Origin of the sequence: Pseudomonas sp. N40(2020), from assembly GCF_014472415.1 — a bacterium.
GTDB lineage: Bacteria > Pseudomonadota > Gammaproteobacteria > Pseudomonadales > Pseudomonadaceae > Aquipseudomonas.
This window is the reverse complement of sequence record NZ_JACSZV010000010.1, coordinates 1-55473: the sequence shown is the minus strand read 5'-3', so window position 1 is coordinate 55473 and position 55473 is coordinate 1. Positions and strand designations below refer to the sequence as shown.

The following is a 55473-nucleotide window of genomic DNA, read 5'->3' as shown; positions in this document are numbered from 1 at the left end:
AGAAGGCTCAGCGTCAGGCCGCTGCTGCGTTGCGTCAGCAACTGGCACCGCACAAGCGTGAAGCCGACAAGCTTGAAGCCGAACTGGGCAAGCTCCACGAAAAACTGGCCAAGGTCGATGCCAGTCTCGGCGACAGCGAAATCTACGAGCCGGCACGCAAGAACGAGTTGCGTGATCTGCTGGCCGAGCAGGCCAAGCTGAAAGTGCGCGAAGCGGAACTTGAAGAGGCGTGGATGGAAGCCCTCGAAATGCTGGAAAGCATGCAGGCGGAGCTGGAGGCGTTGTCCTGATGGAAGCGTTCAAGCTGCCGCTGCCCGCCATGTGGGTCGAGCCGATCTGGCTTGGCGTGCAGATTCTGCTGATCCTGCTGGCCGGTTACATTGCCCAGCGCTTTGTCGCCAAATGCCTGACCCGTCTGGGCGAGCGTTACCCGTTTCCGCCGCAACTGCTGATGCCGCTGCGTGGCGTGTTGCGCTGGCTGATCATGGGCAGTGCGGTGATCTTTGTCCTGCAGCGCCTCGGCGTCTCGGCCACGGTGCTGTGGACCGCGCTGTCGGGTTTCGTCGCGGTGGCGGCGGTGGCGTTCTTCGCGATGTGGAGTGTGCTGTCGAATCTGCTCTGCGCGATTCTGATCTTCACCGTCGGGCCGTTTCGCCTCGGTGATGTGGTCGAGTTGGTCGACACCACCGACAAGCCCGGCGTCAAAGGACGGGTGGTGGCGATCAATCTGCTCTACACCACGTTGATCGAAGCTGAAGAACTGGGCACCGGCAGCGCGATGGTGCAGGTGCCGAACAGCTTGTTCTTCCAGCGTTCGGTGCGGCGTTGGCGGGGGACTGATGTGTTCCCTTCGAGCGGTTTCGAGAAGTAAGGCTTTTCAAGATCAATAGATCGCATTAGCTTGGACGTCTGTCACGAGTCAGAGTCGAGGTGTGCGATGGAGCTACAAACATGGCTGGCGTTCTTCGCCGCCTGCTGGGTGATCAGTCTTTCCCCGGGCGCTGGCGCCATTGCGTCGATGTCCAGCGGTCTGCAATACGGCTTCTGGCGTGGTTACTGGAATGCCCTGGGCCTGCAAATCGGCCTGGCCGTGCAGATCGCGATTGTCGGCGCCGGTGTCGGCGCGATTCTTACCGCTTCGGCCACTGCGTTCCATGCGATCAAATGGTTTGGTGTGGCCTATCTGGTGTATCTGGCGATCAAGCAATGGCGCGCGCTGCCCATGGACATGAGCGATGACGCAGCGGTGCGGCCGATCGGCAAGCCGTTGGCGCTGGTCTTCCGCGGTTTTCTGGTGAATATCAGCAACCCCAAGGCATTGGTGTTCATGCTGGCGGTGCTGCCGCAGTTCATCAATCCCCACGCGCCGCTGCTGATCCAGTATCTGGTGATCGGCGCGACCATGATCTTTGTCGACCTGATTGTCATGGCTGGCTATACCGGCCTGGCGTCGAAAGTGCTGCGCCTGTTGCGCACGCCAACACAGCAGAAACGCATGAACCGCACGTTTGCAGGGCTGTTCATCGGTGCGGCGGCGTTTATGGCGACGTTGCGTAAAGCGGCGGTATAAACCCCGCAGGCACAAAAAAGGCGACCTCCTGAGGTCGCCTTTTTTATGCGCAACTCCCACGCAGAGCGTGGGAATGATGCTTAGCGCAGAATCACCGGCGCGGTATCGCGCGGCAGGTTGTTACGCTGCTGCGGCTCGTGCGGCTGCTCGTAACCGCCGCCTCCGAGCTGTTGGCTCAGTTGTCCGGCCACGTCCTCACCCAGCGCCTTCGACACCTCGCGCACCACCCGTGGGCGGTTCAGCGAGATCTTGATGTCGCGGTGGTTCACCAACTTGGTGTCCTGCGCTTCACCCATCGCCGTGAAGGCCGACGTGATTTCGAAGGTCTTGGTGTTGATCAGGCTGAAGTCCGCCACCAGCGTCAGGCCCAGTACCGCCGAATAGCTGTCGGTGTGCGCCAGCTCGTTCATGTCCTGGGTGAAGTCGATGTCTGACACGGTGCCAAACAGAACATAGTCGGCACCCTTGAAGTTGCCGGCCTTGATCCGCTTGATCACGTCGTAGATGTCACCCTTGGACGACGCGGTGTACGGCGTGCCCTGCACCAGCTGGAACATACCGGTACGCAGAATTTCACCCTTGATGTCGCCGGTGAATTTGCGCAGCTCGGTCTGCTCGATGTAGCTGGTGGTCGCTTCGATCTCGTTATAGCTCGAAGAACCGCTGGAGCTGTAGTAACCCTCGCGATAATTGTTCTGCGCCGAAACGATGTGGATGTATTGCTCCACACGTTCCTGATACGCCAGATCCGTCACCGCGACTTTCGGGGCCGCTTGCGCGCCAAACGCGCAAGCCAGGGCCATCATGCCAATCCATGTGCGCATCGATTAACGCTCCGTGGTTTTGCGGATCTCTTTTTCGTCCATCCACTCGGCCAGACCGCTTTCAACGTCGATCAATTGCAGGCTGAACTTGTAGAAGACGTCCTTGTAATCGCTGCTGCGCTTGACGATCGAGCTGATCGAACCTTCGATGCGGTACTTGGCGGCGACCATGTTGCCAGTCTTGGCCACGGTGCTCTTCTTGTACAGGCCGCTCTGGTTTTGCAGCTTGAGCTGGTCAACCTGGCTCTGCATCGCATTGTTGTCGCTGGCGAAGCGCGCAACGCCGGTTTTCATCAGCTGAGTCTTGATGCTGGTGGTGATTTCGCGGGTATCGATGTACTCGCTGGTCTTGTTCTTCACGTCGTAGACCTGAACCACCGGGCGGCCCTGCAGAATGCCGGACTGGGCCAGGGAGCGGGTCATCGACTCGGCGATCATTTGCAGGTCAGTCGAACCGAATTCGTTGGTGACGGTTTCAACAGCCTTGGTGTCGCCGTAGCTGATGTTCTTGCTGCCCAGGGTTGGCGAGGTGTTGGCGCAACCGGAAGCCAGCAGGGCGATAACGGCGATGCAGGAAAAGCGTGCAAACATGACAGTGCTCTCTAAAACAGGAATAGGGGGAAGCGGACTTAAGGCGTCTTGATTTCCAGACGGAAATCCACGGCTTTCGGCGTCGGGGCGATAGCCTGGACGAAGCTGGTCTGCGCGCCGTACATCATCTGGCTTTTCCAGACTTCTTCTTCCGCGACCGGGAAGCCTTCAGGGCCGAGCCAGGCGAAGCGGTAGTAGAAAATCTTGTTGCTGTTGAGGGTGTTGCTCAACTGCACATTGACGGTCATGAAGCCGTTTTCGCGGGCGACGCGCATGGCGCCGACGACGATGTGTTTTTGCGGCCCCATGGCCACGACTTTGCTCGCGGCGCTGCCCGGCTCAGGAGGTGGCGGGGTGGCGCAGCCGCTGGCCAGCACGGCGAGGGCGGCGACGGCGATGAGTTTGAAGCGCATGCAAAGACTCCGTTCTTAAGGTTGTTTGAGGCTGGCGACGTTGGTCGCAGCGGCGCTCGGGATCACGTGGGCGGCGAGACCGCCAGCAAACACCTGATTGCCCACGGCACGCAGGCTGATCACCTGATAACGCTGATCGACGGTGACCTTGACCACCGAACCGCCCACAGCGCTCGGCAGAGTGACTTGGTGTTCACCTTTCTTCAAGCGCAGACGCACCACCTGGGTGTTGTCCGGCAGCGTGCGCCACGTACGGGTATCGGCACCTTCGAGCACAGCTGAAGAGATACCCACGGCCAGACCGGCCAGTGGATTGGTTTCGTTGATCTGCTTCTGCGCCACGCCTTTGGTGATCGCGCGCACGGTGGTGCGCAGGATAATCCCCGGCATGTCGTCGCGCAGGGCGCGGCGAGACATAGCGGTGGTGCTGTTGAGGCCGGTCAGGTTGACTTGCTGGCCGTCGACACCGATCTGCGCGAACGGCGCGGTGGAGGTGTCAGGCTTGATGATCGGGAACGACAGCGGCGTGATCACCACGTTGTTGGAGATTGGCAGCGGCAGTGGCACGCGAATCGAATCGCGGGACGGCGCCAGACCGCTTTGCACCACGATCAGGATGTCGCTGTCATCGCTCTTGGTCGGTTTGTCGAGGTTGACCAGCGCCTGTTCCAGCAGCGGCGTGTTCGGGCGCAGTTCTGCGGCCTTGCGGTAGCCCGGTGCAGCCAGGTCTTTTTCGCCAAGGGCTTCGTAAACGAAACCGGCCAGGTAATGGCTGAACGCACTCTGGTAGCTGTTCTTCAGGCCGACCACTTCCGGCGCATCGAGGCTGGCGACCGGATAGCCCTGCAGATCCTTGTACTGAGTCTTGATGCCTTCTTTCTCGGCCTCTTCCTCGCTCTTGAGGTATTCCTTGTCGCGCAGGTCGGCGATCACCGCTTCACGTTCGTGAGTCTTCTTGATCGCAGTGCGCGCGCCGTCGAAGTCATTGACCGCCAGCAGGTTCAGGGCCATTTGCGTGGTCAGCATGACTTTTTCGTAGTCGTAGCCTTCGTAACGACGGACCTTGTCGTTGACGATGAAGCTGCCGAACTGGGCGAGGTATTTGCCGGTGTCGAGTTTGACCGCGTCTTCCCACTTACCGACCACCTGGTCGGCGCTGGTCCAGGCGTTCTGGCTGCCGGACAAGTCGCCCTTGGCGCGCAGCAGTTCACCTTTCTCGAAGTAATAGAGCAGGTCTTTGTCGGCGCTGGTGTTGTTCTTTTCCAGCAGGGTCAGCGCGGCATCGACGTTGCCGGAAGCCAGTTGCTGGTTGGTCTGGGCCAGTTCGGAGTCGTAGTTGCGAAACGCCGAACAGCCGGACAGCAGGGTGACGGCGCTGAGCGCAATCAGAGTGGGGGCGCGGAATGCCATGGGGGTACTTCTTCCCTGGAGTAACTACAGCCGCGGATGCTGGTCGGGCTGGTGTGACCCATCGACAGTGGCGTTGGCCTCCTGCCAATTCCTCATAACCAGAGGAGCTTTTATGCCGCATCGCGATAGCGGGGGCGCGGCATTATAAGCGGGTGTTAGTGGCTATGTAATGGCTTTTTAATTGCACCGGTTAGTTAGGTGCCATTACTGCCCGGGACTGCCAACGTTAGCAGGCTCTGGTACTTCGGGTAGCACCAGCGAAGACCCCACGTAGTAGTTCACGCCCATGAATACCCGCAGGTTGAACACCTGATGGTTCTGGTCGACACGCACGGTGAACCCGTCCGCTGCACGCAAGTACGGGAAGCTCACGCGATGCAGGCCTTTTTTAAGGCGTAGACGGGCGACCAGGGTTTTGTCCGGAAGGGTGCGCCAGGTGCGCGTATCCGCCTCTTCGAAAGGATCGTGTTCAGTAACCACCAGCGAAGCCTTGGCCGGATCGCGTTCATTCTTTTGAGCCTGACTGATGGCGGCCATGTTGGCGCGGAACATGGCGCGCGAGATGATCGCCGGCATGTCATCGCGCAAGGTACGCATGGCCATGTCAGTAACGCTGTTGATCATCGTCAATGGGTATTGTTTGCCGTCGACGAGCACACTCGGAACAGGCGGTGTGATCGTATCGGGCACCATCACCGGAAACGAGATCGGCGCGACAATCGTCAGGTTTTCGTTCAGCCGCACCGGGATCGGCACTTGCACCGAACTGCGCACCGGCGCGAAACCGGCCTGGACAACGACCAGGATCTCGCTTTCATCCGCTGCCGGGGCGGGCTTGTCCAGATTGCGCAAGGCTTTCTCGAGAAACGGCACACCCGGGCGTAACTCAATGGCCTGGCGATAACCCGGTGCCGCGAGCGTGCGTTCGCCCAACGCTTCATAGGTGAAGCCCGCCAGGTAATGGCTGAATGCACTCTGATAGCCGTTCTTCAGTTCAATCACTTGCGGGGCGTCGAGGACGGCGACCGGGTAGCCTTGCAGATCCTTGTAATGCAGCGTGATCCCCTGGCTTTTGGCCTGCTCTTCAGCTTCTTCGTATTGCCGTTCCCGCTGGCGCGCAATCAGGGTTTCGCGTTCGTGGGTTTTCTTGATGTCGGCGCGCGCACCGTCGAAATCGTTCTCCGCCAGTTGGTTGAGCGCCATCTCGGTGGTCAGCATGACTTTTTCGTAGTCGTAACCTTCGTAGCGCAGCAACTTGTCGTTGACCAGCATGGTGCCCATTTCATTGCCGAACCGGGCCAGCAGCTTCATGCCTGCGGAGGGATCGGCCTCTTCGCGCTGGACAATCATCCGGTCAGCCGCGCGCCAGGCTTCCTGACTTTTTGGCAGGGCCGTGCCGGCGCTGAGAATGGCGCCTCTTTCCAGGTAATACAGCAGATCCTTGTCTTCCCAGGGATTATTCAGCTCCATCAGGTAGAGCGCTTCGTTGAGATTGCCCGCCGACATCTGATCGATGGTCTGCTGCATCTCTGCATCGTAATTGCGGTAAGCGGCGCAACCGTTCAGTTGCATGAGGGCGCTGAACAACAGGCAAAACGGCAGGCTACGGCGCATGGAGACAGGTTCTTCCTTGAACGGCAAGGGCGGGAGGTTACGCAGTATAAGGGCTGTTTGCCCCGGCATGTCTCACTCAAGGTGCAGGTGTTCGTCGAGTTCATGCACGCACATTACCGGACAAAAGCTGCACCGTTACGCCGAAAAAAACGACCGCCGCGCTGACAAAGCTTGAGGGAATCTCATTGGAAGTGAACAATGTGTTACTTCGTATTACCAATTGAGATTCGTTCATGACTGCGCCGTCCTGTTTTCTGGCCTGGCTGTTGTTCCCGTTGTGCGCCCTGAGTTGCTCAAACCTGTTGGCCGATACGGTGGAATGCGCGCCGCAAGCGCTGCACATGCTCGATTACATCAGTGCCGACTATCCGCCGACGGTGGAAGCGGGCAAAGTCGTCGACGACTCTGAATACCGTGAGCAACTGGAATTCATTCAGGTGTTGCAGGGGCTGATCGCGGATTTGCCGGTTAAACCGGAAAAGGCCGGGCTGGAGCAAGGTGTGATTGCCTTGCGCGCGGCGGTCACCGCTCGGCAGGACGGCGCGGAAGTTGCCCGTCAGGCGCGGCAACTGGGGGCGAAACTGGCCGTGGCCTATGAAGTCAGCCAGGCGCCGGTCATCACGCCCGATCCGGCGCGGGCCGCGCCACTCTTCGCCCAGCACTGCTCGGTGTGCCACGGTGAAACCGGCGCGGGCGATGGCCCGGCCGGTGTCGGCCTGACACCGCCCCCGGCCAACCTGCGCGACGCCGCCCGTCTGGATCACCTGAGCCTCTACGCGATCTACAGCACCCTCGGTCAAGGCGTCGAAGGCACCGATATGCCGTCGTTTGCCGATCAACTGGATGATCGCCAGCGCTGGGACATGGCGACATACGTCGCCGGGCTCAGCGCCGATGCCTCGGCAGCCAAATCCGAGCAGACCTACAACATCGCCGATCTGGCCCGCCAGACCCCGGCCGAAGTGCAAATTGCCGAAGGCGCGCAAGCCGCCGCGACGTTCCGCGCCCAGCGTGCGCAGCCGCCGCAGGTCAAGCGTGGCCCGGCGCAGTTGCTCGACTACACCGCTGCAACGCTGGACAAGAGCCTCGCGGCTTACCGCGCTGGCGACCACGATCAGGCCTACGACCTGTCGGTGGCGGCGTATCTGGAAGGCTTCGAACTGGTCGAGAGTTCGCTGGATAACGTCGACGCCAACGTGCGCAAAGACACTGAAAAATCCCTGATGGCTTATCGACAGTCGTTGCAGGACGGGTTACCGGTGGCCCAGGCCGAACAGCGTCTGGACGCGGCCAAGGCCAAACTCAAGGAATCCGCCGGTCTGCTCGGCAGCGATGGTTTGAGCTGGTCGCTGAGCTTTATCTCCGGTCTGCTGATTCTGCTGCGCGAAGGGCTGGAAGCGATTCTGGTGCTGGCGGCGATCCTCGCGTTCCTGCGCAACACCGGTCAGCAATCGGCGGTGCGTAGCGTTAACGTTGGTTGGGGCCTGGCGTTGCTGGCCGGCCTGGGGACTTGGGCGCTGGCGGCGTATGTGATCGATGTCAGCGGCTCGCAGCGTGAATTGCTCGAGGGCGCTACGGCGCTGTTCGCCAGTGTGATGGTGTTGTGGCTCGGTGTGTGGATGCACGACCGCCGTCACGCAGCAGCCTGGCAGGATTACATCAAGAGCAGTCTGGTCGGCGGTGGCGGGCGTTTTGGCTTCGCGATCCTGGCGTTCTTCTCGGTGTATCGCGAGTTGTTCGAAGTGATCCTGTTCTACGAAACCCTGTGGCTGCAGGCCGGGCCTGCCGGGCACAACGCGGTATTGGCAGGTGGTGCGACGGCGCTGGTGCTGCTGGTCGGTCTGGCGTGGGTGATCCTGCGCGGTTCGGCAAAACTGCCGCTGACACTGTTCTTCAGCATCAACGCCGCGCTGCTGTGCGCGCTGTCGGTGGTGTTTGCCGGGCATGGCGTGAAGGCGTTGCAGGAAGCGGGGATTTTCGGCACGCGGCCGGTGGCGTTCTTCGATTTCGACTGGCTGGGGATTCATGCCGATGCCTATTCGCTGACGGCGCAGGCGGTGGCGATTGTGGCGATCATCGTGCTGTATAGCCGTAGTCGGCTGGCTGAGAAGAAGCGAGTCGCCGCCTGACGGCATTCGCTGCGCTCATAATCGCGAGCAGGCTCGCTCCCACATGGATGGCGTATATCCTGTGGGAGCGAGCCTGCTCGCGAATTTTTTGGAGGTTGAAAATGCGTGTATGGATCGATGCCGACGCCTGTCCACGGGCGGCGAAGGATCTGGTGGTGAAGTTCGCGCTCAAGCGCCAGTTCGAAGTGGTGCTGGTGGCGGGGCAGCCGCAGACCAAACCGGGGCTGGCCATCGTCAAGTTGATCGTGGTGCCCAGCGGCCCGGATGCGGCGGACGATTATCTGGTCGAGCACGCCGTGCCCGGTGAGTTGGTGATCTGCAGCGATATTCCGCTGGCCGATCGGTTGGTGAAAAAGGGTGTGGCGGCGCTTGATCCGCGAGGCAAAGAGTTCGATGCGCAGAACATGGGCGAGCGCCTGGCCGTGCGCAATCTGTTCACCGATCTGCGTGAACAAGGCCAGATGAGCGGCGGCCCGGCGCCGTTTGGCGAGCGCGAGAAGCAGGCGTTTGCCAATGCGCTGGATCGAATCCTCACCCGTCTTTCACGCCAGTCTTGAGGCTACGATCGTTCCTACGCTCCGCGTGGGAATGCATCTTGGGACGCTCCGCGTTCCGGTCTCACCGCAAATGTCGCGCCAGAGTGAGCAGGCGCGGAGCGCCAATGGCAGCATTCCCACGCAGAGCGTGGGAACGATCATACGAGGGGGATCAGGCGTCGTTCTCGTGAGTCAACTCAAGGACGCGGTCGACCAGTTTGTTAATCCCCGAAGCCGCTTCACTGATGTTCTGCGCCAGCATATAAGCCGGGGTCGTCACCAGTTTGCGTGCCTTGTCTTCGATGATGTCGGTCACTGCGCACTCTTCGTGGGTGGCGCCCATCTTGTTCATCGCGGTGGCGGTGTCGGCATCGTTGCCGATGGTGCAGGTCACGCCCGGGCCGTAGATCTTTGCCGCGAGTGCCGGCGAGATGCAGATCAGCCCCACTGGTTTGCCTGCTTCGGCAAACGCTTCGGCCAGGGCCAGAACGTCTGGCTGCACGGTGCAGCCGGCGCCTTCGATGGCGAAGTTCGACAGGTTCTTCGCCGCCCCAAAGCCACCCGGCACGATCAGCGCATCGAAGTCGTCGACGTCGGCCTCACGAATGTCCTTGATGTTGCCCCGGGCGATGCGCGCCGACTCCACCAGCACGTTGCGCGACTCGGGCATTTCTTCGCCGGTCAGGTGATTGATTACATGCAATTGCGCAATGTTCGGGGCGAAGCACTGTACCTGCGCGCCGCGTTGATCAAGGCGTAGCAGGGTGATGACGCTTTCCTGGATTTCGGCTCCGTCGTAAACGCCACTGCCGGACAGGATCACTGCAACTTTTTTGCTCATGGGTTTCTCTCCAGTTTCATGGCGCTAAATGTCCACTAATTTGTCGCGCGTTGCCATAGGGTAAATTCGCGCTCAGGCCTACGATCTGCTGCATGGAATTGGCTCGGAACACGTCATGAACTTCATTCTGTATGCGGTGCCGTTTTTCTTCGTTTTGATTGTGGTGGAGCTGATCGCCGACCGTTGGCGCGGGGTCAGCCACTATCGCCTGGCCGATGCGGTGAACAGCATCAGCACCGGTGTGCTGTCGACCACTACCGGGCTGCTGACCAAAGGCGTCGGCCTTGTGACCTATGCCTTTGCCCTGGAACATCTGGCGTTGCTCAGGCTGCCGGCGCAGAGCCTCTGGGTCTGGGTGTTCGCTTTCATCCTCTATGACTTCTGCTATTACTGGCTGCACCGCATGGGCCATGAACGCAACATCCTCTGGGCGGCGCATTCGGTGCATCACCAGAGCGAGGAGTACAACCTCTCGACGGCGTTGCGCCAGACCAGCACCGGATTTCTGCTGAGCTGGATCTTCTACCTGCCGATGGCCGTACTTGGCGTGCCGCTGCTGGTGTTCGTCAGCGTTGCGGCGCTGAATCTGCTCTATCAGTTTTGGGTGCACACCCAGCACATTCCCAAGCTTGGCTGGTTCGAATGGTTCTTCGTGACGCCATCCAATCATCGGGCTCACCATGCACAGAACACTCTCTACATGGATCGCAACTACGGCGGGGTGTTCATTATTTGGGATCGGCTGTTTGGCTCGTTCCAGGAAGAGGACGACAACGAACCGGTGATTTTCGGCGTGACCACGCCATTGGCGAGTTGGAATCCGTTGTGGGCCAACCTGCAGTTTTATGCGCAGTTGTGGGATGACGCGCGGCGCACGGAGAGCATGTGGGACAAGCTGCGGATCTGGTTTATGCGCACCGGTTGGCGTCCGGCGGATGTGGCGGCGAAGTACCCGCTGAACAAGCCGGACCTGACCCGGTTTCGCAAATTCGACATACCGCTCGAGAGCCGCCAGCAGTGGTACGTGGCGGCGCAATTCTGCGTCTATATCGCGCTGGGCAGTTACCTGATGAATCTGGAAACCACTCTGCCGAGCGCCGCGCTGGTGCTCGGTTGGGGGGCGGTGGCGTTCGGTCTGTTTGCGTTGGGCGTGGCCCTGGAGAATCGCCCGTGGGCGCTGAAGGTCGAGCTGTTGCGGTTGGCGTCGAATCTGCCGCTGGTGTGGCTGGCGCCGCTGGTCGGGCTATGGCCGGCCAGCCCGGTGGCCTGGGCTGGCTTGCTCGGTTACAGCCTGCTCAGCGGCATCGGGCTGTATGGCGTTCGCCAGCGAATTACTCGTTTGGCGTCTTAGGGTCGGCGACTTTGGCCTGCTCGATCTGATGCAACTGCGCGGCTTTCGCTGCTTGCTCGTCGGCGTAAACCTGCTTCGCCAAACGGGCATTCTTGAAGCGGCGGCGCAGCCACAGGCCAACACCCAGCACCAGCAACGCTCCGAGTACCCACAGCTCGTATTTCTTGATGCTGCCGAGCATACCTTCGAGCACAGCGCCGAAATGGTAAGCGGCAGCGGCCAGGGCGGTGGCCCAGATCGCGGCGCCGATACCGTTCAGCAGCAGGTAACGTCCCGGCGGATAACCCGACAAGCCGATCGCCACGGGCATCACCGTGCGCAAGCCATAAACGAAGCGGAAACTCAGAACCCAGATGTCCGGATGCTTGCGGATGTGCTCCAGCGCCCGGTCACCCATCAATTGCCAGCGCGGTTTGCGTGCAAGCAATTTGCGCCCGTGCTTGCGCCCCAGGAAGTACCACAACTGATCACCGGCATAACTGCCGAAGAACGCCACGACCACGACCAGGTTGATATCCATGTATCCGCGAAACGCGAGGAAACCCGCGAGCACCAGGATGGTTTCGCCTTCGAAGAACGTGCCGAGAAAAAGGGCAAAGTAGCCGAAGTCATGCAGAAATTGTTGGAGCATTGTCTGGGTGCTGGCGAAATGAACGCGCAGCCTAACCCTTCGAACACATTCAGGAAAGTGTCCAAATGTGTCTCGACGTGAACATTTCCTACACAGACAATGGAATGCGGCTACATGTCACGGGGCACGCACAACTGTAATCTGTTCGTCATAATGGCCGTCTATAACTGTCACGCTCGCCCGTTTGCGCGGGCTCAGGAGTCTGCCGTGAGCTTTACCCCTGCCAACCGTTTGTTCCCCGCCACCCGCCTGCGTCGCAATCGCCGTGATGATTTTTCGCGTCGGCTGGTGCGGGAAAATGTACTGACGGTCGACGACCTGATCCTGCCCGTCTTTGTGCTCGACGGTGAAAACCGCCGCGAAGCCGTGGCCTCGATGCCGGGTGTAGAGCGCTTGACCATCGATTTGCTGCTTGAAGAAGCCGCCAAGTGGGTCGAACTGGGGATTCCGGCGCTGGCATTGTTCCCGGTCACGCCTGCAGAACTCAAATCCCTCGACGCCGCCGAAGCCTGGAATCCCGAAGGCATCGCCCAGCGCGCCACTCGCGCCCTGCGTGATCGCTTCCCGGAACTGGGCGTGATCACCGACGTCGCGCTCGATCCGTTCACCACTCACGGTCAGGACGGCATTCTCGACGAGGAAGGCTACGTACAGAACGACATCACCGTCGATGCGCTCGTGCGCCAGGCGCTGTCCCACGCCGAGGCCGGCGCTCAGGTCGTTGCTCCGTCGGACATGATGGACGGGCGCATCCAGGCGATCCGCGAAGCGCTGGAAATCGCCGGCCACGTCAACGTGCGGATCATGGCCTACTCGGCCAAGTACGCCAGCGCCTATTACGGGCCTTTCCGCGATGCCGTGGGTTCGGCCTCGAACCTTGGCAAGGCGAACAAGGCTTCTTATCAGATGGATCCGGCCAACAGCGACGAAGCGCTGCACGAAGTCGGCGCGGACTTGTCTGAAGGCGCGGACATGGTCATGGTCAAGCCGGGCATGCCGTACCTGGACATTCTTTTCCGGGTAAAAGATGCCTTCAAGGTGCCGACCTTCGTCTATCAGGTTAGCGGCGAATACGCCATGCACATGGCGGCGATCCAGAATGGCTGGTTGAGCGAGGCGGTGATTCTCGAATCACTGACCGCCTTTAAACGTGCCGGTGCTGATGGCATCCTGACTTATTTTGCTGTCCGCGCCGCTCAATTGTTACGAGAGCAGAAATAGCCCTCCCAGGAACATTCAATGAATACCGAAGGACTCACTGAAGTTGCAGTAAAAGAAGCTCAGCCGGTGGTGGAACAAATCACCGAAACCCCGCCGGAGCTGGAGCCAGCGCCACCCGCGCCGGTCACCGAACCCGCTGCGGCGGTGCCGGCGATTGCGATTCCAGGCCTGGATGACAGCAGCCTGTACATCCACCGTGAGCTCTCGCAACTGCAGTTCAACATCCGCGTGCTGGAACAGGCGCTGGACGAGTCCTATCCGTTGCTGGAGCGGCTGAAGTTCCTGCTGATCTTCTCCAGCAACCTCGACGAATTCTTCGAAATCCGTGTTGCCGGCCTGAAAAAGCAAATCACCTTTGCCCGTGAACAGGCCGGTGCCGATGGCCTGCAACCGCATCAAGCCCTGGCGCGGATCAGCGAACTGGTCCACGGTCACGTTGATCGCCAGTACGCGATCCTCAACGACATCCTGCTGCCAGAGCTGGAAAAGCATCAGGTGCGCTTCATCCGTCGCCGCAACTGGACGACCAAGCTCAAGACCTGGGTTCGCCGTTATTTCCGCGACGAGATCGCGCCGATCATCACCCCGATCGGTCTCGACCCGACGCACCCTTTCCCGTTGCTGGTGAACAAGAGCCTGAACTTCATCGTCGAGCTTGAAGGTATCGACGCCTTCGGTCGCGACTCCGGTCTGGCGATCATCCCGGCACCGCGCCTGCTGCCGCGCATCATCAAGGTGCCGGAAGAAGTCGGCGGCGCTGGCGACAACTATGTGTTCCTGTCGTCGATGATCCACGCCCACGCCGATGACCTGTTCCAAGGCATGAAGGTCAAGGGCTGCTACCAGTTCCGTCTGACCCGAAACGCCGACCTGGCGCTCGATTCCGAAGACGTCGAAGACTTGGCCCGCGCTCTGCGTGGCGAGTTGTTCTCGCGTCGCTACGGTGATGCGGTGCGTCTGGAAGTCGCCGACACCTGCCCGAAACATCTGTCGGACTACCTGCTCAAGCAGTTCAATCTGAGCGAGACCGAGCTGTATCAGGTCAACGGCCCGGTCAACTTGACGCGACTGTTCAGCATCACCGGCCTGGACAGCCATCCGGAGCTGCAATACACGCCGTTCACCCCGCAGATCCCGAAACTGCTGCAAAACAGCGAGAACATTTTCAGCGTGGTGAGCAAGCAGGATATTTTGCTGCTGCACCCGTTCGAGTCGTTCACCCCGGTGGTCGATTTGCTGCGTCAAGCCGCGAAAGACCCGCATGTTCTGGCCGTGCGCCAGACGCTGTATCGCTCCGGCGCCAACTCGGAAATCGTCGATGCGCTGGTGGATGCCGCGCGTAACGGCAAGGAAGTGACGGCGGTCATCGAGCTGCGGGCGCGCTTCGACGAAGAGTCCAACCTGCAACTGGCCAGCCGTCTGCAAGCGGCCGGGGCAGTGGTGATCTACGGCGTGGTCGGCTTCAAGACCCACGCCAAGATGATGCTTATTCTGCGTCGCGAACAGGGTGAGATCGTGCGTTACGCGCACCTCGGCACCGGTAACTACCACGCCGGCAACGCCAAGCTCTACACCGACTACAGCCTGCTGACCTCCGACGACGCCTTGTGCGAAGACGTCGGAAAACTGTTCAGCCAGTTGATCGGCATGGGTAAAACCCTGCGCATGAAGAAGCTGTTGCATGCGCCGTTCACTTTGAAGAAGGGCATGCTCGACATGATTGCCCGCGAAACCCAGTTCGCCGTCGAAGGCAAACCGGCGCACATCATCGCCAAGTTCAACTCGCTGACCGATCCGAAGATCATCCGCGCGCTGTACAAGGCCAGCCAGTCGGGCGTGCGTATCGATCTGGTGGTGCGTGGCATGTGCTGCCTGCGGCCGGGCATTGCCGGGGTTTCGCACAACATTCATGTGCGCTCGATCATTGGTCGCTTCCTGGAACACACCCGAGTGTTCTACTTCCTCAACGGCGGCGAGGAGCAGATGTTCCTCTCCAGCGCCGACTGGATGGAGCGCAACCTCGACAAGCGCGTCGAGACTTGCTTCCCGGTGGAAGGCAAGAAGCTGCTGACCCGGGTGAAGAAAGAGCTGGAGCTGTACCTGACCGACAACACCCACAGCTGGAGCCTGCAATCGGATGGCCGTTACATCCGCAACACACCAACCGGTAACCAGAACCCGCGCAGTGCGCAGGCGACGTTGCTGGAGCGGTTGGGTAGTCCGATTTTGCCGGTGAGCAGCTGACCTTCAGCCCAATAAAAAAGGCGATCCTGAGGGATCGCCTTTTTTGTACCTGTCATTCACCACAGGGTTATCAGTGAACGGTGAGGGTGATGCCAACCCGCGTCAACCAATCGGCTTCGAGGCCGAAATCCGCTTGAGTCAGCTGATTCTCATCCAGCCAATTCTCGGGGAACTCCACATCAAGGTTGTCGCCCTTGGCATGCAGCACCACTTGCGGCATCGCCTGGGTGCCGCGGATGTGGTGGAACAGGATCGCAAAGCGCAGCAGTACGCACAGGCGGATCAGCTTGTCGCCGTCTTCGCCAAAATCGGCGAATTTGTCCTTGGGAATATTGCGGCGATGGCCGCGCACCAGCAGGGCGAGCATTTGCTGGTCTTCGCGGGAGAAACCGGCCAGATCCGAGTGTTCGATCAGGTAGGCGCCGTGCTTGTGGTAGTGATAGTGGGCGATGTCGAGGCCGACTTCGTGCACTTTCGCTGCCCAGCCCAGCAGTTCGCGCCAGATACCGTCATCCAGTTCCCAATCCACGGCCACCTGATCGAAGGCGTGCAGGGCTTTGCGTTCAACCCGCGCCGCTTGTTCCAGGTCGACGTGGTAGCGCTCCATCAGCGAGGTCAGGGTGCGTTCGCGCACGTCTTCATGGTGATGGCGACCCAGCAGGTCGTAGAGCACGCCTTCTCGCAGCGCGCCTTCGCAGTGATCCATGCGTTGCAGTTCGAGCGCGTCGAAAATCGCTTCGAGAATCGCCAGACCGGCCGGGAAGATTGCCCGGCGGTCAGGTTTGATGCCGTCGAAATCGATCTTGTCGACGTCGCCGAGCTTGAACAGTCGCCGCTTGAGCCACGCAAGGCCTTCAGCATTCACTTCACCTGTGCCATGCCCGCCGGCCTTCAGCGCCAGACCGATGGCGCGGATGGTGCCCGAGGAGCCGATGGCTTCATCCCAGGTCAGGCGATGCAGGGCGTGTTCGATGCTCATGATCTCCAGCCGCGCCGCCGTGTACGCCTGAGCATAACGGGCCGGGGTGATCTTGCCGTCCTTGAAGTAGCGCTGGGTGAAGCTGACGCAGCCCATTTGCAGGCTTTCGCGCAGCAGTGGTTCGAAGCGCTGACCGATGATGAACTCGGTACTGCCGCCGCCGATGTCGGCGACCAGACGTTTGCCCGGGGTGTCGGCGAGGGTATGCGACACGCCCAGATAAATCAGACGCGCTTCTTCACGCCCGGAGATGACTTCCACAGGATGGCCGAGGATTTCTTCGGCGCGATGGATGAATTCGAGGCGGTTGCGCGCTTCGCGCAGGGCGTTGGTGCCGACGATGCGCACGGCGCCCAGCGGCATACCGTTGATCAGTTGGGCAAAACGCTTGAGGCAATCGAGGCCACGTTGCATCGATTCTTCGTTGAGCTTGCGCTCATCGTCGATGCCGGCGGCCAGTTGAACCTTCTCGCCGAGGCGCTCGAGAATACGGATCTCGCCGTTCTGGGCCTTGGCCACGACCATGTGAAAGCTGTTCGAGCCCAGGTCGATTGCGGCGATCAGGGACAGATTCTTGGCTTGGGATTGCGGCATGGTCAGGGGGTCTCGGTCGATAACCCCGACATCGTGCCACGATCAAACGCTGGCGCCAACGCGCATGGTTCAAACCGCCGGAGCGCGCACCCCGAACCTGATCGTTCCCACGCTCTGCGTGGGAATGCCTCACCGGACGCTCTGCGTCCGCTTTTGGGACGCGGAGCGTCCCTGGCTGCGTTCCCACGCGGAGCGTGGGAACGATCAGGCCCCTGTATTTCTCTCAGGCTGTCGCTTCTACCGTGCCAATGAAGTTCGCCAATTCCGCCGTCTGCGGATTGGCAAACAACACCTTCGGGTCCCCCACCTCATGCACCTTGCCGTGATGCATGAACACCAACTTATCCCCCACCTCGCGGGCAAAACGCATTTCGTGGGTGACCATGATCAGCGTCATGCCCTCCCTGGCCAATTGACGAACCACGCTGAGAACCTCGTTGACCAGCTCCGGGTCCAGCGCCGAGGTGATCTCGTCGCACAGCAGCACCTTCGGCGACATCGCCAAAGCCCGGGCAATCGCCACCCGTTGCTGCTGCCCACCGGACAGCCGATCCGGAAAGGCATCAAACTTCTCGCCCAGACCCACACGCTCAAGCATCTTGCGCGCCAGCTCCGCCGCCTTGGCCTTCGGCACTTTCTGCACCACTTGCGGCGCGAGCATCACGTTTTCGCCAACCGTCAGGTGCGGGAACAGGTTGAACTGCTGGAACACCATGCCGACCTTCTGCCGCAAGCTGCGCAAGTCGGCGCGTGCGGCGTCGAGGTATTCGCCGTCGACTTCGATCACCCCGTCGTTGATCGACTCCAGACCATTGAGGGTGCGCAGCAGGGTCGATTTGCCCGAGCCACTGCGGCCGATGATCGCCACCACCTGGCCTTCCTCGACGCTGAGGTCGATGCCTTTGAGTACGTGGTGATCGCCGTAGTATTTATGCAGGGCGGAAATTCTAAGCAGAGGCATGCAGTCTCCTTTCCAGGTAGCGCGCACTGAGGGACAAGGGGTAGCAGAGCAGGAAGTAGCCGAGGGCGACGAGGCCATAGACCATGAACGGTTCAAACGTGGCGTTGGCGAGCATGCCGCCGGTCTTGGTCAGCTCGGTGAAGCCGATGATCGAGGTCACAGCGGTGCCTTTGACCACTTGCACCGAGAAGCCCACGGTCGGCGCCACGGCGATGCGCAGGGCCTGTGGCAGGATCACGTAGCGCAATTGCTCCAGCGGATTGAGCGCCAGACTCGACGAAGCTTCCCACTGACCGTTGGGAATCGCCTCGACGCAGCCGCGCCAGATCTCTGCCAGATAAGCGCTGGTAAACAACGTCAGCGCAATCGCTGCCGCCATCCACGGCGAGATTTCGATCCCGGCCAGCGCCACGCCGAAGAACACCAGAAACAGTTGCATCAGCAGCGGCGTGCCCTGGAACAGCTCGATCCAGGTGCGCGCGATGCTGCTCGGCAGGGCGTTTTTCGAGATGCGCATGATCAGGATCAGCAGCCCGACCAGCCCACCGCCGATAAACGCCACCAGCGACAATGCCAGTGTCCATTGCAGGCCGATCAGCAGGTTGCGCAGGATGTCCCAGAACGTGAAGTCGCTCATTGGCTGCTCCTGGAGATGTAGCGGCGACCGAGCCAGTTGAGCAGTTGGCGGATCAGTAGCGCCATGCACAGGTAGATCAATGTGGTCAGCGCATAGGTTTCAAAGGCGCGGAAGTTGCGCGACTGAATGAAATTGGCAGCAAAGCTCAACTCTTCGGTGGCGATCTGCGAGCACACCGCCGAGCCGAGCATGACGATGATGATCTGGCTGCTCAGGGCCGGCCAGACCTTGCCCAGCGCCGGCAGCAGCACCACGTGGCGGAACGCCTCGAAGCGACTCATTGCCAGCGCTGCTGCGGCTTCCAGTTGTCCTTTGGGAATCGCCTGGATGCCGGCGCGGATGATCTCGGTCGAATACGCGCCGAGGTTGATCACCATCGCCAGCACCGCCGCCTGCCACTCGGAAATCTGCACGCCGAGCGACGGCAGACCGAAGAAGATAAAGAACAGTTGCACCAGAAACGGCGTGTTGCGGATCAACTCGACGTAGACGCCGAAGATCGCCGAGAACGGGCGAATGTTCCACGCCCGCACCAGCGCCCCGACGATGCCCACGCCCACCCCGAGCACCGCACCGATGGCCGTCAGCTCAAGGGTGAACAGCGCCCCGCGCAACAGCAGGTCGGTGTTCTGCACCACCGGCATGAAATCGAACTGATAAGCCATGAAGGTCTCCCGCGCAGTCGATCAGAGATCGGCCGGCAGCGGCTCTTTCAGCCAGGTCTGTGAGTTCTTTTCCAGCGCGCCGTCAGCCTTGGCGGTGGTCAGGATGTCGTTGACCTTGGCCAGCAGCGCCGCTTCGTTCTTGTTCACGCCGACATAGACCGGCGAGTCCTTGAGCTTCACTTTCAGGGCCGGCACACGCTTCGGGTTCTTCTCGCTGATAGCAACCATGACCACGTTGCCGCTGGCGATCAGATCGACTTGGCCGGCGAGGTAGGCGGCGATGGTCGAGTTGTTGTCTTCGAAGCGCTTGATGGTCACGCCTTCGGGGGCGACTTTGCTTAATTCGATGTCTTCGATGGCGCCACGGGTGACGCTGATGGTTTTGCCCTTGAGGTCGTCGAGGGTGGTGATCGCAGCGTCTGGTGGGCCGAACACGGCGAGGTAGAACGGTGCGTAGGCGCGGGAGAAATCGATGACTTTCTCCCGCTCAGGGTTCTTGCCGAGGCTGGAAATCACCAGGTCGACCTTGCCGGTGGTCAGAAACGGAATACGGTTGGTGCTGTTGACCGGGGTCAGTTCGAGTTTGACCTTCAATTGATCGGCCAACAGTTTTGCCGTGTCGATGTCCAGGCCGCGGGGTTTCATGTCCGGGCCGACCGAACCGAACGGCGGGAAGTCCTGAGGCACGGCGACTTTCAGCGTGCCACGTTTGACCACGTCGTCCAGACCGTCGGCGTGGGCGGGGGCTTGGCACAACAGCAGGCCGGCAAACAGGGAAGCGAGGAGGGCGCTGTAACGCTGGGTCATGGACAATCTCCGGATCGGCGGGAAGTGATTTCTGCGATCGGACAGAGCATGGGCCGTGCCAATACGTGGGTTTTGCCTCGGCAGGCCGCGGTTTCAGCGGTTTTGTTCGGTCTTACTGGTCTGAACAGTCAGGTTGTTTTTCGCACTGCGATGGCGCATCGGCCGAAATCGCCGAACCCCGCTGGGGCACGACTTGCCGGACTCGGCGAATAGCTTTACAACTAGCCGCACATTGGCCTGGTGCGTCTGAAAAACCATGAATTCGATCTCCCGCGCGGTACCCGAAGTGGCACTGCAAGCGATCCGCAAACTGATCACCGAACAAGGTTTCGGCGCGGGCGATGCCTTGCCGTCGCAACGGGATCTGGCGTTGCAGTTGGGCGTCAGTCGGGCCTCGTTGCGTGAGGCGTTGTCGTCGTTGAGTGCGCTCGGCGTGGTGAGCATTCAGCCGGGCAAGGGTGTTTTCGTACAGTCGCCGGTGGAGTTGTCGCGCGGTGAGAGCGCGCCGGGCTGGTCGTTCGCAGCGCAGGCGTCGCCGCTGGATATCTTTCAATTGCGCTATGCGCTGGAGGGCTTTGCGGCGGGGCTAGCGGCGGTAACGTTGAGCACGTTTGATCTGGATGCGCTGGAAGACAACGTCGCGGCCATGCGCGAGCAACTGAAGGTCGGCGACTTCGAGGCGGCGGCGAAGCTGGATTTCGAATTCCACCGGCGAATCCTGCTGGCCAGCGGCAATCAGGCGATGCTCAGCATCCTTACCGCCAGCGCGGAAATCTTTCTGGAAAGCCAGAAACTACCGTTCATCCGCGCCGAGCGCGCCATGGAAACCTGGCAGGAACACCGCAAGATCCTTCGTGCTTTGGCCCGTCGAGCCTCCGGTGCCGCGCAAAAAGCCATGCAGGAACACGTGCGCAACGCTGCGTTGCGCACCGGAATCGCCTTCATCGCCCCCGCCACGGCGTGACTTGAGCTATACCCAAACTCATGGGGCACCATAGCAAGACTCAATCATCTGCGGCTTCCTGAACGGGGGAAGGGCGGATATGATGGGCCACGTTTTTTTGCTTACAACCTGGAGAATTCCATGAGCAGCGATCTTATCAAACACGTTAGCGACGCTAGTTTCGAAGCCGACGTACTCAAGGCCGAAGGCGCTGTACTGGTCGACTACTGGGCTGAATGGTGCGGCCCTTGCAAAATGATCGCTCCGGTTCTGGACGAGATTGCCGAGACTTACAAAGGCAAGCTGACCGTTGCCAAACTGAACATCGACGAGAACCAGGAAACCCCGGCCAAGCACGGCGTGCGTGGTATCCCTACTCTGATGCTGTTCAAGAACGGCAACGTTGAAGCGACCAAAGTCGGCGCCCTGTCGAAGTCGCAACTGGCTGCTTTCCTCGACGCCAACATCTAAGCGTCGCAGTAAAGTGCCTGAAAAAAAGCCCCGCAACCAGCGGGGCTTTTTGCGTATTCAGGGCTAGACGCTCCGAAATTCAGGTGGTACATTCGGCCCCGCACTGGTTTCTCCATTGCCCCCTGCTAGCCGTCGCCGACGCACTCCTTTTCGAATTAGTTCGCGATCCTGTCGCCTTCTCCGCGGCGCGGCCTCATTAAGCCAAAAGCTTAATTTCCCCCCCTCCATAAATGATTACGTCATTCCTATATGAATCTGACTGAACTCAAGCAAAAGCCGATTACCGAACTGCTCGAATTGGCCGAACAGATGGGCATAGAAAATATGGCCCGTTCGCGCAAGCAGGACGTGATTTTCTCCCTGCTGAAAAAGCACGCTAAAAGCGGCGAGGAAATCTCCGGTGATGGCGTGCTGGAGATTCTCCAGGACGGCTTCGGCTTCCTGCGCTCCGCTGACGCTTCCTACCTGGCCGGCCCGGACGATATCTACGTCTCGCCAAGCCAGATCCGCCGTTTCAACTTGCGCACCGGTGACACCATCGTTGGCAAGATTCGCCCTCCGAAGGAAGGCGAGCGGTATTTCGCCCTGCTCAAGGTCGACACGATCAACTTCGATCGTCCTGAGAACGCGAAAAACAAGATTCTCTTCGAGAACCTGACCCCGCTGTTCCCGACCGTGCGCATGAAGATGGAAGCCGGTAACGGTTCCACCGAAGACTTGACCGGTCGTGTGATCGACCTGTGCGCTCCGATCGGCAAAGGCCAGCGTGGTCTGATCGTTGCACCGCCGAAAGCCGGTAAAACGATCATGCTGCAAAACATCGCAGCGAACATCGCCCGTAACAACCCTGAAGTTCACCTGATCGTATTGCTGATCGACGAACGTCCGGAAGAAGTGACCGAAATGCAGCGCACCGTGCGCGGCGAAGTGGTTGCCTCGACCTTCGACGAGCCGCCGACCCGTCACGTACAGGTTGCCGAAATGGTGATCGAGAAGGCCAAGCGCCTGGTCGAACACAAGAAAGACGTGGTGATCCTGCTCGACTCCATCACTCGTCTGGCCCGTGCCTACAACACCGTGATCCCGAGCTCCGGCAAGGTGCTGACCGGTGGTGTTGACGCCCACGCCCTGGAGAAACCGAAACGTTTCTTCGGCGCTGCGCGCAACATCGAAGAAGGCGGCTCGCTGACCATTATCGCCACCGCGCTGGTTGAAACCGGCTCGAAAATGGACGAAGTGATCTACGAAGAGTTCAAGGGTACCGGCAACATGGAACTGCCTCTGGATCGCAAGATCGCCGAGAAGCGTGTGTTCCCAGCGATCAACATCAACCGTTCCGGCACCCGCCGCGAAGAGTTGCTGACTGCCGACGACGAACTGCAGCGCATGTGGATTCTACGCAAGCTGTTGCATCCGATGGACGAAGTTGCCGCCATCGAGTTCTTGATCGACAAGCTGAAAACGACCAAGACCAACGACGAGTTCTTCTTGTCGATGAAGCGCAAGTAATACGCAGCTGTTTAAAAGAACGCCCCGAAAGGGGCGTTTTTTTTTGCGCTAGCGGTGCATAACTTTCGCCAGCCGCTAGTGTCCTTGTTTGATCGCATGTATCTACAAGGACAAGAAGAGTTATGCATACGTTTGGCAATCGCCGTGATATCGACGGATTACGGGCACTGGCGGTCATCCCGGTCCTGCTGTTTCATTTCGGCTTCAATACATTCAGTGGCGGCTTTGTCGGCGTTGACGTCTTTTTCGTCATTTCCGGCTTTCTGATCACCACCATCCTGTTCCGTGAAATCAGTGCGCAGCGTTTCAGCTTCCTTGATTTTTGGGGGCGCCGCGCCCGACGCATCCTGCCCGCCTTGACCGTAGTGGTCGTGGTAACGCTGGCGCTGGGTTGGCTGTTGTTGACGGCCAAAGACCTTTCCGAACTGGGGCGCACGATTCGTTACCAGTCGTTGTTCATCTCCAACATCCTGTTCATGCGTGAAGACGGCTACTTTGCGCCGGCGTCGGAGCTCAAACCGCTGCTGCATACCTGGTCGCTGGCGGTGGAAGAGCAGTACTACATCTTCTTCCCGCTGATGATGGTGTTGCTGATGCGCTATGTCCGGCATTGGCGCTGGATGCTGTTCGCCGTGCTGCTGGTGTCGTTCGGTCTGAACATCGTCTACATCGAGCGTCGGCCCGAGTTTGCCTTTTTCTCATTGCCTACCCGCGCCTGGGAGTTGCTGTGCGGCGCCATGCTGGCGGTGGTGCCTGCGCAGAAGCAGGCCCCACGCGCATGGCTTCGGCAGTCTGTCGGCCTGGCCGGATTGGCTGCGGTGCTGGTGGCGATCTTCACCTTTGACCGATCCACGGTGTTTCCGGGCTGGGCAGCATTACTGCCGGTATTGGGCACGACGGCGCTGATCTGGTCGGGCGCGCAGGGCGCGACATGGACTAGCCGGCTGTTGAGTATGCAAGTCCTGGTGTGGATCGGCCTGCTGTCCTATTCGCTTTATCTCTGGCATTGGCCGGTCTACGTGTATGCCAACGCGATTTCCATCGACGGCATCCAGCCGCTTGAGGCGCTGGGCTGGATGGCCCTGGCGCTGGGCCTGGCATGGCTGAGCCTGCGCTATATCGAACTGTCGTTTCGGGAAAAGCGAGTATTCGCCAGCCGTAACTCGGTGTTGGTCGGCGGTCTGGTATCGATCACCGTTCTGGCGATCACCGGTTCGGCGATTCGCTCGGCAGACGGTGTTCCACAGCGTCTGAGCGGCAAGGCGCTGGAGTACGCTCAGTCCCGGGAGTGGAACGCCGGGCAGTCGAAATGCATGCACTTGAGCACAGACAAGACGCTGACCAAGTCATGTCTGGTGGGCGGCGATCCGGAGAGTGGGGCGACAAAGTTGTTCTGGGGCGACAGCCACGCCGCCGCATTGTTGCCGGCCATCGAAGGCAACACCGGTCGTAATGTCCAGCCGGCGTGGCTGTACAGCTTGACGGGTTGCCCGCCGATTATCGATGACAAGCTGCGCCAGCAGTGCAAAGACTTCAATAAGCGCAACATGGAGCGCGTCATCAGCCTGGGTATCAAGGACGTGGTGCTGGCAGCGAACTGGAGCCTGTACGTTTATGGTCGTGAAGACGGCGACGGCGACCTGCAGTTCCTGCTTGATCGCAAAGACAATCCACGCCAGGCAGAGCAGCGCATGGCCGCCGCCATCAAGGCGCAAGTGGCTGAGCTGCGTGGAGCCGGTGTGCAAGTCTGGCTGTTCAAGGAGGTGCCGCTGCAACACAAGAGCTTCATCGACCGCCTGACCAGCCTGGCGCGTATCGGCCGTTCGGCAGAAGGTCTCGGTCGCCCGCTCAACGAACACCTGGCTCGCCAGCAGTTTTTCACTTCGCTGTTTGGCTCGATGAGCGCCGCCGATCCCGGCATTCATGTCATCGATCCGACGCCGCTGATGTGCAAGGACGGCTTGTGCGCCATCGATGTCGACGGCCACTCACAGTACAAGGATGCGGATCATCTTTCGGACGTGGGCAGCGCCCGACTGAGCCCTTTGTTTGCGCCGTTGCTGTTGGGTGCTAGTCAAAATTGAGCGATGCCAGGCTCTGACGGGCTGCTGTTTGCCCGTCAGAGCAGGTAGGATGTACGCCTATTTTGAGGGTGCCATCGTCAATGAAATTCAAGGATCTTCGGGATTTCGTGCAGCAGCTTGAGCAGCGCGGAGAGTTGAAACGCATCCAGATTCCCGTCTCGCCGGTGCTGGAGATGACTGAGGTGTGCGACCGCACGCTACGGGCCAAGGGCCCGGCGCTGCTGTTCGAGAAGCCGACGGGCTACGACATTCCGGTGCTCGGCAACCTGTTCGGCACCCCCGAGCGGGTGGCCATGGGCATGGGCGCCGAGTCGGTCAGCGAACTGCGCGAAATTGGCAAGCTGCTGGCATTCCTCAAGGAGCCGGAGCCGCCGAAGGGCTTGAAAGACGCGTGGTCGAAACTGCCGATCTTCCGCAAGATCATCTCGATGGCGCCGAAAGTCGTCAAAGACGCGGTGTGCCAGGAAGTGGTCATCGAAGGTGACGACGTCGATCTGGCCATGCTGCCGGTGCAGACCTGCTGGCCCGGAGACGTCGGCCCGCTGATCACCTGGGGCCTGACCGTCACCAAAGGTCCGAACAAAGAGCGGCAGAACCTCGGCATTTACCGTCAGCAAGTGATCGGCCGCAACAAGGTGATCATGCGCTGGCTCAGCCATCGTGGCGGCGCGCTGGATTACCGCGAGTGGTGCGAGAAGCACCCGGGCCAGCCGTTCCCGGTGTCCGTGGCCCTTGGCGCCGATCCGGCGACCATCCTTGGCGCTGTGACGCCAGTGCCGGACAGCCTTTCTGAATACGCTTTCGCCGGTCTCTTGCGCGGCAACCGCACCGAACTGGTCAAGTGCCGTGGCAATGACCTGCAAGTGCCGGCCACTGCCGAGATCATCCTCGAAGGCGTGATCCACCCGGGCGAAATGGCCGATGAAGGCCCTTACGGCGATCACACCGGTTACTACAACGAAGTTGACAGCTTCCCGGTGTTCACCGTCGAGCGCATTACCCACCGGATCAAACCGATCTACCACAGCACCTACACCGGCCGTCCGCCGGATGAGCCGGCGATCCTGGGCGTGGCGCTGAACGAAGTGTTCGTGCCGATTCTGCAGAAGCAGTTCCCGGAAATCACCGACTTCTACCTGCCGCCGGAAGGCTGCTCGTATCGCATGGCCATCGTGACCATGAAAAAGTCTTATCCGGGGCATGCGAAGCGCGTGATGCTGGGTGTCTGGTCGTTTTTGCGACAGTTCATGTACACCAAGTTCGTTATTGTCTGTGACGACGATATCAACGCTCGGGACTGGAACGATGTGATCTGGGCCATCACCACGCGCATGGACCCCAAGCGCGACACGGTGATGATCGATAACACGCCGATCGACTACCTCGACTTCGCCTCGCCGATTTCCGGCCTGGGTTCGAAAATGGGCCTGGATGCTACCCACAAGTGGCCGGGCGAAACCACTCGCGAGTGGGGCCGCGTGATCGTCAAGGACGACGCCGTCACCCAACGGATCGATGCCATCTGGAATCAGTTAGGAATAGATTGATGCGTGTAACCCTGCAGCCCTCCGGAGCGGTGCTTGAGATAAAGCCCGGTGAGCGAATTCTCGATGGTGCACGGCGCCTGGGCTACGACTGCCCGCAAAGCTGTCGCAACGGCAATTGCCACGTGTGTGCGGCGCTGCTGGTGGAAGGCCGGGTCGAACAGGCTGGCGAGGTGCATGACCATGGCGAGTTCTACACTTGCATAGCCGAGCCGCTGGAAGACTGCATCCTGCTGTGGGATGGCGTGCTCGCGTTGGGAGAACTGCCGGTGCACAGCCTGTCGTGTCAGGTCATCGAATGCCGGGACGTGGGTGGCGACACCTGGCGCGTGCGCCTGCGAGCCCCGGCCGGTAAACCGCCGCGCTATCACGCCGGGCAGTATTTGATGATCGAGCGCGAGAGCGGCGAGAAGTCGGCGTTCTCCATGGCCTCGGCCCCGCACGGTGGGCGCGATCTGGAAATCCACGTGCTGGCGCGCGAAGCCAGTGCGCTGAGCCTGATCGAGCAGCTGCAACGCAACGCGATGGTGCGCGTCGAGCTGCCGTTCGGCGATACCCACCTTGCCGAATTGCCCGACGGGCCACTGGTGCTGATTGCCGCCGGTACCGGCATGGGCCAGATTCACAGCCTGATCGAGCACTGCCGCGCTGCGGGCTTCAAACACCCGGTGCATCTGTATTGGGGTGTGCGCCGTCCGGAAGACTTCTATGACATCGAACATTGGGACGAGTGGCTGAAGCTGCCCAATCTGTTCCTGCACAAAGTCGTCAGCGACCAATGCGGCTGGGAAGGGCGCTGCGGGATGCTGCACGAGGCGGTCTGCGAAGACTTCCCGGATCTCAAACCTCTGCACGTCTACGCCAGCGGCTCGCCGGCCATGGTCTACGGCACGCTGGACGCGCTGGTGGAAGCGGGTATGGATGCTCATCAAATGCGCGCCGACGTATTCGCCTACGCACCTCGCTCTTAAGCGACGTGGCTGATTCTTTATAACTCCATATATAGCCGATCGGTATTTATGCAATGACGTAAATATCGGTAGGTTATATACCCATCAGGCAATTAATTAAGAACTGTGCCATGGCACTTAAATTGCCTTAAAACATATGTGCCTTATTGTTACAGCGGTGCGTTCTATTAAGTAATTCTTTACCCGCGGGGAGCTGAACGCTATTCGCCATGAGCGCCATTGAAAACGCTTTTCTGAATTTGAATTACCCTCCGCGGCTCGATCTTGGGCCGCAGCTGACGCACGAACAACTTCTCGCCTCGATGCAATCGACAATGGCGCGCCATAAGGGCGGGCCGGTGTGGCTGTTCGCCTACGGTTCGCTGATCTGGCGCCCGGAGTGCTCAGCGGTGGAGCGAGTGCGTGGACGCGTGCATGGCTACCATCGCGGTTTGTACCTGTGGTCGCACGAGCACCGGGGTACGCCGGAAATGCCGGGGCTGGTGTTTGGTCTGGATCGTGGCGGCTCTTGCAGCGGCTTCGCCTACCGGTTGCCGGAAGACAATCTCGATAGCGCGCTGTATGCCCTGTGGAAACGCGAGATGCCGGTGCCGTCGTATCGGCCGCACTGGCTCAACTGCCGGCTCGAAGATGGCACTCAGGTGCAGGCGTTGGGATTTGTTTTGGAGCGACACCTGCCCAGCTATGCCGGCAACTTGCCAGATCATGTGCTGAGCCAGGTGTTCGAAAGCGCGAGAGGGCGTTACGGCACCACTCGCGATTATGTCGAGCAGACCGCCCACGCCCTGCGCAGCCACGCCATGCCAGACCGGAATCTGGAGGCGCGGCTCAAGCGCTGTCAGTCACAAGCCGATCAGGCGACGGCTTCGCGGCTCTGACTGGCGACTTGCTTGTGCCATAGCGTCGGGGCAAGGAAGGCCATCGCCAACAGGCAAGCGCCCACCAGCAGGACGAAACCGCCGTCCCAGCCGAAATGGTCGACGGTGTAGCCCATGGCTGCGCTGGCCGCCACCGAACCACCTAAGTAACCAAACAAACCGGTGAAGCCCGCAGCGGTGCCGGCGGCTTTTTTCGGTGCCAGTTCCAGCGCTTGCAGGCCGATCAGCATCACCGGGCCGTAGATCAGGAAGCCGATCGAGAACAGCGCGATCATGTCGACGGTCGGGTTGCCGGCCGGGTTCAGCCAGTAAACCAGCGTCGCGACAGTCACCAGCGCCATGAACACCATGCCGGTCAGGCCACGGTTGCCACGGAAGATCTTGTCCGACATCCAGCCGCACAGCAGCGTGCCCGGAATACCTGCCCACTCGTAGAAGAAATAGGCCCACGAGGTTTTATCCACGGTGAAACCCTTGGCTTCCTTGAGGTAGGTCGGCGCCCAGTCCAGTACGCCGTAGCGCAGCAGGTAGACGAAGACGTTGGCCATGGCGATGTACCAGAGCATTTTGTTGCGCAGCACGTATTTGACGAAGATTTCCTTGGCGCTGAATTCGTCTTCGTGGCTGGCGTCGTAGCCTTCCGGATAGTCGTTTTTGTACTTCTCGATCGGCGGCAGGCCGACCGATTGCGGGGTGTCGCGCATGGTGATGAAGGCAAACACCGCCACACCCAGCGCCACCGCTGCAGGTACGTAGAATGCCGCGTGCCAGTCGTTGAACAGGCCCATGCCGAGCAGGAACAGCGGGCCGATCAGGCCGCCGCCGACGTTATGCGCCACGTTCCACACCGAAACCACACCGCCACGTTCCTTCTGCGACCACCAGTGCACCATGGTGCGTCCGCTCGGCGGCCAGCCCATGCCTTGGGCCCAGCCGTTGATGAACAGCAGGATGAACATCATGGTCACGCTGGACGTCGCCCAAGGCGCGAAACCGAAAACGAACATCACCCCGGCCGATACCAACAGGCCGAACGGCAGGAAGTAACGCGGGTTGGAACGGTCGGAGACCAGGCCCATGAGGAATTTCGACAAGCCATACGCGATGGCAATGGCCGACATCGCCAGCCCCAGATCACCGCGGCTGTAGCCTTCGTCGATCAGGTACGGCATGGCCAGGGAGAAGTTTTTGCGCAGCAGGTAATAACCCGCGTAGCCAATGAAAATGCCGGCGAAGATCTGCCAACGCAGGCGTCGGTACGTGCTGTCTATTTTTTCTTCAGGCAATGGAGCCTGATGTGCGGCAGGACGAAAGAAAGCAAACATTCAAGAGCTCCAGATTTCTTGTTTTGACTGCGGATGCGAATGTTACAGTTTCGTTACCGAAAATAGCACCGGTTCGCATCGACCAAACAGCGGAAAATGTTGGAAGTCGCATGTTCCTTTACGAACCTGTCGCTCAGCTGTAAGAACAGGGCGTTTTTGAAGCGGTTGACGATGGCTGTCATAGACTCGTGATCAGTCACTCCGACTGAGTCAACCGAGATAAATAATGGACTTGAAGGTTCGCATGTTGCTGCCGCGATTGTTGGTGGCAGTAGCCCTTACCGTTTCTGTTCTGGCATTGAGTTTCGCGCAAGGTTCTGCTGCACCGGGGCTGCGCAATGTCACGGTGCTGATCGTCCGGCATGCGGAAAAACCCAATGTCGGCAGGGAGCTCAATGCCCGCGGTGAACAGCGCGCCGCCGCCTATGCCGACTACTTCAATCCGCTGAAACTGGCTGGCGAGACACTCACGCCCCAGCGCCTCATTGCTACCGCCGACAGCCCGGAAAGCATCCGCCCTCGTCAGACGCTAATCCCTCTGTCACAACGTCTGCAATTGCCGATCGAACAGCCATTTGCCAATAGCAAGGTCGATAAGCTGGTGAGTCTGTTGCGCGAGAGCAATCAGGCCAAGACAGTGCTGATTGCCTGGCACCATGGGCACATCAACAAACTCATCGCAGCTTTCGGCGGTGATGGCCCGGCACTGATCGGCCAAGCGAAATGGCCAGTGGATACCTATGACTGGCTCATCGTGCTGCGCTTCGATGACAAGGGACAACTGATGCAGTCCCGCAGTCAGAAGATTCAAGAACACCTGCTGCCGGGGGATGTTGGCTCCACCAGCGGAGGCTAAACGTCCGTCAGAAAAATTACCTGCGAACGGCCACACGGCGTTTTTGCCCGTTTTACCGTATGGGTTTAGGAAATGTCCTGCGCATAAAGGCGAAGCAGCGCCATTCAGTTAAAAACCATTGCTCCGTAACCTTTGAGCTGTTGCCTGGAAGGGCATTTCAGTAATGAAGGGGCGGGATCATGCGATGGATTTTTGCTTTGTGTTTGTTGGCGGTTGCTGGTTTTGCGCAGGCTTCAGAGGTGTTGTTGATACCCGAAAACAATCCCGTACCGATTTATCCAAAAGCACTGTCTAGGGCGGGCGTTACGGGTGAGGTGAAGGTCCGTTTCAACGTCAGGGCGGATGGCTCGGTCAACGAGATCGCCATTGTGCAAAGTGATCACCCCGATATGGCCGAAGCGGTCAGGGTCGCGGTAGAACAGTGGCGTTTCAAGCCTTGGGCGGTTGATGCGGGCAAGCCCGCTGAAAAGGCACTCCTCGCACCGATGGTTTTCCGGCTTGATCTGAACCAGCCGATTCATGTCAACCAGCAGCTGAAGGCGCTGAGATGCCGTGCGATTAACGAAAACCTTGCAAACATTGACGAGTATTCGTGGATCGATTCGCCGGTGTTTGCGCAGACTCGCGCTTATCTTTCGAATGTATTCCACAAGAAACAACTACCGGATGAGCAGCGTCTGGCGATGATCGCCAAGATGAACAAACGCGTGCCCGCGATTGTGCGGGGCTGTCGGGACAGTCCGACACGTAAATACATGAGCCTGTTGCCTGTGGAAATTCGGGAGTTGCTTTGATCTCGGGTCTGCGTATCTAAAGAAAAGCCAGAACTACCACGCGAACAGTTCTGGCTTTTTTAAAAAGAAAACTCAGCGCACCTGCACCACGACCTTGCCCACAGCCTTGCGCTGTCCAAGATCATTGATCGCCTGCGCCGCATGACTCAGCGGGTACACCTGCGACACCAGCGGTTTCAGCTTGCCTTCGGCGAACCAGCCGAACAGCTGCTGGAAGTTGGCCGCGTTGTCCTGCGGCTGACGCTGGGCGAACGAGCCCCAGAACACGCCGACCACCGCTGCGCCCTTGAGCAGGGCGAGGTTGACCGGCAGTTCGGGAATGCGCCCGCTGGCGAAACCGACCACCAGCAGTCGGCCGTTCCAGGCGATGGCACGGACGGCCTGGTCAAACAGGTCGCCACCCACCGGGTCATAGATCACATCGGCGCCCTGGCCATCGGTGAGGCGTTTGATTTCGTCCTTGAGATTGGTTTCGCTGTAGTTGATCAGCTCATCGGCGCCGGCGGCTTTGGCCACGGCGAGTTTTTCCGCGCTGCTGGCGGCGGCGATGACCCGTGCGCCCATGGCTTTGCCGATTTCCACCGCCGCCAGGCCGACGCCGCCGGACGCACCGAGCACCAGCAGGGTTTCGCCCGGTTGCAGGTTGCCGCGCTGCTTGAGCGCATGCATCGAGGTGCCGTAGGTCATGCTGAAAGCGGCGGCGGTGTTGAAGTCCATCGATGGCGGAATCGGTAGCACGTTGTAGCCGGGCACCGCGACCTGTTCGGCGAAGCTGCCCCAACCGGTCAGGGCCATGACCCGGTCGCCGACTTTCAGATGGCTGACCTTTTCACCCACAGCGCTGACCACGCCGGCCGCTTCGCCACCCGGAGAAAACGGGAAGGGCGGCTTGAACTGGTATTTGCCCTCGATGATCAGCGTGTCCGGGAAGTTGACCCCGGCGGCGTGCACGTCCAGCAGGATTTCGTTCTTCTTGGCGACAGGACTGGCGACGTCTTCCAGCACCAGCGATTCGGCAGGGCCGAAGGCTTTGCACAGCACGGCTTTCATCAGGGCTATTCCTTTGGGAGTGATGGCCGATAAGTGTAGGTGTGTCAGTCAACGGGTCAACGAGCATGCCCGGCCCTGATAGTCAGCCATAAGCTTGTGCTTGCGCGGCGGGTCGTTATGCTAGGCCGCAAACCGGATAAGGAGCGAATTGTGAAAGCGTGGATCATGTTGTTGCTGGCCCTGTCTCTGCCTGTGGCAGCGCAGGCCGAAGAAGCCAAAGAAGGCGAGGCGCCGAAGGTCAACTACATCACCCTGAGCCCGCCGTTCGTGGGCAATTACGGGTTGGACGGCACGCCAAAACTGAAGGTCTACAAGGCCGACGTGGCGCTGCGCGTGACTGGCGAAGAGGCGACCAAACTGGTCAAGGCAAACGAGCCGCTGATCCGCAATCAGCTGGTGGCGCTGTTCACCCAGCAGAGCACCGAGGCGATGGGCAGCATCGAGGGCAAGGAAAAGCTGCGTCAGGAAGCGCTGAAGCAGACTCAGCAAGTGATGAATGACGAGACCGGCAAACCGGTGGTTGAGGATCTGTTGTTCAACAACCTGATCATTCAGTAATACAAATTCTGAAAGTCAAAAGATCGCAGCCTTCGTCAGCGCCTACATTGGAATGCGTTCCCCTGTAGGCGCTGACGAAGGCTGCGATCTTTTTTGTGGCCGTTACCGCAATCCCAGCACCGCCGCCCACTGCTCCGCCGTCACCGGCATCACCGACAGCCGCGAACCCTTCTGCACCAGCGGCATTTGCGCCAACGCCGTCTGCTGCTTCAGATAATCCAGCTTCAATACCCGCCCAAACGTCTCGACATGCGCCACATCGATCGCACTCCAGGCGTTTTTCTCGGGGGTAGCCTTCGGGTCGAAGTAGTGGCTTTCCGGTTCCAGTGCGGTGGGATCCGGGTACGCCGCTTCGATTATTTTTCCAATCCCGGCAATCCCCGGCTCCGGGCAGCTGGAATGATAGAAAAAGAACTCATCGCCAACCGCCATCGTCCGCAGGAAATTGCGCGCCTGATAGTTGCGAACCCCGTCCCAGCGCGCTTTACCGAGTTTTTCCAAGCCTTTGATCGAGAGTTCGTCCGGCTCGGATTTCATCAGCCAATAGGCCATGGTTTTTGCTCCTGAAGCGTTCTTTGGGCAAGTTGTCGGGCAATTTTATGACAAACCGACAGTCGGTTGACGTCAGCGTTTGCGCGCAGGTTCACGTTGTCGCAAAATGCCGGCCTTTAAAGCTTGACGCTGCTGCACGGCCTACGAACGGAAACCGCTGCTGTCATCGTGATGATGTGCCTTGAGGGGGGCAATCGATGAAACGCAAACCGGATTTGCTATGGACTTTGGTTATTTTGTTCGGCTTGGGCGTCGTGACCACCGGTTATGCGCAGAGCCTGTGGTCCAACAAGACCGACGCGCCGATTGAAGTGGCGCAACAGGTTCAACAGTCGACAGCCTTCAAGCGCTGAAACTGCTCTCCCGACGCCGCTGTACCCTGCGGCGTCTATCCCGCGAAATACCACGCCTTGTCGGTGACCGTGCCTTGTAACGGCACATCCCAGCTCGCCTGCGCCAGTCGTTCGACCTTCTGACATTCATGGGCCAGGCCCAATAGCGTCGGCTTGCGCCAGTTCTTGCGCCGCGCCAGATACGCCAGGCTGCGATCATAGAAACCGCCGCCCATCCCCAGCCGTCCGCCGACGTCGTCAAATCCCACCAGCGGCAACAACACCAGATCCAGCGTCCAGATCTTGCGCTGGCGAGCCAGATTGGCGCGTGGCTCGAGAATGCGGAAGCGGTTGGGTTTGAGTTTTTCGCCTGGATGGATGCGCTGAAAGACCATTTTGGTTCGCGGCCAGGCGCTGAGCACCGGCAGATACGTGGCCTTGCCCCGACGCTGGGCTTCACGCAGCAGCAAGCGCGGATCGATTTCACCGTCGGTAGGCAGGTACAGGGAGATATGTTTGGCCCGACGAAAGTGCGGGTCTTGTGCCAATTGCCGAAACAGCCCTTTGGCGGCCTGACGTTGTTCACCGGGAGTCAGTGAGCGGCGCGCCTTGCGCAGCAGGCGGCGGAGTTGCGCGCGGGGCAGCAGCGAGGGTTCGGTCATGGTTCGGCTTCGGCAGGGTGGGTGCAAAAACGTACGCATAAAAAATCCGATGTCGGCATACACCGACATCGGATTCGAATCAGGCTCCCCAGATGAACCGCTGTCAACTTAGCCCTTGAACCCGAAAGTTCAAGGTGGAAGATGCAGTAGACTTTAAGGCTTTCCGTCTGGCGGACATGCACACCAGCCCAACGTGCAACTTCCAGGGTAGTGCGAATCGGCTCAGGGACATCGTCAACTGGCAAGCACCCCAGGGAGTGCCGCGAGTATACCTCAAGCGGTCTGGCGAATCAGCCCTTGCTGATGTCCGGATTGTCGGCCAGGACCAGATCGACACGATCGAGCAAGTCGCGCACCTGTTCACGGGTCGAGCCGCTGGCCTGGATGTCCGGACGCTCTTCTTTGTGCAAGAGGTCATGGGTAATGTTCAGTGCGGCCATCACGGCGATGCGGTCGGCACCGATAACTTTGCCGCTGCTGCGGATCTCGCGCATCTTGCCGTCCAGGTAGCGCGCGGCACTGACCAGATTGCTGCGCTCTTCCTGCGGGCAGATGATCGAATATTCTTTGTCGAGGATCTGCACGGTAACGCTATTGCTTGAACTCATGAGTCTTGCTCCAGGGCCTTGAGGCGCGAAATCATCGATTCGACCTTACGCCGGGCGATTTCGTTTTTTTCAATGAGGTGAGCGCGTTCCTCGCGCCAGGTCTTTTCCTGAGCTAGTAAGAGTGCGTTTTGACTCTTTAGTTGCTCGACTCGGCCAATCAGCAGCTCGAGTCTGGCCATCAGCGCTTGCAGGTCGTTGTCTTCCATTGGGTTCACTGTCTGATGGGTTAGCTGGCGGACAGCCTTTAATAGTCTTGGCGAGTCTGTCGATGTAGGATACAAGGCCTTCATTCTAGACATAGCGCCGTCTGGCGCCTAGCTGCCCATGACCATTGCGAATTCCCCGTACCAAGCCTTTGCCACCCTGCTGACCTCCAGCGGCCACAACGTCTCGCCTGCCGAACTGCATGGCCAGTTGCTCGGACGCAGTTGCGCCGGTGCCGGCTTCGATAACGAAGGCTGGCTGATCGACGCCGCCGAACTGCTCGAAGGCGACATTCAGGACAACGTCCGCAACGCCCTGATCGGCCTGCAAGAGATGGTCAAAGGCGAGCTGACCGGCGACGACGTCACTGTCGTCCTGCTGCTGCCAACCGATGACGCGCCTCTTGCTGACCGCGCCGCCGCACTGGGCGAATGGTGCCAGGGCTTCCTCAGCGGGTTCGGCCTGAACTGCCGCGACAGCAGCATGCTCAGCACCGAAGCCACCGAAGTGCTGCAGGATCTGGCAGCAATTTCCCAAGTGCAAGACGCCCTGGAAGAATCCGAAGACGGCGAAACCGATTACATGGAAGTCATGGAGTACCTGCGCGTTGCGCCGTTGCTGCTGTTTTCGGAAACCAAAAAAGCCGACGTGCCGCCAGCCGCCAAGCCGTCGCTGCATTAATCGCGAGCCAGGGAAAGCCATCTGCCCATGACCCATATCCCGAAAGCGGAATACAGCCGTCGCCGCAAGGCCCTGATGGCGCAGATGGAACCCAACAGCATCGCGATCCTGCCCGCCGCCGCGGTTGCTATCCGTAACCGCGACGTCGAGCACGTCTACCGTCAGGACAGCGATTTTCAGTACCTCAGCGGGTTCCCCGAGCCGCAAGCCGTCATCGTTTTGATGCCCGGCCGCGAGCATGGCGAATACGTGCTGTTCTGCCGTGAACGCAATGCCGAACGCGAATTGTGGGACGGCCTGCGCGCAGGGCAGGAAGGCGCGATCCGCGACTTCGGTGCCGACGATGCTTTCCCGATCACCGACATTGACGACATCCTGCCGGGCCTCATCGAAGGGCGCGACCGGGTGTATTCGGCGATGGGCAGCAACCCTGAATTTGATCGACACCTGATGGACTGGATCAACGTGATCCGCTCCAAAGCGCACCTCGGCGCCCAGCCGCCGAATGAATTCGTTGCCCTGGATCATCTGCTCCACGACATGCGCCTGTATAAATCGGCGGCAGAAGTGAAGGTGATGCGCGAGGCTGCGCGAATCTCGGCCCAGGCCCACATCCGCGCGATGCAGGCCAGTCGTCCCGGGCTCTACGAGTACAGCCTGGAGGCCGAACTCGATTACGAATTCCGCAAGGGCGGGGCGAAGATGCCGGCCTATGGCTCCATCGTCGCCGCCGGGCGCAATAGCTGCATCCTGCATTACCAGCAGAATGACGCGTTGCTCAAGGACGGTGATCTGGTGCTGATCGACGCCGGTTGCGAGATCGACTGCTACGCCAGCGACATCACTCGCACCTGGCCGGTCAACGGCAGGTTTTCGCCCGAGCAGAAAGCGATCTATGAATTGGTATTGGCTTCGCAGGAAGCCGCATTCGCCGAAATCGCCCCGAACAAACACTGGAACCAAGCGCACGAAGCCACGGTGCGAGTGATCACCACCGGGTTGGTGAAACTGGGGCTGTTGCAAGGCGACGTCGACGAGTTGATCGCGACGGAAGCCTATAAAGCCTTTTACATGCACCGCGCCGGCCACTGGCTGGGCATGGATGTACACGACGTCGGCGAGTACAAGGTTGGCGGCGAATGGCGCGTGCTTGAAGTCGGCATGGCGCTGACCGTGGAGCCGGGCATCTACATCGCCCCGGACAATCAGAACGTAGCGAAGAAATGGCGCGGCATTGGCGTGCGCATCGAGGACGACGTGGTAGTGACCAAGACTGGCTGTGAAATCCTGACCAACGGCGTACCGAAAACCGTCGCCGACATTGAAGCACTGATGGCGCAAGCGCGGACACACGCGGCATGAGTCGAGTCAATCTGGCAATCATCGGTGGTGGTCTGGTCGGCGCCAGTCTGGCGTTGGCCTTGCAGGCCGGGGCCAAGGCCCGTGGCTGGAAGATCGTGCTGATCGAACCGTTCGCCCCCGGCGACAGTTGGCAGCCGAGCTACGATGCGCGCTCGTCGGCGCTGTCCTTCGGTTCGCGGCAAATCTATCAGCGGTTGGGCGTTTGGCAGGAAATCTCCCGCCGCGCCGAGCCGATCAAACAGATTCACGTCTCCGACCGTGGCCGCTTCTCCACCGCGCGTTTGTCGGCGATGGAAGAGGGCGTGCCGGCGCTTGGCTATGTGGTGGAGAACGCTTGGCTCGGCCAGTGCCTGTGGCAACACATTGATAAAGATGTGATCACTTGGCGCTGCCCGGCAGAAGTCACCCGCATGGAGCCGCTGCCTGACGGTTATCGCCTGACCCTCAACGATGAAACCACCATTGAGTGCGACCTCGCGGTGCTCGCTGATGGCGGCCGTTCGGGGCTGCGCGAGCAGTTAGGCATCAACGTGCGCAAGCGTCCGTACAACCAGAGTGCGCTGATCGCCAACATCACCCCGAGCGAAGCGCACAACGGCATGGCCTTCGAGCGCTTCACTGACGACGGGCCGATGGCACTGCTGCCGCTGCCGGAAAACCGCTGCGCATTGGTCTGGACCCGTTTGGGCATGGACGCGCAACGTCTGGCCGACTTGAGTGAGCGCGATTTTCTCAGTGAATTGCAGGGCGTGTTCGGTTACCGCCTCGGCACCCTGAAACAAGTCGGCGCGCGGCATTTGTATCCGCTGTCGCTGGTGGAAGCTGAAGAGCAAGTGCGTTCGCATCTGGCCGTGCTCGGCAACGCTGCGCACAGCCTGCATCCGATTGCCGGGCAGGGTTTCAACCTGTCCCTGCGCGATGCCGATGCTCTGGCCGCCGCGTTGCTGGCCAGCGACAAACCGCCGGGCGACTTCGCCACGTTGCAGGCGTATCGCGAGCGTCAGCGTCTGGATCAAGACCTCACCGTGGGCTTCTCCGATCAGGTTACGCGCCTGTTCGGCAGCACCCAGCCGCTGGTCTCGCTGGGTCGCAACATCGGCCTGCTCGGTCTCGATCTGCTACCGCCGGCCAAGCGCTGGTTCGCCCGTCAGGCCATGGGCCTGGGAACACGCCCGGATGCGTAACTGGCTGATCCGTACGTTCGGCAAGGCGCGGTTGATGCGTTGGATCATGACGTTCTATCCGCCCTATCTCGGCGCCGGTGTGCGTGTGCGGCACATCAGTGATGACTTTCGCGATGTACAGGTGTCGATGGGCCTGGGCTTGTACAACCGCAACTACGTTGGCACCCAGTTTGGCGGCAGTCTGTATTCGATGGTCGATCCGTTTTTCATGCTGATGCTGATGGAGAACCTCGGCTCGCGTTACATCGTCTGGGACAAGGCCGCCGACATCGATTTCATCGCGCCGGGCAAAGGCCCGGTGTTCGCCCGGTTCAACATCGACGAGACCTTGCTCGACGAGATCCGCCGGCAGACCGCCAATGGCGAGAAATACCTGCCGCAGTTGCAGGTCGATATTCATGACGGCGCCGGCAACCTTGTCGCGCGGGTCGGTAAAACCCTTTACGTGCGGCTCAAGCCGCAAGCGAGACAGGCTTAAAGCATGGAAATGCGCGCAGATCTGCTGATTGTCGGAGCCGGAATGGTCGGCAGCGCCCTGGCGCTGGCGTTGCAGGACAGCGGGCTGGAAGTCCTGCTGCTCGACGGCAGCCCTTTGAGCGTCAAACCGTTCGATGCTCAAGCGCCATTTGAGCCGCGTGTCAGTGCGCTGTCGGCGGCCAGCCAACGCATTCTCGAACGCCTCGGCGTGTGGGACGGCATCGCCCAGCGACGCAGCAGTCCGTACACCGACATGCACGTCTGGGACGGCAGCGGCACCGGGCAGATTCACTTCTCGGCGAACAGTGTGCATGCCGAGGTACTCGGCCATATCGTCGAAAACCGCGTGGTGCAGGATGCCTTACTCGATCGTTTGCACGATTGCGATCTCGGCATGCTGGCCAACGCGCGGCTGGAGCAGATGCGCCGCTCCGGTGACGACTGGCTGCTGACCCTGGCCGATGGTCGCAAATTGCGCGCGCCGCTGGTGATCGCGGCGGATGGCGCCAACTCGGCAGTACGTCGCCTGACCGGCGTCGCCACCCGTGAGTGGGATTACCTGCATCACGCCATCGTCACCAGCGTGCGTAGCAGCAAGCCGCATCAGATGACTGCGTGGCAGCGCTTTACCGATCACGGGCCGCTGGCGTTTCTGCCGCTGGAACGCGACGGGCAGCAGGATTGGTGCTCGATCGTCTGGTCGACCACGCCGAGCGAAGCCGAGCGTTTGATGGCGCTGGGTGAGGCGGACTTCTGCCGTGAGCTGGAGCGTGCCTTTGAGGGTCGCCTCGGCGAAGTCATCAGTGCTGATCCGCGACTGTGCGTGCCGCTGCGTCAGCGTCACGCCAAGCGTTATGTGGCCGAAGGGCTGGCGCTGATCGGCGATGCGGCGCACACCATTCACCCGTTGGCCGGTCAGGGCGTGAACTTGGGTTTCCTCGACGCCGCGGTGTTGGCCGAAGTGCTGTTGCAAGCGGTCGAGCGTGGCGAGCGACTGGCAGATGTGAAGGTGCTGAGCCGTTACGAGCGTCGGCGCATGCCGCACAATTTGGCGCTGATGGCGGCGATGGAAGGCTTCGAGCGCTTGTTCCAGGCTGATCCGCTGCCGGTGCGCTGGTTGCGTAATGCCGGGTTGAAGCTGGTGGAGCAAATGCCTGAGGCCAAGGCGTTGTTTGTGCGCGAAGCACTCGGGTTGACCGGCGACCTTCCGGCGCTCGCTAAACCCTAAGGTCTACATTTGTGCAACATCTGGTAACTCCTTGGGAAAGTGTTCGATTGAGAAGCTAAATGTGAGTCCTTATCATTTGACCCACATTTCCCGACCGAGAGACCACTCCCATGTTGGCACCCAAGCGTCTTCTGACCGCACTGGCCTTGACCCTGATCGGCAGCACCACTGCCCAGGCCGCCGACGAGGTGGTGGTTTACTCTTCGCGTATCGATGAGCTGATCAAACCGGTGTTCGATGCCTACACCGCCAAGACCGGGGTGAAGATCAAGTTCATCACCGACAAGGAAGCGCCGCTGATGCAGCGCATCAAGGCCGAAGGCGAAAACGCCACCGCTGACCTGCTGCTGACCGTCGACGCCGGCAACCTCTGGCAGGCCGAGCAAATGGGCATTCTTCAGCCGTTCACCTCGAAAACCATCGACACCAACATTCCCGCGCAATACCGCTCGTCCACTCACGCCTGGACCGGTCTGAGCCTGCGCGCGCGTACCATCGCTTACTCCACCGAGCGCGTGAAGCCGGGCGAGTTGACCACCTACGAAGCGCTGGCCGACAAGAACTGGGAAGGGCGCCTGTGCCTGCGCACGGCGAAGAAGGTCTACAACCAGTCGCTGACCGCGACCATGATCGAAGTCCACGGCGCCGAGAAGACGGAAAAAATCCTCAAGGGCTGGGTCAACAACCTGTCCACCGATGTGTTCTCCGACGACGTCGCGGTGCTGGAAGCGATCAACGCCGGACAGTGCGATGTCGGCATCGTCAACACTTACTACTACGGCCGCCTGCACAAGCAGAAGCCGGAGCTGCCGGTGAAACTGTTCTGGCCGAACCAGGCGGATCGCGGCGTGCACGTCAATCTATCGGGTATTGGCCTGACCAAACATGCACCGCACCCTGAAGCGGCGAAGGCTTTGGTCGAGTGGATGACCACGCCCGAAGCGCAGAAAATCTTCGCTGACGTGAACCAGGAGTTCCCGGCCAACCCGAAGGTTGCGCCTTCGGAAGAAGTGGCGGCGTGGGGCAAGTTCATTGCCGACACCTTGCCGGTGGAAGTGGCGGGCAAGCGCCAGGCCGAGGCGATCCGGATGATGGATCGGGCGGGTTGGAACTGAGGCTTTTCGTATAATTTGATCGTTCCCACGCTCCGCGTGGGAATGCATCCCTCGACGCTCCGCGTCGATTCGCTGAAACCGTGACGAGCAGCGTCACAGGATGTGTGCCCACGCAGAGCGTGGGCACAATCATTTGAACGAGATAGTTTCCTTGGCCCACCCCGCCCAACGCCGCTGGTACCCCATCGTCTTCGCCATCGCCGCGTTGGTGCTGTTGCCCCTGAGCGTTCTGCTGCTCTCATGGCAAACCATCGATCAACAGATCTGGTCGCACCTGTGGGAAACCCAGATGCCGCGCCTGTTGGGCAACACTCTGACGCTGGTACTCGGCGTCGGCATCGGTGTGACGCTGCTCGGTGTCAGCCTCGCCTGGCTCACCAGCCTCTGCGAATTCCCCGGCCGACGCTGGCTCGACTGGGCGCTGATGCTGCCGTTCGCCATTCCTGCCTACGTGCTGGCGTTTGTCTTCGTCGGCCTGCTGGACTTCGCCGGCCCGGTGCAAACCCTGCTGCGCGAATGGTTCGGCACTGGCCTGCGCCTGCCACGCGTGCGCTCCACCGGCGGTGTGATCGTGGTGCTGGTGCTGGTTTTCTATCCCTACGTCTACCTGCTGGCGCGCACTGCGTTCCTTGCTCAAGGCAAAGGCCTGATGGAAGCCGCGCGGGTGCTTGGCCAGTCGCCGTGGCAAGCGTTCTGGCGTGTGGCGTTGCCGATGGCGCGTCCGGCCATTGGTGCGGGTGTGGCGCTGGCGCTGATGGAAACCCTCGCGGATTTCGGTGCGGTCTCGGTGTTCAACTTCGACACGTTCACCACCGCGATCTACAAAACCTGGTACGGCTTTTTCAGCCTGTCGAGCGCGGCGCAACTGGCCAGCCTGTTGCTGCTGGTGGTGATGCTGGTGCTCTACGGCGAACGTCGCGCACGCGGGGCCAATCGGGCTAGCAACGAGCGGCCGCGAGTCAAGGCGTTGTATCACCTGCGCGGGTTAAAGGCGTTCGCGGCAATGAGCTGGTGCGGATTGGTATTCGCCTGCGCCTTCGTCATTCCGCTGCTGCAACTGATCGTGTGGTTCTGGCAGCGCGGTCGCTTTGATCTGGACGAGCGCTACGCCGGGTTGATCCTGCATACCTTGTATCTGGGCGGGATGGCTGCGCTGATCACCGTCAGCGTCGCGTTATTGCTGGCCTTCGCCCGACGGCTGGCGCCGACCCGGGCGATCCGCTCAGGCGTCAGTGTGGCCAACCTTGGCTACGCCTTGCCGGGGTCGGTTCTGGCGGTGTCGATCATGCTCGCGTTCAGTTATCTGGATCGCGAACTGGTGATCCCGCTTTCCGGCTGGCTCGGTGGTGCCGGCAAACCGCTGCTGCTCGGCAGTCTGGCGGCGTTGCTGATGGCGTATCTGGTGCGTTTTGTTGCCGTTGCTTATGGCCCGCTGGAAAACAGTCTGGCGCGTATACGGCCGTCTTTGCCCGAAGCGGCACGTAGCCTGGGTGTCAGTGGGCCGCGACTGTTTTTCAAAGTGTATCTGCCGCTGTTGCTACCCGGCACCCTGAGTGCGGCGTTGCTGGTGTTCGTCGATGTGCTCAAGGAAATGCCTGCGACCCTGCTGATGCGCCCGTTTGGCTGGGACACGCTGGCGGTGCGCATCTTTGAAATGACCAGCGAAGGCGAGTGGGCGAGGTCTTCGCTGCCGGCATTGACGCTTGTCTTGGTCGGACTATTGCCGGTCATTGGCCTGATCCGCCGCTCGGCGCATCGAAACACTTAGTCGTCAGTCCTGAATCATGCGGCTACAATGCGCGGCATTCGGTGCGGTTCGTCTGACAGATCTGTTCGCTGGGATTGGCTGAAAGCCCTCTATTTCAAGGCTTTCACCCGTGCAGCGGCTGTCCGCACCCTCGCCACGCCCGGAAGGAGAAACCCATGGGACAGCGTACGCCTCTGTATGACCTGCATCTCGCCCTTGGCGCGAAGATGGTCGATTTTGGCGGTTGGGACATGCCACTGCATTACGGCTCGCAGGTCGAGGAGCACCACGAAGTGCGCCGCGATTGCGGGGTGTTCGATGTTTCCCATATGACCGTTATCGACGTCACCGGTGCCCAGGCCAAAGCCTGGCTCCAGCATTTGCTGGCCAATGATGTCGAACGCCTGCACCGCCCCGGCCGTGCCTTGTACAGCACCATGCTCAACGAGCGTGGCGGCATCGTCGACGACATGATCGTCTACCGCCTCGACGACGGTTATCGCCTGGTGGTCAACGCCTCCACCCGCGATCAGGATCTGGCGTGGATGCAGGCGCAGCTCGGCGGTTTCGACGTGCAATTGCACGAACGCTCTGAGCTGGCGATGCTGGCCATTCAGGGGCCGCAGGCCCGGCACAAGATTGCCGAACTGGTGACCCAGTCCCGCGCCGCGCTGATCCAGCACCTCAAGCCTTTCGAAGCCCACGCCGACGGCGACTGGTTCATTGCCCGCACCGGCTACACCGGTGAAGATGGTCTGGAAATCGCCCTGCCGGCCGATCAGGCGCCGGCGTTCTTCAACGATCTGGTGGGCGCCGGTATTTCCCCGATTGGTCTCGGCGCTCGGGACACCCTGCGGGTGGAAGCCGGGATGAACCTCTACGGTCAGGACATTCATCAGGATGTTTCGCCGCTTGCTTCGAACATGGCCTGGAGCATTGCCTGGGAGCCAGTCTCGCGTCAGTTCATCGGCCGCGCCGCGCTAGAGGCGGAAAAAGCCGCCGGCGTTGCGCACAAACTGGTCGGTCTGGTGCTGGAAGAGCGGGGTGTTTTGCGCGCTCATCAAGTGGTTCGCATCGCCGATGTTGGCGAAGGGGAGATCACCAGTGGTAGTTTCTCTCCTACGCTAAGCAAATCGATTGCTCTGGCGCGTGTTCCGATGGCAACCGCCGACCGCGCCGAAGTGGAAATCCGTGGCAAGTGGTATCCGGTACGAGTGGTCAAACCGACCTTCGTTCGCCATGGCAAAACTTTGATCTAACCTTTCCCGGCGGGCACGACCGCTGACAATTTCTCGAGGACACCGAAGATGAGCGATATCCCTGCCGAACTGCGTTTTGCCGAAAGTCACGAATGGGCGCGTCTGGAAGCCGATGGCACCGTTACCGTGGGCATCAGCGATCACGCGCAGGAAGCGCTGGGTGATGTGGTGTTCGTCGAGCTGACCGAAGTCGGCAAGGTTTTCGCCGCAGGCGACCAATCCGGTGTGGTCGAGTCGGTAAAAGCCGCTTCCGATATCTATGCCCCAATCAGCGGCGAAGTGATCGCGATCAACGAAGATCTGGGTGCTTCGCCGGAGTTGTTGAACACCGAACCATACGGCGCCTGGATCTTCAAGCTCAAGCCAAGCAACACTGCTGAGCTGGACAAGCTGCTCGACGCAGCAGGCTACAAGGCCGCCATCGGCGAGTAAGCCCAACGCTGCGCCCCAAAGCCCCGACCTGTCGGGGCTTTTTTATGCCCGGGAGTTTCGGATTTTGGGCGGCTGCTATGCTGGTTTGACCGTGCTGCATTGACGCCGAGCGCCAGCCAAGAGAGAGCCCGTCATGTCCCAGTTGCCGTCCCTGAGCCAGTTACGTGATCCCGAAGCCTTCCTGCGCCGTCATCTCGGCCCCGATGCCGCCGAGCAACAGGCGATGCTCGACAGCCTCGGCCTCGGCAGCCGGGCCGAGCTGATCGAGCAAACGGTACCGCCGGGCATCCGCCTCAATCGCGCATTGGATCTGCCGCCAGCGCTGGATGAGCAAGCCGCGCTGGCGAAACTGCGCGGGTATGCCGAGCAGAATCAGGTCTGGACCAACCTGATCGGCATGGGCTATCACGGCACCCTGACGCCGACCGTCATCCTGCGCAATGTGCTGGAAAACCCCGGTTGGTACACCGCGTATACGCCCTACCAACCGGAAATCGCCCAAGGCCGGCTCGAAGCGCTGCTCAATTTCCAGCAACTGACCATCGACCTCACCGGCCTCGAACTGGCCAACGCCTCGCTGCTCGATGAAGCCACCGCCGCAGCCGAAGCCATGGCGCTGGCCAAGCGCGTTGCCAAGTCAAAGAGCAATCTGTTTTTCGTCGATGAGAACTGTCATCCCCAGACCATTTCCGTGGTGCAGACCCGCGCCGAAGGCTTCGGTTTCGAAGTGATCGTCGACGCTGTCGATAACTTGAGGCAGCACCAGGTGTTCGGTGCGCTGCTGCAATATCCTGACAGCCATGGCGAGATCCGGGATTTGCGGCCATTGATTGATCATTTGCATGCGCAGCAAGCGCTGGCCTGTGTTGCCACCGATCTACTGAGTTTGCTGTTGCTCACACCACCGGGCGAACTGGGTGCGGATGTGGTGTTCGGTTCATCCCAACGCTTTGGCGTGCCGATGGGCTACGGCGGCCCGCACGCCGCGTTTTTCGCCAGTCGCGAGGAATACAAACGGGCAATCCCCGGGCGGATCATCGGTGTGTCGAAAGACGCTCGGGGCAACGTGGCGCTGCGCATGGCCCTGCAGACCCGCGAGCAACATATTCGCCGCGAAAAAGCCAATTCGAACATCTGCACGGCGCAGGTTTTACTGGCCAACATCGCCAGTTTCTATGCGGTCTATCACGGACCGGAAGGCTTGAAACGCATCGCCCAGCGCGTGCATCGGCTGACCTGCATTTTGGCTGCCGGCCTTGAGCGCAACGGCATCAAACGGGTCAACGCGCAGTTTTTCGACACGCTGACGCTGGAGGTTGGCGGCGCGCAAACTGCGATCATCGAAAGCGCGCAAGCCGCGCAGATCAACCTGAGAATTCTGGGCCGTGGTCGAGTCGGCCTGAGCCTCGATGAAACGTGCGATGAGCACACCGTGGCGAAGCTGTTTGATGTGTTGCTCGGTGCTGATCATGGGCTGATCGTCGACGATCTTGACGCTGAGGCACTGGTTTGCGGCATTCCCGAAAACCTCCAGCGCAAGACGCCTTATCTGCGCCATCCGGTGTTCAACGCCCATCACAGCGAAACCGAGATGCTGCGGTATCTCAAGCAGTTGGAGAACAAGGATCTGGCGCTTAATCAGTCGATGATCCCGCTGGGCTCCTGCACCATGAAACTCAATGCCACCAGCGAGATGATCCCGATCACCTGGCCGCAGTTCGCCCATCTGCATCCGTTTGCGCCGCGAGAGCAGGCGGTCGGTTACACGTTGATGATCGAAGAACTGGAGCGTTGGCTGTGCGCGATCACCGGGTTCGATGCGATCTGCATGCAGCCAAACTCCGGCGCACAGGGTGAGTACGCCGGGTTGCTGGCGATCCGCAAATATCACGAGAGCCGCCAGCAGGGTACGCGGGACATCTGCCTGATTCCGTCCTCGGCCCACGGTACCAACCCGGCCTCGGCGCAGATGGCGGGGATGCGTGTGGTGATCGTCGAGTGCGATGAAGCGGGGAACGTCGATCTGGAGGATTTGAAGGCGAAGGCCGCCGAAGCCGGGGCCCGGTTGTCGTGCCTGATGGCGACCTATCCATCGACCCACGGCGTGTACGAGGAGGGCATCAGCGAAATCTGCGAGGTTATCCACCAGCACGGCGGTCAGGTTTACATGGACGGCGCCAACCTCAACGCACAAGTCGGGCTGGCGCGCCCGGCCGATATTGGCGCCGATGTCTCACACATGAATTTGCACAAGACTTTCTGCATTCCTCATGGCGGCGGTGGGCCAGGGATGGGGCCGATCGGGGTTGGCGCGCATCTCGCTCCGTTCGTCGCCAATCATCCGGTGGTGCCGATTGACGGGCCACTGGCGCAGAACGGCGCGGTCAGCGCGGCGCCGTGGGGCAGCGCAAGTATTCTGCCGATCAGCTGGATGTACATCGCCATGATGGGCCCGCAACTGGCGGACGCTAGCGAAGTGGCCATTTTGGCGGCGAATTACCTGGCGCAGCATTTATCTGGAGCGTTCCCGGTGCTTTACACCGGGCGCAACGGGCGGGTGGCCCATGAATGCATTCTCGATCTGCGGCCGTTGAAGGCACAGACCGGCATCAGCGAAGAGGACGTCGCCAAGCGTTTGATGGATTACGGTTTCCATGCGCCAACCATGTCATTCCCGGTGCCGGGGACATTGATGGTCGAACCGACCGAGAGTGAATCGAAGGCTGAACTGGACCGGTTCATCGGCGCCATGTTGAGCATTCGTGCAGAAATCACCGAAGTTCAGAACGGCAACTGGCCGGCGGAAGACAACCCGCTCAAACGTGCGCCGCACACGTTGGCGGATGTCACCGGAGTCTGGGAGCGGCCCTACAGCATCGAGCAAGGCATCACGCCGGATGCGCACACCAAGGCTCACAAGTATTGGCCGGCGGTGAATCGGGTGGATAACGTTTATGGGGATCGCAATCTGTTTTGCGCTTGTGTCCCCGTGGACGATTACCGCTAAAGATCTTTTGATTTTGTTCCACAAAAAATGCCGCTCATATGAGCGGCATTTTTGTGGGCGAAAGGCTTACTCGGAAGCCACGGCATTCTTCGCCAGAATCGCATTCGCCAGTTCCATGTCCGTCGCTTGAAGGCCCGGGTTGTCGGCGCGAACTTTCTGCATCGCTGCTTCCAGATACGGCCCACGAATGCCGCCATCGCTGGCAACGAAGCTGCCGGCATCATCCTGCGCAGCGACGATCAGCTTGTGATCCTTGAAGGTCAGGTAAGTCGAGCCAGTGGTAGCGCCGGACGAAATGACGTTACGCCAAAAGCTGTCGGCCATCGCTGAACCAACGGGAAGGGACAGCAAGGCCAGAGTGGCGACAGCAAGTTTGAGACGCATGATTTAGGTGACTCCTGGGGGTTAACTACGGCGTTGGATCGTCATTTACCGATCCGGTTCCATGCACACTAATCGGCACGTTCCACCAGGAATATCACGCCTTGTTGTCCCGTTACGCGAACGCGCTCGCCGACCGGTGTGTCAGGCCCACGGGCAATCCAGACGCCATCTGCAACTTTGATTTTGCCGCGGCCGTCGACGATCGCCTCGCTGACCACGAACACTTTGCCGATCAGCTCCTGGCCCCGCAGATTCAGATTCGGTTGATCGCTGCGGCGCACCGCAGTGCGTTGGCGTCGCCACCAATACAGCGCGGTCAGGATCGAAAACAGCGCAAACAGCACCAGCTGGATTTCCCACGGCAGCGTCGGCAGGACAAACGTCGTGACGCCGACTGCGGCGGCGGCCATGCCGATCCACAACAGGTAACCGCCAGCCCCGAACACTTCAAGAATGAGCAACACAGTGCCCAGCCCCAGCCAGCTCCAGAAGGTGAACAGTTCAGCTGGCATGGCTCAGGCCTTCTTGCCGTTAAAGGTCGCTTTGACGATCTCGCCGATGCCACCCACTGCACCGATCATCGAGCTGGCTTCCAGAGGCATCAGAATGACTTTGCTGTTGTTGGCCGAAGCCAGCTTGCCCAGCGCGTCGATGTATTTCTGCGCGACGAAATAGTTGACCGCCTGCACGTTGCCGCCGGCGATGGCTTCGGACACCACTTTGGTCGCCTGGGCTTCGGCTTCGGCCTGACGCTCCCGGGCTTCGGACTCAAGAAACGCGGCCTGACGACTACCTTCTGCTTCCAGAATCTGTGCCTGCTTTTTGCCCTCTGCGGTGAGAATCGCCGAGGCTCGCAGGCCTTCGGCTTCGAGGATTTGCGCGCGTTTGATTCGTTCGGCCTTCATCTGGCCGGACATTGCAGCCATCAGGTCGGCAGGCGGGCTGATGTCCTTGATTTCGATCCGGGTGATCTTGATGCCCCACGGTGCGGTGGCTTCGTCCACGGTGCGCAGCAGTCTTTCGTTGATGTTGTCACGCTGGCTGAGCATGGCGTCGAGTTCCATGGAACCGAGCACGGTGCGGATGTTGGTTTGCAGCAAATTGCGAATGGCGTGTTCGAGGTTGTTTACCTCGTAAGCGGCCTGGGCCGTGTTCACAACCTGGAAGAAGCACACGGCATCGATCTGTACCGTGGCGTTGTCGGCGGTGATGACTTCCTGCGGTGGGATATCCAGCACGCTTTCCATCACGTTGATCTTGCGACCGATGCGATCCATCACTGGAATGATGATGTTAAGGCCCGGTTTAAGGGTGTTGGTGTAGCGACCGAAGCGCTCGACCGTCCACTCGAAACCCTGTGGCACGACTTTGAAACCCATGAACAGAATGGCGATTGCCAGGGCCACAAACAGTAAAAGCACACTTCCGGTCTGCATAACGATTCCTTGTTGGATGGATCAATAGAGTTGCAATGGCGCAAGTGTAACGGCGTGGCCCGGGGTTAAGAACCGCTTGATGGCAATTTGGCTATTTCTGCTCGCTTTGCGGCGTCACCCGCAACACCTCCTCAATCGTCGTCAGCCCGGCCGCAACTTTCTGTGCACCCGAAAGACGCAAGCTGCGCATACCCTCCTTGAACGCCTGGCGACGGATCGCCGTGAGGTCGGTGTCGGGGGTGATGAAGGCCTTGAGGCTGTCACTCAGTTGCATGATTTCGTAGACCCCGGCGCGACCGCGATAACCGGTGTCGCGGCACTCCACGCAGCCGATCGCGCGTTGTGCATTGTTCGGCAACGGCGCCTGCCAAGGACGGGTCAGGGTTTGCCAGTCTTCTTCGTCCAGGGTCAGCGGTGCCTTGCAGTGCGGGCACAAGGTGCGCACCAGTCGTTGCGCCATCACCCCGAGAACGGTGGCTTTAATCAGATAGTGCGGCACGCCGAGTTCCAGCAAGCGGCTGATCGCGGAGGGGGCGTCGTTGGTGTGCAAGGTCGATAGCACCAGGTGACCGGTCAGCGCCGCCTGAATCGCCATTTCGGCGGTTTCGAGGTCGCGAATCTCGCCGATCATGATGATGTCCGGGTCCTGCCGCATCAGTGCGCGGACTCCGGCGGCGAAACTCAGGTCGATGTTGTGCTGGACCTGCATCTGGTTGAAGGCTGGTTCGACCATCTCGATCGGGTCTTCGATGGTGCAGAGGTTGACCTCCGGCGTCGCCAGTTTTTTCAGCGTGGTGTAGAGCGTGGTGGTCTTGCCCGAACCGGTGGGGCCGGTAACCAGAATGATGCCGTTGGGCTGGCGGGTCATGTCTTGCCAGCGGCGCAGGTCGTCAGTTGAAAACCCGAGCTGATCGAAGTCCTTGAGCAGCACTTCGGGGTCGAAGATCCGCATGACCATTTTTTCGCCGAACGCGGTGGGCAGGGTCGACAGGCGCAACTCGACTTCGCCACCGTCCGGGGTCTTGGTCTTGACCCGGCCGTCCTGGGGTTTGCGCTTCTCGGCGACGTTCATCCGGCCGAGGCTTTTCAGGCGGCTGACAATCGCCATGGTCACTTGCGGCGGGAATTGATAGACGTTGTGCAATACGCCGTCGATGCGAAAACGCACGGTGCTTTGCTCGCGGCGCGGCTCGATATGGATATCGCTGGCGCGCTGCTGAAAGGCGTATTGGAACAGCCAATCGACGATGTTGACGATGTGCGCATCGTTGGCGTCCGGCTCCTGATCACTGGCGCCGAGGTTGAGCAGTTGTTCGAAGTTGCCGAGATTGCCGCTCTGCTGATCGGCGTTGCTGGCGCCGCTGACCGATTTGGCCAAGCGGAAAAACTCGACACTGAAACGCTGTATGTCCGCCGGGTTGGCCACCACCCGCTTGACTGGCAGCTTCAGGACGTGAGTCAGGTCGGCTTCCCAGCCATTCACGTAGGGCTGGGCGCTGGCCACGGTCACCGTGTCGCGGTCGACGGCGACGGCGAGAATCTTGTGGCGTTGGGCAAAGGCATAGGACATCAGCGGCGTGATGGCGGCGACGTTGATCTTCAGCGGGTCGATGCGCAAATACGGCTGCCCGGCCTGTTGCGCCAGCCACAGGGTCAGGCTTTCCAGATCGAGGTGTTTGCCCGGTCGGCTGAGGTCGTCCAGTTGTTGGCCGGCGATGAACTCCAGCGGATGCTTCTGGCCATGTGCGGCGTGGCGACGACGGGCATTCAGCGCCTGTTCCGCCGAGTCCTGGCTGATGAAGCCTTGGGCGACCAGTTCACGCAATACATCGTTGAGTTCCAGCCAGCGGTCCTGAGTGGCGAGTTGAACGGACATGCGGGCTTCCTTTTGAGCGACATTGCGCAAAGGATAGTCGTGGCCCCGCAGACCGTTGGGCCACTACCCGACGAAGCCGTTGCCGGATTTTTCAGCCGGCCGCTTGCGCCGGCGCATCCCACACCGTGTCGGCGTTTTGCAGATTCACCGAGCAGACGCTGATCAGGTTACGAAGTTTTTCCGCAATCACTTGTGCGCGATGCCAGCTCAGGCCACTCATGACCAAGTCGATCGACAGCAGATCGTCCATTCGCTGCACGTTGACCTGCTCGGGCGTGAGGAATTGCAGCGCGAATAAATTCAGCACCCGCACCAGCACATCCGGCTCGGCTTCGGCGAGGATTTGATACTGCGCCAGGCAGTGGGGGTTGCTGACGTTCCAGACATCGGCGCGGGTCGGGCTGCTGTTGACGGCTTCGAGGTGGGGCATGGCGGGTCTCCAAAATCACTGGAGGAATTTTTACATTCGGTGCCGGGTATTTCTTATCTATGATGGGCGTTATTGGCGAATGATCGAATTGATCAATTCGTAAGATGGTTGATTAGAGGTTTTCCTATGCATAGCGAGCTGGACAGCTACGACCGCAAGATTCTCGCCCTGCTGCAAGAGGACGCTTCTCTTTCGAGTGCGCAGATCGCCGAGCAGGTGGGACTGTCGCAATCGCCGTGCTGGCGGCGGATTCAACGGATGAAAGAAGAGGGGATCATTCGCGGGCAGGTGACGTTGCTGGATCGCAAGAAAATCGGTCTGAACACGCAGATTTTTGCCGAGATCAAACTCAATGCGCACGGGCGTTCGAACTTCACCGAATTCACCGAGGCGATTCGTGGGTTTCCGGAAGTGCTGGAGTGTTATGTGCTGATGGGCGCGGTGGATTTTCTGTTGCGCATCGTCGCGGCGGACATCGAGGCGTATGAGCGGTTCTTCTTCGAGAAGCTGTCGCTGGTGCCGGGGATACAGGAAGTGAATTCGATTGTGGCGTTGTCGGAGATCAAGTCCACCACCAGTTTGCCGGTACTGCGCTGAAAGCCTTTGTGGTGAGGGGATTTACTGTGGTGAGGGGATTTATCCCCGATGGACTGCGGAGCAGTCCCAGCTTTCTAATAAAAGCGGGCCGCTTCGCGACCCATCGGGGCGGTGCGACGTTTCGCTAAATCCCCTCACCACAAAGTAATCACATACGCAGCAGCATTTTCCACGCACGATTCTGATAAACGGCAATCGCCTGCTGCTTGCGCGCATCGAGCAGTTCGTCAGTGATCGTCGGCTCGTTGGCCAGTTGCGCCAGTTTGTTCAGCTCGCCGTACAGGCGATCCATTTCCGGGATCTCCAGCACGTTACGCGCGTGGTGCAGCCAAACCTGAATGCGCTCGATACGCGGCAGTTGCTCAGCCAGATCTTCCGGCTGCTGCTGATAGCGCTGCAATTGCAGGGAGGTGGCTTCTTCGCCCAGCATGCGCGGCAACCAACTGTGCAGTTGTGCGGCGCCCTGACGGTTGCCACGAGTGTTGCGCTCGGCGGTCCAGGTGCGAGCCAGTAACCAGCGGGACGCGTTCAGCGAGAACAGGCCCCAGCGTGGGTCTTCCAGTTCTTCGAGGAATTGCTCCGGCGCGGCTTTGCGCACGTCTTCATCTTCGATACCGGCCTGAACCAGCGGGCGCCAGTCTTCCAGCAGTGCATCGAGGGCCACACGCAGGTCGTGGGTCGACGGACGCGGTGCGGCCTGGCCGAGGCTGCTGAGCAGGGCGCGCATTTCGGCAAGGTTCTCGACCCAGTCCAGCAGCAGGCGCCAGTGACCGTTGAAACGGTATTGCTCAGCCAGACGCTGGCTGCTACCGAGCAAATGCCAGCACAGCGCGGCGAATGCATCGTCCAGCTGGGTTTCGGTCGTCAGTTGTGGCGCCGGCAGGCTCAGCGAGTAGCTGTTGGCGTCGTAAAGACGATAGCCGCGCTCGGCCTTGCTGATGTCGCACGGCATCAGGGCCAGGGTTTCAGCCAGTTCGGCGGCCAGCTCCAGCAGCGCGGCAGGCTCGCCTTCGCGCAATTCCAGTTCCAGCTCGCAGATTTCTTCTTTCTGTTTGCCGACCACGACGTGGCCCAGATCCAGAGCGGCTTCGATGACCACTTTGGCCTTGCCGCGGCCCCAGGCGATTTCGGCGCGCTCGCGGACGAAATCGGTGGTGAAGATCGGCTTCAGGGTTTTCTTGTCCAGCTCGGCCAGCGACTCGGGCCAGCATTCGCCGTCGAGTTTCTTCACGTCGAGTTTGGCTTTGGGCAATTTCCAGTCGTACTCGTTACGCTCGGACAGACCGGCGACGCTTTGGCCGCGAGTTTTGAGGGTCTGAATCACCTCATCGCCATCCTTGCGCAGGCGCAGGGCGACTTTGGCCTGGGCCAGGTCACGCTCAGGAGTGTCGAAGTACTGGTTCATCAACTCACGGCGTTCCCAGCCATTTTTGTTGCGTTTTTTCAGTAACGGGTGCTCTCGCAGGGCAGCGAGGGTTTCGCGGCTGACGCGGAGTTTGATTTCGGTTTCTTTCTGCATGGCCGGAAAATCCAGGATCGGGAGCGCAGCCGGGGGAATGTGTGGCTGCCAAGGCCGTGCAGTGTACAGGACTGATTCGTCCTACGCCCTGCGGCGGTTTATTCCTGACGCCGGATGGTTCTATGATGAACCTCAATTCGGGAGTTGGAGTCAGCGATGCCTTTGCCGTCCATGAAAGACCAGTTCGCCGCGCTGATTGCTGCGCCGTCGGTCAGCTGCACGCAACCGAGCCTGGATCAGTCCAACCGGCCCGTGATCGATTTGCTCGCCGGATGGTTGGGTGATCTGGGCTTCAGTTGCGATATCCAGCAGGTCAGCCCCGGAAAATTCAACCTGCTCGCCAGCTTCGGCAGCGGCCCCGGTGGGCTGGTGCTGGCCGGGCATAGCGACACGGTGCCGTACGACGACGCGCTGTGGCAGACCGATCCGTTGAAACTCACCGAAGTCGATGGCCGTTGGGTCGGCCTCGGCAGTTGCGACATGAAGGGCTTCTTCGCCCTGATCATCGAGGCCGTGCAACCGCTGCTCGATCAGCCGTTCAAGCAACCGCTGCTGATCCTCGCGACCTGCGATGAAGAAAGCTCGATGTCCGGCGCCCGTGCGCTGGCCGAGGCCGGACGTCCGCTAGGCCGTGCTGCAGTGATCGGCGAGCCGACCGGGCTCAAACCGATCCGCATGCACAAAGGCATCATGATGGAGCGCATCGACATTCTCGGGCAGAGCGGCCACTCGTCGGATCCGCGCCTGGGCCACAGCGCCCTCGAAGCCATGCACGATGCCATCGGTGAACTGCGTGGTCTGCGCCTGTTATGGCAGCGCGAATTCAACAATCCGCAATTCAGCGTGCCGCAACCGACGATGAACTTCGGCTGCATCCATGGCGGCGATAACCCCAACCGCATCTGCGGCCAGTGTTCGCTGGAGTTTGACTTGCGACCGCTGCCGGGCATGGACCCGAAAGTGCTGCGCGCCGAGATTCTGCGCAAGCTCAAACCGGTTGCCGAGCGTCATCAGGTGAAGATCGATTACAAGCCACTGTTCCCGGAAGTGCCGCCGTTCGAGCAGGCTGAAGACGTTGAACTGGTGCGGATAGCGGAAAAACTCACTGGCCACGCGGCCGAAGCAGTAGCGTTCGGCACCGAAGCGCCTTATCTTCAGCGCCTTGGCTGCGAAACCATCGTGCTCGGCCCCGGCGACATCGCCTGCGCGCATCAGCCCGGCGAGTACCTTGAAATGTCACGTTTACAGCCTACCGTGCATCTATTGCGACAGCTGATTGAACATTACTGCCTGAAGAATTGAACGCATTCCTTGTAGGAGCTGCCGAAGGCTGCGATCTTTTGGTTTTGTTTTGAAGATCAAAAGATCGCAGCCTTCGGC

General features: G+C 60.2%; 55 protein-coding genes and 1 other RNA gene (1 of these 56 only partly in view). 31 read left to right on the top strand and 25 right to left on the bottom strand.

The window, feature by feature from the left end:
* The 3 genes from IAI51_RS09520 to IAI51_RS09510 form a co-directional block, all read left to right on the top strand.
* Positions 1–290 carry the 3' end of an ATP-binding cassette domain-containing protein gene (locus IAI51_RS09520; RefSeq protein ID WP_187678236.1) on the top strand. 1621 nt of this gene lie to the left of the window's left edge, so the window shows 290 of its 1911 coding nt (coding positions 1622–1911); its start codon lies off the left edge, out of view; its stop codon occupies positions 288–290.
* Positions 290–871, top strand: a complete 582-nt coding sequence (locus IAI51_RS09515) for a mechanosensitive ion channel family protein (protein ID WP_187678235.1) — start codon at positions 290–292, stop codon at positions 869–871. The genes IAI51_RS09520 and IAI51_RS09515 overlap by 1 nt, the downstream gene beginning before the upstream one ends.
* Positions 872–937: 66 nt before the next feature.
* Entirely contained in the window at positions 938–1570 is a 633-nt protein-coding gene (locus IAI51_RS09510) for a LysE family transporter (protein ID WP_187678234.1), read from the top strand.
* An 80-nt stretch (positions 1571–1650) separates the two neighbouring features.
* Here the strand turns inward: IAI51_RS09510 and IAI51_RS09505 are convergent, their stop codons facing one another.
* From IAI51_RS09505 to IAI51_RS09485, 5 genes are all read right to left on the bottom strand, one after another.
* Positions 1651–2394 (bottom strand): penicillin-binding protein activator LpoB, encoded by a 744-nt coding sequence (locus tag IAI51_RS09505; protein WP_187678233.1) that lies wholly within the window; start codon positions 2392–2394, stop codon positions 1651–1653.
* 3 nt (positions 2395–2397) lie between these two features.
* On the bottom strand, positions 2398–2985 hold the full coding sequence (lpoB, locus tag IAI51_RS09500) for a penicillin-binding protein activator LpoB (RefSeq protein ID WP_016772610.1): 588 nt from the start codon (positions 2983–2985) through the stop codon (positions 2398–2400).
* Between the two features lie 38 nt (positions 2986–3023).
* Positions 3024–3398: a YcfL family protein gene (locus IAI51_RS09495; protein WP_187678232.1), complete on the bottom strand. Its 375-nt coding sequence runs from the start codon at positions 3396–3398 to the stop codon at positions 3024–3026.
* Positions 3399–3413: 15 nt separating this feature from the next.
* Positions 3414–4808, bottom strand: coding sequence for a COG3014 family protein (locus IAI51_RS09490; RefSeq protein WP_187678231.1), 1395 nt, complete (start codon positions 4806–4808; stop codon positions 3414–3416).
* Positions 4809–5012: 204 nt separating this feature from the next.
* Complete coding sequence (locus IAI51_RS09485; RefSeq protein ID WP_187678230.1) at positions 5013–6422, bottom strand: COG3014 family protein; 1410 nt, start codon at positions 6420–6422, stop codon at positions 5013–5015.
* A 233-nt stretch (positions 6423–6655) separates the two neighbouring features.
* On the opposite strand from IAI51_RS09485, the gene IAI51_RS09480 reads away from it, so the two are divergent.
* Complete coding sequence (locus IAI51_RS09480) at positions 6656–8551, top strand: cytochrome c/FTR1 family iron permease (protein WP_187678229.1); 1896 nt, start codon at positions 6656–6658, stop codon at positions 8549–8551.
* A 101-nt stretch (positions 8552–8652) separates the two neighbouring features.
* Positions 8653–9108: a YaiI/YqxD family protein gene (locus tag IAI51_RS09475; protein WP_187678228.1), complete on the top strand. Its 456-nt coding sequence runs from the start codon at positions 8653–8655 to the stop codon at positions 9106–9108.
* A 151-nt stretch (positions 9109–9259) separates the two neighbouring features.
* Here the strand turns inward: IAI51_RS09475 and elbB are convergent, their stop codons facing one another.
* Positions 9260–9928, bottom strand: a complete 669-nt coding sequence (gene elbB / locus IAI51_RS09470) for an isoprenoid biosynthesis glyoxalase ElbB (RefSeq protein ID WP_187678227.1) — start codon at positions 9926–9928, stop codon at positions 9260–9262.
* A gap of 115 nt (positions 9929–10043) precedes the next feature.
* Here elbB and IAI51_RS09465 point away from each other — a divergent pair, with 115 nt between their 5' ends.
* Positions 10044–11279, top strand: coding sequence for a sterol desaturase family protein (locus IAI51_RS09465; RefSeq protein WP_187678226.1), 1236 nt, complete (start codon positions 10044–10046; stop codon positions 11277–11279).
* Here the strand turns inward: IAI51_RS09465 and IAI51_RS09460 are convergent.
* Positions 11260–11910, bottom strand: coding sequence for a DedA family protein (locus IAI51_RS09460; protein ID WP_187678225.1), 651 nt, complete (start codon positions 11908–11910; stop codon positions 11260–11262). The genes IAI51_RS09465 and IAI51_RS09460 overlap by 20 nt on opposite strands.
* 207 nt (positions 11911–12117) lie before the next feature.
* Here IAI51_RS09460 and hemB point away from each other — a divergent pair, with 207 nt between their 5' ends.
* On the top strand, positions 12118–13131 hold the full coding sequence (gene hemB / locus IAI51_RS09455) for a porphobilinogen synthase (protein WP_187678224.1): 1014 nt from the start codon (positions 12118–12120) through the stop codon (positions 13129–13131).
* An 18-nt stretch (positions 13132–13149) separates the two neighbouring features.
* A complete protein-coding gene (gene ppk1 / locus IAI51_RS09450) occupies positions 13150–15375 on the top strand; it encodes a polyphosphate kinase 1 (protein WP_187678223.1) in 2226 nt (741 codons plus the stop codon).
* Positions 15376–15445: 70 nt separating this feature from the next.
* Here the strand turns inward: ppk1 and ppx are convergent, their stop codons facing one another.
* From ppx to IAI51_RS09425, 5 genes are all read right to left on the bottom strand, one after another.
* A complete protein-coding gene (gene ppx / locus IAI51_RS09445; protein ID WP_187678222.1) occupies positions 15446–16948 on the bottom strand; it encodes an exopolyphosphatase in 1503 nt (500 codons plus the stop codon).
* A 223-nt stretch (positions 16949–17171) separates the two neighbouring features.
* The gene (locus tag IAI51_RS09440) at positions 17172–17909 is read right to left on the bottom strand and encodes an amino acid ABC transporter ATP-binding protein (protein WP_187678221.1); all 738 of its coding nucleotides are present in this window, start codon (positions 17907–17909) and stop codon (positions 17172–17174) included.
* Positions 17896–18546 (bottom strand): amino acid ABC transporter permease, encoded by a 651-nt coding sequence (locus tag IAI51_RS09435; RefSeq protein ID WP_187678220.1) that lies wholly within the window; start codon positions 18544–18546, stop codon positions 17896–17898. Before IAI51_RS09435 ends, IAI51_RS09440 begins: the two co-directional genes overlap by 14 nt.
* Complete coding sequence (locus tag IAI51_RS09430) at positions 18543–19211, bottom strand: amino acid ABC transporter permease (RefSeq protein WP_187678219.1); 669 nt, start codon at positions 19209–19211, stop codon at positions 18543–18545. The genes IAI51_RS09435 and IAI51_RS09430 overlap by 4 nt, the downstream gene beginning before the upstream one ends.
* A gap of 21 nt (positions 19212–19232) precedes the next feature.
* Positions 19233–20018 (bottom strand): transporter substrate-binding domain-containing protein, encoded by a 786-nt coding sequence (locus IAI51_RS09425; RefSeq protein WP_187678218.1) that lies wholly within the window; start codon positions 20016–20018, stop codon positions 19233–19235.
* Between the two features lie 256 nt (positions 20019–20274).
* Here IAI51_RS09425 and IAI51_RS09420 point away from each other — a divergent pair, with 256 nt between their 5' ends.
* The 7 genes from IAI51_RS09420 (at position 20275) to IAI51_RS09390 (ending at position 28418) form a co-directional block, all read left to right on the top strand.
* On the top strand, positions 20275–20982 hold the full coding sequence (locus IAI51_RS09420) for a FadR/GntR family transcriptional regulator (RefSeq protein ID WP_187678217.1): 708 nt from the start codon (positions 20275–20277) through the stop codon (positions 20980–20982).
* A 120-nt stretch (positions 20983–21102) separates the two neighbouring features.
* Positions 21103–21432 carry a thioredoxin TrxA gene (gene trxA / locus IAI51_RS09415; protein ID WP_003206727.1) on the top strand — a complete coding sequence of 110 codons (330 nt, stop codon included), beginning with the start codon at positions 21103–21105 and terminating at the stop codon, positions 21430–21432.
* Between the two features lie 249 nt (positions 21433–21681).
* Positions 21682–22941, top strand: a complete 1260-nt coding sequence (gene rho, locus IAI51_RS09410; protein WP_042561678.1) for a transcription termination factor Rho — start codon at positions 21682–21684, stop codon at positions 22939–22941.
* 122 nt (positions 22942–23063) lie between these two features.
* Positions 23064–25025, top strand: a complete 1962-nt coding sequence (locus IAI51_RS09405; RefSeq protein ID WP_187678216.1) for an acyltransferase family protein — start codon at positions 23064–23066, stop codon at positions 25023–25025.
* A gap of 80 nt (positions 25026–25105) precedes the next feature.
* A complete protein-coding gene (gene ubiD / locus IAI51_RS09400; RefSeq protein ID WP_187678215.1) occupies positions 25106–26572 on the top strand; it encodes a 4-hydroxy-3-polyprenylbenzoate decarboxylase in 1467 nt (488 codons plus the stop codon).
* Positions 26572–27540 carry a CDP-6-deoxy-delta-3,4-glucoseen reductase gene (locus tag IAI51_RS09395; RefSeq protein WP_187678214.1) on the top strand — a complete coding sequence of 323 codons (969 nt, stop codon included), beginning with the start codon at positions 26572–26574 and terminating at the stop codon, positions 27538–27540. The genes ubiD and IAI51_RS09395 overlap by 1 nt, the downstream gene beginning before the upstream one ends.
* Before the next feature lie 209 nt (positions 27541–27749).
* Positions 27750–28418 (top strand): gamma-glutamylcyclotransferase, encoded by a 669-nt coding sequence (locus IAI51_RS09390; RefSeq protein WP_187678213.1) that lies wholly within the window; start codon positions 27750–27752, stop codon positions 28416–28418.
* Here the strand turns inward: IAI51_RS09390 and glpT are convergent.
* Positions 28394–29743 carry a glycerol-3-phosphate transporter gene (gene glpT, locus IAI51_RS09385; protein WP_187678212.1) on the bottom strand — a complete coding sequence of 450 codons (1350 nt, stop codon included), beginning with the start codon at positions 29741–29743 and terminating at the stop codon, positions 28394–28396. The genes IAI51_RS09390 and glpT overlap by 25 nt on opposite strands.
* Positions 29744–29969: 226 nt before the next feature.
* On the opposite strand from glpT, the gene IAI51_RS09380 reads away from it, so the two are divergent.
* Positions 29970–30599, top strand: coding sequence for a flagellar basal body-associated protein FliL (locus IAI51_RS09380; protein WP_187678211.1), 630 nt, complete (start codon positions 29970–29972; stop codon positions 30597–30599).
* 179 nt (positions 30600–30778) lie between these two features.
* On the top strand, positions 30779–31393 hold the full coding sequence (locus IAI51_RS09375; protein ID WP_187678210.1) for an energy transducer TonB: 615 nt from the start codon (positions 30779–30781) through the stop codon (positions 31391–31393).
* A gap of 72 nt (positions 31394–31465) precedes the next feature.
* Here IAI51_RS09375 and IAI51_RS09370 read toward each other — a convergent pair whose 3' ends face one another.
* Positions 31466–32443, bottom strand: a complete 978-nt coding sequence (locus tag IAI51_RS09370) for an NADPH:quinone oxidoreductase family protein (RefSeq protein ID WP_187678209.1) — start codon at positions 32441–32443, stop codon at positions 31466–31468.
* Positions 32444–32593: 150 nt separating this feature from the next.
* On the opposite strand from IAI51_RS09370, the gene IAI51_RS09365 reads away from it, so the two are divergent.
* Complete coding sequence (locus IAI51_RS09365) at positions 32594–33001, top strand: flagellar basal body-associated protein FliL (protein WP_187678208.1); 408 nt, start codon at positions 32594–32596, stop codon at positions 32999–33001.
* A 102-nt stretch (positions 33002–33103) separates the two neighbouring features.
* On the opposite strand, the gene IAI51_RS09360 is transcribed toward IAI51_RS09365, so the two are convergent.
* The gene (locus tag IAI51_RS09360) at positions 33104–33553 is read right to left on the bottom strand and encodes an EVE domain-containing protein (RefSeq protein WP_187678207.1); all 450 of its coding nucleotides are present in this window, start codon (positions 33551–33553) and stop codon (positions 33104–33106) included.
* A 197-nt stretch (positions 33554–33750) separates the two neighbouring features.
* Here IAI51_RS09360 and IAI51_RS09355 point away from each other — a divergent pair, with 197 nt between their 5' ends.
* A complete protein-coding gene (locus IAI51_RS09355) occupies positions 33751–33906 on the top strand; it encodes a hypothetical protein (protein ID WP_095186895.1) in 156 nt (51 codons plus the stop codon).
* A gap of 35 nt (positions 33907–33941) precedes the next feature.
* Here the strand turns inward: IAI51_RS09355 and IAI51_RS09350 are convergent, their stop codons facing one another.
* From IAI51_RS09350 to IAI51_RS09335, 4 genes are all read right to left on the bottom strand, one after another.
* Positions 33942–34547: a 5-formyltetrahydrofolate cyclo-ligase gene (locus tag IAI51_RS09350; RefSeq protein ID WP_187678206.1), complete on the bottom strand. Its 606-nt coding sequence runs from the start codon at positions 34545–34547 to the stop codon at positions 33942–33944.
* Positions 34548–34628: 81 nt separating this feature from the next.
* Positions 34629–34807, bottom strand: a non-coding RNA gene (ssrS, locus tag IAI51_RS09345) — 6S RNA.
* A gap of 30 nt (positions 34808–34837) precedes the next feature.
* Entirely contained in the window at positions 34838–35155 is a 318-nt protein-coding gene (locus IAI51_RS09340; protein WP_187678205.1) for a cell division protein ZapA, read from the bottom strand.
* Positions 35152–35361, bottom strand: a complete 210-nt coding sequence (locus IAI51_RS09335; RefSeq protein WP_016985919.1) for a TIGR02449 family protein — start codon at positions 35359–35361, stop codon at positions 35152–35154. Before IAI51_RS09335 ends, IAI51_RS09340 begins: the two co-directional genes overlap by 4 nt.
* 118 nt (positions 35362–35479) lie before the next feature.
* On the opposite strand from IAI51_RS09335, the gene IAI51_RS09330 reads away from it, so the two are divergent.
* From IAI51_RS09330 to gcvP, 10 genes are all read left to right on the top strand, one after another.
* Positions 35480–36040: a YecA family protein gene (locus IAI51_RS09330; RefSeq protein ID WP_187678204.1), complete on the top strand. Its 561-nt coding sequence runs from the start codon at positions 35480–35482 to the stop codon at positions 36038–36040.
* A gap of 27 nt (positions 36041–36067) precedes the next feature.
* Positions 36068–37402, top strand: coding sequence for a Xaa-Pro aminopeptidase (gene pepP / locus IAI51_RS09325; RefSeq protein ID WP_187678203.1), 1335 nt, complete (start codon positions 36068–36070; stop codon positions 37400–37402).
* Complete coding sequence (gene ubiH / locus IAI51_RS09320) at positions 37399–38586, top strand: 2-octaprenyl-6-methoxyphenyl hydroxylase (RefSeq protein ID WP_187678202.1); 1188 nt, start codon at positions 37399–37401, stop codon at positions 38584–38586. Before pepP ends, ubiH begins: the two co-directional genes overlap by 4 nt.
* Entirely contained in the window at positions 38579–39064 is a 486-nt protein-coding gene (locus IAI51_RS09315; protein WP_187678201.1) for a DUF4442 domain-containing protein, read from the top strand. The genes ubiH and IAI51_RS09315 overlap by 8 nt, the downstream gene beginning before the upstream one ends.
* 9 nt (positions 39065–39073) lie before the next feature.
* Complete coding sequence (locus tag IAI51_RS09310; RefSeq protein WP_187678286.1) at positions 39074–40291, top strand: 2-octaprenyl-3-methyl-6-methoxy-1,4-benzoquinol hydroxylase; 1218 nt, start codon at positions 39074–39076, stop codon at positions 40289–40291.
* 110 nt (positions 40292–40401) lie between these two features.
* Complete coding sequence (locus IAI51_RS09305; protein ID WP_187678200.1) at positions 40402–41406, top strand: extracellular solute-binding protein; 1005 nt, start codon at positions 40402–40404, stop codon at positions 41404–41406.
* Positions 41407–41557: 151 nt separating this feature from the next.
* A complete protein-coding gene (locus IAI51_RS09300) occupies positions 41558–43174 on the top strand; it encodes an ABC transporter permease (protein WP_187678199.1) in 1617 nt (538 codons plus the stop codon).
* A 155-nt stretch (positions 43175–43329) separates the two neighbouring features.
* Positions 43330–44412 carry a glycine cleavage system aminomethyltransferase GcvT gene (gene gcvT / locus IAI51_RS09295; protein ID WP_187678198.1) on the top strand — a complete coding sequence of 361 codons (1083 nt, stop codon included), beginning with the start codon at positions 43330–43332 and terminating at the stop codon, positions 44410–44412.
* Between the two features lie 48 nt (positions 44413–44460).
* Positions 44461–44844 (top strand): glycine cleavage system protein GcvH, encoded by a 384-nt coding sequence (gcvH, locus tag IAI51_RS09290; RefSeq protein WP_187678197.1) that lies wholly within the window; start codon positions 44461–44463, stop codon positions 44842–44844.
* A gap of 133 nt (positions 44845–44977) precedes the next feature.
* The gene (gcvP, locus tag IAI51_RS09285; RefSeq protein ID WP_187678196.1) at positions 44978–47851 is read left to right on the top strand and encodes an aminomethyl-transferring glycine dehydrogenase; all 2874 of its coding nucleotides are present in this window, start codon (positions 44978–44980) and stop codon (positions 47849–47851) included.
* A gap of 66 nt (positions 47852–47917) precedes the next feature.
* Here the strand turns inward: gcvP and IAI51_RS09280 are convergent, their stop codons facing one another.
* The 5 genes from IAI51_RS09280 to IAI51_RS09260 form a co-directional block, all read right to left on the bottom strand.
* Positions 47918–48238: a DUF2388 domain-containing protein gene (locus tag IAI51_RS09280; protein ID WP_169843014.1), complete on the bottom strand. Its 321-nt coding sequence runs from the start codon at positions 48236–48238 to the stop codon at positions 47918–47920.
* Between the two features lie 65 nt (positions 48239–48303).
* Positions 48304–48747 (bottom strand): NfeD family protein, encoded by a 444-nt coding sequence (locus IAI51_RS09275; RefSeq protein ID WP_187678195.1) that lies wholly within the window; start codon positions 48745–48747, stop codon positions 48304–48306.
* A gap of 3 nt (positions 48748–48750) precedes the next feature.
* The gene (locus IAI51_RS09270) at positions 48751–49671 is read right to left on the bottom strand and encodes an SPFH domain-containing protein (protein ID WP_187678194.1); all 921 of its coding nucleotides are present in this window, start codon (positions 49669–49671) and stop codon (positions 48751–48753) included.
* A gap of 91 nt (positions 49672–49762) precedes the next feature.
* Positions 49763–51547 (bottom strand): GspE/PulE family protein, encoded by a 1785-nt coding sequence (locus IAI51_RS09265; protein WP_187678193.1) that lies wholly within the window; start codon positions 51545–51547, stop codon positions 49763–49765.
* A 91-nt stretch (positions 51548–51638) separates the two neighbouring features.
* Positions 51639–51977, bottom strand: a complete 339-nt coding sequence (locus IAI51_RS09260; RefSeq protein WP_187678192.1) for a hypothetical protein — start codon at positions 51975–51977, stop codon at positions 51639–51641.
* Positions 51978–52103: 126 nt separating this feature from the next.
* On the opposite strand from IAI51_RS09260, the gene IAI51_RS09255 reads away from it, so the two are divergent.
* On the top strand, positions 52104–52574 hold the full coding sequence (locus tag IAI51_RS09255; protein ID WP_007913818.1) for an Lrp/AsnC family transcriptional regulator: 471 nt from the start codon (positions 52104–52106) through the stop codon (positions 52572–52574).
* A gap of 148 nt (positions 52575–52722) precedes the next feature.
* Here IAI51_RS09255 and IAI51_RS09250 read toward each other — a convergent pair whose 3' ends face one another.
* Positions 52723–54093, bottom strand: coding sequence for an inorganic triphosphatase (locus IAI51_RS09250; RefSeq protein ID WP_187678191.1), 1371 nt, complete (start codon positions 54091–54093; stop codon positions 52723–52725).
* A gap of 156 nt (positions 54094–54249) precedes the next feature.
* Between IAI51_RS09250 and argE the strand changes: the two genes are divergently transcribed.
* Positions 54250–55395 (top strand): acetylornithine deacetylase, encoded by a 1146-nt coding sequence (gene argE / locus IAI51_RS09245; RefSeq protein ID WP_187678190.1) that lies wholly within the window; start codon positions 54250–54252, stop codon positions 55393–55395.
* The last annotated feature ends 78 nt before the right edge of the window (positions 55396–55473 follow it).

What these genes read in the sequence shown, in the direction of transcription:
- IAI51_RS09515 (WP_187678235.1), top strand. Translation starts at nt 290, where the DNA reads ATGGAAGCGTTCAAGCTGCCGCTGCCCGCCATGTGGGTCGAGCCGATC.
- IAI51_RS09510 (WP_187678234.1), top strand. Translation starts at nt 938, where the DNA reads ATGGAGCTACAAACATGGCTGGCGTTCTTCGCCGCCTGCTGGGTGATC.
- IAI51_RS09505 (WP_187678233.1), bottom strand. Translation starts at nt 2,394, where the DNA reads ATGCGCACATGGATTGGCATGATGGCCCTGGCTTGCGCGTTTGGCGCG.
- lpoB (WP_016772610.1), bottom strand. Translation starts at nt 2,985, where the DNA reads ATGTTTGCACGCTTTTCCTGCATCGCCGTTATCGCCCTGCTGGCTTCC.
- IAI51_RS09495 (WP_187678232.1), bottom strand. Translation starts at nt 3,398, where the DNA reads ATGCGCTTCAAACTCATCGCCGTCGCCGCCCTCGCCGTGCTGGCCAGC.
- IAI51_RS09490 (WP_187678231.1), bottom strand. Translation starts at nt 4,808, where the DNA reads ATGGCATTCCGCGCCCCCACTCTGATTGCGCTCAGCGCCGTCACCCTG.
- IAI51_RS09485 (WP_187678230.1), bottom strand. Translation starts at nt 6,422, where the DNA reads ATGCGCCGTAGCCTGCCGTTTTGCCTGTTGTTCAGCGCCCTCATGCAA.
- IAI51_RS09480 (WP_187678229.1), top strand. Translation starts at nt 6,656, where the DNA reads ATGACTGCGCCGTCCTGTTTTCTGGCCTGGCTGTTGTTCCCGTTGTGC.
- IAI51_RS09475 (WP_187678228.1), top strand. Translation starts at nt 8,653, where the DNA reads ATGCGTGTATGGATCGATGCCGACGCCTGTCCACGGGCGGCGAAGGAT.
- elbB (WP_187678227.1), bottom strand. Translation starts at nt 9,928, where the DNA reads ATGAGCAAAAAAGTTGCAGTGATCCTGTCCGGCAGTGGCGTTTACGAC.
- IAI51_RS09465 (WP_187678226.1), top strand. Translation starts at nt 10,044, where the DNA reads ATGAACTTCATTCTGTATGCGGTGCCGTTTTTCTTCGTTTTGATTGTG.
- IAI51_RS09460 (WP_187678225.1), bottom strand. Translation starts at nt 11,910, where the DNA reads ATGCTCCAACAATTTCTGCATGACTTCGGCTACTTTGCCCTTTTTCTC.
- ppk1 (WP_187678223.1), top strand. Translation starts at nt 13,150, where the DNA reads ATGAATACCGAAGGACTCACTGAAGTTGCAGTAAAAGAAGCTCAGCCG.
- ppx (WP_187678222.1), bottom strand. Translation starts at nt 16,948, where the DNA reads ATGCCGCAATCCCAAGCCAAGAATCTGTCCCTGATCGCCGCAATCGAC.
- IAI51_RS09440 (WP_187678221.1), bottom strand. Translation starts at nt 17,909, where the DNA reads ATGCCTCTGCTTAGAATTTCCGCCCTGCATAAATACTACGGCGATCAC.
- IAI51_RS09435 (WP_187678220.1), bottom strand. Translation starts at nt 18,546, where the DNA reads ATGAGCGACTTCACGTTCTGGGACATCCTGCGCAACCTGCTGATCGGC.
- IAI51_RS09430 (WP_187678219.1), bottom strand. Translation starts at nt 19,211, where the DNA reads ATGGCTTATCAGTTCGATTTCATGCCGGTGGTGCAGAACACCGACCTG.
- IAI51_RS09425 (WP_187678218.1), bottom strand. Translation starts at nt 20,018, where the DNA reads ATGACCCAGCGTTACAGCGCCCTCCTCGCTTCCCTGTTTGCCGGCCTG.
- IAI51_RS09420 (WP_187678217.1), top strand. Translation starts at nt 20,275, where the DNA reads ATGAATTCGATCTCCCGCGCGGTACCCGAAGTGGCACTGCAAGCGATC.
- trxA (WP_003206727.1), top strand. Translation starts at nt 21,103, where the DNA reads ATGAGCAGCGATCTTATCAAACACGTTAGCGACGCTAGTTTCGAAGCC.
- rho (WP_042561678.1), top strand. Translation starts at nt 21,682, where the DNA reads ATGAATCTGACTGAACTCAAGCAAAAGCCGATTACCGAACTGCTCGAA.
- IAI51_RS09405 (WP_187678216.1), top strand. Translation starts at nt 23,064, where the DNA reads ATGCATACGTTTGGCAATCGCCGTGATATCGACGGATTACGGGCACTG.
- ubiD (WP_187678215.1), top strand. Translation starts at nt 25,106, where the DNA reads ATGAAATTCAAGGATCTTCGGGATTTCGTGCAGCAGCTTGAGCAGCGC.
- IAI51_RS09395 (WP_187678214.1), top strand. Translation starts at nt 26,572, where the DNA reads ATGCGTGTAACCCTGCAGCCCTCCGGAGCGGTGCTTGAGATAAAGCCC.
- IAI51_RS09390 (WP_187678213.1), top strand. Translation starts at nt 27,750, where the DNA reads ATGAGCGCCATTGAAAACGCTTTTCTGAATTTGAATTACCCTCCGCGG.
- glpT (WP_187678212.1), bottom strand. Translation starts at nt 29,743, where the DNA reads ATGTTTGCTTTCTTTCGTCCTGCCGCACATCAGGCTCCATTGCCTGAA.
- IAI51_RS09380 (WP_187678211.1), top strand. Translation starts at nt 29,970, where the DNA reads ATGGACTTGAAGGTTCGCATGTTGCTGCCGCGATTGTTGGTGGCAGTA.
- IAI51_RS09375 (WP_187678210.1), top strand. Translation starts at nt 30,779, where the DNA reads ATGCGATGGATTTTTGCTTTGTGTTTGTTGGCGGTTGCTGGTTTTGCG.
- IAI51_RS09370 (WP_187678209.1), bottom strand. Translation starts at nt 32,443, where the DNA reads ATGAAAGCCGTGCTGTGCAAAGCCTTCGGCCCTGCCGAATCGCTGGTG.
- IAI51_RS09360 (WP_187678207.1), bottom strand. Translation starts at nt 33,553, where the DNA reads ATGGCCTATTGGCTGATGAAATCCGAGCCGGACGAACTCTCGATCAAA.
- IAI51_RS09355 (WP_095186895.1), top strand. Translation starts at nt 33,751, where the DNA reads ATGAAACGCAAACCGGATTTGCTATGGACTTTGGTTATTTTGTTCGGC.
- IAI51_RS09350 (WP_187678206.1), bottom strand. Translation starts at nt 34,547, where the DNA reads ATGACCGAACCCTCGCTGCTGCCCCGCGCGCAACTCCGCCGCCTGCTG.
- IAI51_RS09340 (WP_187678205.1), bottom strand. Translation starts at nt 35,155, where the DNA reads ATGAGTTCAAGCAATAGCGTTACCGTGCAGATCCTCGACAAAGAATAT.
- IAI51_RS09335 (WP_016985919.1), bottom strand. Translation starts at nt 35,361, where the DNA reads ATGGAAGACAACGACCTGCAAGCGCTGATGGCCAGACTCGAGCTGCTG.
- IAI51_RS09330 (WP_187678204.1), top strand. Translation starts at nt 35,480, where the DNA reads ATGACCATTGCGAATTCCCCGTACCAAGCCTTTGCCACCCTGCTGACC.
- pepP (WP_187678203.1), top strand. Translation starts at nt 36,068, where the DNA reads ATGACCCATATCCCGAAAGCGGAATACAGCCGTCGCCGCAAGGCCCTG.
- ubiH (WP_187678202.1), top strand. Translation starts at nt 37,399, where the DNA reads ATGAGTCGAGTCAATCTGGCAATCATCGGTGGTGGTCTGGTCGGCGCC.
- IAI51_RS09315 (WP_187678201.1), top strand. Translation starts at nt 38,579, where the DNA reads ATGCGTAACTGGCTGATCCGTACGTTCGGCAAGGCGCGGTTGATGCGT.
- IAI51_RS09310 (WP_187678286.1), top strand. Translation starts at nt 39,074, where the DNA reads ATGCGCGCAGATCTGCTGATTGTCGGAGCCGGAATGGTCGGCAGCGCC.
- IAI51_RS09305 (WP_187678200.1), top strand. Translation starts at nt 40,402, where the DNA reads ATGTTGGCACCCAAGCGTCTTCTGACCGCACTGGCCTTGACCCTGATC.
- gcvT (WP_187678198.1), top strand. Translation starts at nt 43,330, where the DNA reads ATGGGACAGCGTACGCCTCTGTATGACCTGCATCTCGCCCTTGGCGCG.
- gcvH (WP_187678197.1), top strand. Translation starts at nt 44,461, where the DNA reads ATGAGCGATATCCCTGCCGAACTGCGTTTTGCCGAAAGTCACGAATGG.
- gcvP (WP_187678196.1), top strand. Translation starts at nt 44,978, where the DNA reads ATGTCCCAGTTGCCGTCCCTGAGCCAGTTACGTGATCCCGAAGCCTTC.
- IAI51_RS09275 (WP_187678195.1), bottom strand. Translation starts at nt 48,747, where the DNA reads ATGCCAGCTGAACTGTTCACCTTCTGGAGCTGGCTGGGGCTGGGCACT.
- IAI51_RS09270 (WP_187678194.1), bottom strand. Translation starts at nt 49,671, where the DNA reads ATGCAGACCGGAAGTGTGCTTTTACTGTTTGTGGCCCTGGCAATCGCC.
- IAI51_RS09265 (WP_187678193.1), bottom strand. Translation starts at nt 51,547, where the DNA reads ATGTCCGTTCAACTCGCCACTCAGGACCGCTGGCTGGAACTCAACGAT.
- IAI51_RS09260 (WP_187678192.1), bottom strand. Translation starts at nt 51,977, where the DNA reads ATGCCCCACCTCGAAGCCGTCAACAGCAGCCCGACCCGCGCCGATGTC.
- IAI51_RS09255 (WP_007913818.1), top strand. Translation starts at nt 52,104, where the DNA reads ATGCATAGCGAGCTGGACAGCTACGACCGCAAGATTCTCGCCCTGCTG.
- IAI51_RS09250 (WP_187678191.1), bottom strand. Translation starts at nt 54,093, where the DNA reads ATGCAGAAAGAAACCGAAATCAAACTCCGCGTCAGCCGCGAAACCCTC.
- argE (WP_187678190.1), top strand. Translation starts at nt 54,250, where the DNA reads ATGCCTTTGCCGTCCATGAAAGACCAGTTCGCCGCGCTGATTGCTGCG.